General features: G+C 60.1%; 56 protein-coding genes and 6 pseudogenes (1 of these 62 running past the window's edge). 45 read left to right on the forward strand and 17 right to left on the reverse strand.

Features of this window, described 5'->3' with window-relative positions:
• Positions 1–93: pseudogene (locus NKK51_RS27950) on the reverse strand (DNA-binding response regulator); the annotation flags it as partial.
• 1291 nt (positions 94–1384) lie between these two features.
• On the opposite strand from NKK51_RS27950, the gene NKK51_RS27955 reads away from it, so the two are divergent.
• From NKK51_RS27955 to NKK51_RS28020, 14 genes and pseudogenes are all read left to right on the forward strand, one after another.
• Positions 1385–2170, forward strand: coding sequence for a type IV secretion system lytic transglycosylase VirB1 (locus NKK51_RS27955; protein WP_023766572.1), 786 nt, complete (start codon positions 1385–1387; stop codon positions 2168–2170).
• Between the two features lie 14 nt (positions 2171–2184).
• On the forward strand, positions 2185–2550 hold the full coding sequence (gene virB2 / locus NKK51_RS27960) for a pilin major subunit VirB2 (RefSeq protein WP_031257862.1): 366 nt from the start codon (positions 2185–2187) through the stop codon (positions 2548–2550).
• On the forward strand, positions 2550–2876 hold the full coding sequence (locus NKK51_RS27965; RefSeq protein WP_023679584.1) for a type IV secretion system protein VirB3: 327 nt from the start codon (positions 2550–2552) through the stop codon (positions 2874–2876). Before virB2 ends, NKK51_RS27965 begins: the two co-directional genes overlap by 1 nt.
• A complete protein-coding gene (gene virB4, locus NKK51_RS27970) occupies positions 2876–5245 on the forward strand; it encodes a type IV secretion/conjugal transfer ATPase VirB4 (RefSeq protein ID WP_023737137.1) in 2370 nt (789 codons plus the stop codon). Before NKK51_RS27965 ends, virB4 begins: the two co-directional genes overlap by 1 nt.
• Positions 5246–5258: 13 nt before the next feature.
• A complete protein-coding gene (locus NKK51_RS27975; protein ID WP_023766574.1) occupies positions 5259–5942 on the forward strand; it encodes a TrbJ/VirB5 family protein in 684 nt (227 codons plus the stop codon).
• A gap of 55 nt (positions 5943–5997) precedes the next feature.
• Entirely contained in the window at positions 5998–6885 is an 888-nt protein-coding gene (locus tag NKK51_RS27980) for a type IV secretion system protein (protein ID WP_023766575.1), read from the forward strand.
• A 27-nt stretch (positions 6886–6912) separates the two neighbouring features.
• Complete coding sequence (locus tag NKK51_RS27985) at positions 6913–7071, forward strand: type IV secretion system lipoprotein VirB7 (RefSeq protein WP_081731114.1); 159 nt, start codon at positions 6913–6915, stop codon at positions 7069–7071.
• Entirely contained in the window at positions 7068–7781 is a 714-nt protein-coding gene (locus NKK51_RS27990) for a type IV secretion system protein VirB8 (protein ID WP_023766576.1), read from the forward strand. Before NKK51_RS27985 ends, NKK51_RS27990 begins: the two co-directional genes overlap by 4 nt.
• The gene (locus NKK51_RS27995; protein WP_023766577.1) at positions 7778–8662 is read left to right on the forward strand and encodes a TrbG/VirB9 family P-type conjugative transfer protein; all 885 of its coding nucleotides are present in this window, start codon (positions 7778–7780) and stop codon (positions 8660–8662) included. Before NKK51_RS27990 ends, NKK51_RS27995 begins: the two co-directional genes overlap by 4 nt.
• On the forward strand, positions 8655–9791 hold the full coding sequence (gene virB10, locus NKK51_RS28000; protein WP_023766578.1) for a type IV secretion system protein VirB10: 1137 nt from the start codon (positions 8655–8657) through the stop codon (positions 9789–9791). The genes NKK51_RS27995 and virB10 overlap by 8 nt, the downstream gene beginning before the upstream one ends.
• Positions 9775–10815 carry a P-type DNA transfer ATPase VirB11 gene (gene virB11, locus NKK51_RS28005; protein WP_023737143.1) on the forward strand — a complete coding sequence of 347 codons (1041 nt, stop codon included), beginning with the start codon at positions 9775–9777 and terminating at the stop codon, positions 10813–10815. The genes virB10 and virB11 overlap by 17 nt, the downstream gene beginning before the upstream one ends.
• A gap of 721 nt (positions 10816–11536) precedes the next feature.
• Positions 11537–12223 (forward strand): response regulator, encoded by a 687-nt coding sequence (locus NKK51_RS28010; protein WP_023814396.1) that lies wholly within the window; start codon positions 11537–11539, stop codon positions 12221–12223.
• Between the two features lie 26 nt (positions 12224–12249).
• Positions 12250–12405, forward strand: a pseudogene (locus NKK51_RS28015) (IS6 family transposase); the annotation flags it as partial.
• 172 nt (positions 12406–12577) lie between these two features.
• A pseudogene (locus NKK51_RS28020) lies at positions 12578–12736 on the forward strand (ATP-binding protein); the annotation flags it as partial.
• Positions 12737–13795: 1059 nt separating this feature from the next.
• Here NKK51_RS28020 and groL read toward each other — a convergent pair.
• The 11 genes from groL to NKK51_RS28080 form a co-directional block, all read right to left on the reverse strand.
• A complete protein-coding gene (groL, locus tag NKK51_RS28030) occupies positions 13796–15463 on the reverse strand; it encodes a chaperonin GroEL (protein WP_023766583.1) in 1668 nt (555 codons plus the stop codon).
• Between the two features lie 63 nt (positions 15464–15526).
• Positions 15527–15823 carry a co-chaperone GroES gene (groES, locus tag NKK51_RS28035; RefSeq protein ID WP_019863563.1) on the reverse strand — a complete coding sequence of 99 codons (297 nt, stop codon included), beginning with the start codon at positions 15821–15823 and terminating at the stop codon, positions 15527–15529.
• 430 nt (positions 15824–16253) lie between these two features.
• A complete protein-coding gene (gene bioZ / locus NKK51_RS28040; RefSeq protein WP_023766585.1) occupies positions 16254–17237 on the reverse strand; it encodes a 3-oxopimeloyl-[acyl-carrier-protein] synthase BioZ in 984 nt (327 codons plus the stop codon).
• Positions 17234–18499 (reverse strand): adenosylmethionine--8-amino-7-oxononanoate transaminase, encoded by a 1266-nt coding sequence (locus NKK51_RS28045; protein WP_023766586.1) that lies wholly within the window; start codon positions 18497–18499, stop codon positions 17234–17236. Before NKK51_RS28045 ends, bioZ begins: the two co-directional genes overlap by 4 nt.
• Positions 18499–19134 (reverse strand): dethiobiotin synthase, encoded by a 636-nt coding sequence (bioD, locus tag NKK51_RS28050; protein ID WP_352555384.1) that lies wholly within the window; start codon positions 19132–19134, stop codon positions 18499–18501. Before bioD ends, NKK51_RS28045 begins: the two co-directional genes overlap by 1 nt.
• On the reverse strand, positions 19131–20279 hold the full coding sequence (locus NKK51_RS28055) for an 8-amino-7-oxononanoate synthase (protein ID WP_023814406.1): 1149 nt from the start codon (positions 20277–20279) through the stop codon (positions 19131–19133). Before NKK51_RS28055 ends, bioD begins: the two co-directional genes overlap by 4 nt.
• Entirely contained in the window at positions 20276–21274 is a 999-nt protein-coding gene (gene bioB / locus NKK51_RS28060; RefSeq protein ID WP_050592767.1) for a biotin synthase BioB, read from the reverse strand. Before bioB ends, NKK51_RS28055 begins: the two co-directional genes overlap by 4 nt.
• A 94-nt stretch (positions 21275–21368) precedes the next feature.
• Positions 21369–22223: a carboxylating nicotinate-nucleotide diphosphorylase gene (gene nadC / locus NKK51_RS28065; protein ID WP_352555386.1), complete on the reverse strand. Its 855-nt coding sequence runs from the start codon at positions 22221–22223 to the stop codon at positions 21369–21371.
• On the reverse strand, positions 22223–23764 hold the full coding sequence (locus NKK51_RS28070) for an L-aspartate oxidase (protein ID WP_023766590.1): 1542 nt from the start codon (positions 23762–23764) through the stop codon (positions 22223–22225). The genes nadC and NKK51_RS28070 overlap by 1 nt, the downstream gene beginning before the upstream one ends.
• The gene (nadA, locus tag NKK51_RS28075; protein ID WP_023766591.1) at positions 23761–24735 is read right to left on the reverse strand and encodes a quinolinate synthase NadA; all 975 of its coding nucleotides are present in this window, start codon (positions 24733–24735) and stop codon (positions 23761–23763) included. The genes NKK51_RS28070 and nadA overlap by 4 nt, the downstream gene beginning before the upstream one ends.
• A gap of 67 nt (positions 24736–24802) precedes the next feature.
• The gene (locus NKK51_RS28080; protein WP_023735838.1) at positions 24803–25771 is read right to left on the reverse strand and encodes an NUDIX hydrolase; all 969 of its coding nucleotides are present in this window, start codon (positions 25769–25771) and stop codon (positions 24803–24805) included.
• 173 nt (positions 25772–25944) lie between these two features.
• On the opposite strand from NKK51_RS28080, the gene panB reads away from it, so the two are divergent.
• From panB to NKK51_RS28115, 7 genes and pseudogenes are all read left to right on the forward strand, one after another.
• Positions 25945–26805, forward strand: a complete 861-nt coding sequence (gene panB / locus NKK51_RS28085) for a 3-methyl-2-oxobutanoate hydroxymethyltransferase (RefSeq protein ID WP_023766592.1) — start codon at positions 25945–25947, stop codon at positions 26803–26805.
• Entirely contained in the window at positions 26802–27665 is an 864-nt protein-coding gene (panC, locus tag NKK51_RS28090; protein ID WP_352555388.1) for a pantoate--beta-alanine ligase, read from the forward strand. The genes panB and panC overlap by 4 nt, the downstream gene beginning before the upstream one ends.
• Positions 27666–27757: 92 nt before the next feature.
• On the forward strand, positions 27758–28483 hold the full coding sequence (locus NKK51_RS28095) for a LuxR family transcriptional regulator (protein ID WP_023735835.1): 726 nt from the start codon (positions 27758–27760) through the stop codon (positions 28481–28483).
• 93 nt (positions 28484–28576) lie between these two features.
• On the forward strand, positions 28577–29209 hold the full coding sequence (locus NKK51_RS28100; RefSeq protein ID WP_023766595.1) for an acyl-homoserine-lactone synthase: 633 nt from the start codon (positions 28577–28579) through the stop codon (positions 29207–29209).
• A 22-nt stretch (positions 29210–29231) separates the two neighbouring features.
• Complete coding sequence (locus NKK51_RS28105; protein WP_352555390.1) at positions 29232–29606, forward strand: transcriptional regulator domain-containing protein; 375 nt, start codon at positions 29232–29234, stop codon at positions 29604–29606.
• Between the two features lie 67 nt (positions 29607–29673).
• Complete coding sequence (locus NKK51_RS28110; protein ID WP_245264243.1) at positions 29674–30075, forward strand: DUF2285 domain-containing protein; 402 nt, start codon at positions 29674–29676, stop codon at positions 30073–30075.
• A gap of 155 nt (positions 30076–30230) precedes the next feature.
• Positions 30231–31191: pseudogene (locus tag NKK51_RS28115) on the forward strand (hypothetical protein).
• Positions 31192–31682: 491 nt separating this feature from the next.
• On the opposite strand, the gene NKK51_RS28120 reads toward NKK51_RS28115, so the two are convergent.
• From NKK51_RS28120 to NKK51_RS28130, 3 genes are all read right to left on the reverse strand, one after another.
• Positions 31683–32462 carry a Crp/Fnr family transcriptional regulator gene (locus tag NKK51_RS28120; protein WP_023766597.1) on the reverse strand — a complete coding sequence of 260 codons (780 nt, stop codon included), beginning with the start codon at positions 32460–32462 and terminating at the stop codon, positions 31683–31685.
• 454 nt (positions 32463–32916) lie between these two features.
• Positions 32917–33375 carry a hypothetical protein gene (locus tag NKK51_RS28125; RefSeq protein WP_023766598.1) on the reverse strand — a complete coding sequence of 153 codons (459 nt, stop codon included), beginning with the start codon at positions 33373–33375 and terminating at the stop codon, positions 32917–32919.
• On the reverse strand, positions 33372–33812 hold the full coding sequence (locus tag NKK51_RS28130; RefSeq protein ID WP_156934443.1) for a hypothetical protein: 441 nt from the start codon (positions 33810–33812) through the stop codon (positions 33372–33374). Before NKK51_RS28130 ends, NKK51_RS28125 begins: the two co-directional genes overlap by 4 nt.
• 730 nt (positions 33813–34542) lie before the next feature.
• On the opposite strand from NKK51_RS28130, the pseudogene bluB reads away from it, so the two are divergent.
• The 6 genes and pseudogenes from bluB to NKK51_RS28160 all read left to right on the forward strand — a co-directional run bounded on the left by bluB (position 34543) and on the right by NKK51_RS28160 (position 37678).
• Positions 34543–35163, forward strand: a pseudogene (gene bluB / locus NKK51_RS32450) (5,6-dimethylbenzimidazole synthase).
• A gap of 315 nt (positions 35164–35478) precedes the next feature.
• Positions 35479–35655, forward strand: a complete 177-nt coding sequence (locus tag NKK51_RS28145; RefSeq protein WP_023762808.1) for a class I SAM-dependent methyltransferase — start codon at positions 35479–35481, stop codon at positions 35653–35655.
• Positions 35639–35794, forward strand: coding sequence for a hypothetical protein (locus NKK51_RS28150; protein ID WP_023766602.1), 156 nt, complete (start codon positions 35639–35641; stop codon positions 35792–35794). Before NKK51_RS28145 ends, NKK51_RS28150 begins: the two co-directional genes overlap by 17 nt.
• 282 nt (positions 35795–36076) lie before the next feature.
• Positions 36077–36631, forward strand: a pseudogene (locus NKK51_RS28155) (glutamine--fructose-6-phosphate transaminase (isomerizing)); the annotation flags it as partial.
• Between the two features lie 38 nt (positions 36632–36669).
• A complete protein-coding gene (locus NKK51_RS32455) occupies positions 36670–36903 on the forward strand; it encodes an SIS domain-containing protein (protein WP_502902510.1) in 234 nt (77 codons plus the stop codon).
• A 520-nt stretch (positions 36904–37423) separates the two neighbouring features.
• Positions 37424–37678 carry a helix-turn-helix domain-containing protein gene (locus NKK51_RS28160; RefSeq protein WP_023735822.1) on the forward strand — a complete coding sequence of 85 codons (255 nt, stop codon included), beginning with the start codon at positions 37424–37426 and terminating at the stop codon, positions 37676–37678.
• Positions 37679–38606: 928 nt separating this feature from the next.
• Here NKK51_RS28160 and NKK51_RS28165 read toward each other — a convergent pair.
• Complete coding sequence (locus NKK51_RS28165) at positions 38607–38996, reverse strand: hypothetical protein (protein ID WP_023735820.1); 390 nt, start codon at positions 38994–38996, stop codon at positions 38607–38609.
• Between the two features lie 402 nt (positions 38997–39398).
• On the opposite strand from NKK51_RS28165, the gene queC reads away from it, so the two are divergent.
• From queC to queE, 3 genes are read left to right on the forward strand one after another with little or no spacing between them, the layout of a single operon-like run.
• Positions 39399–40097 carry a 7-cyano-7-deazaguanine synthase QueC gene (queC, locus tag NKK51_RS28170; RefSeq protein WP_023766604.1) on the forward strand — a complete coding sequence of 233 codons (699 nt, stop codon included), beginning with the start codon at positions 39399–39401 and terminating at the stop codon, positions 40095–40097.
• Entirely contained in the window at positions 40097–40453 is a 357-nt protein-coding gene (gene queD, locus NKK51_RS28175; protein WP_023735818.1) for a 6-carboxytetrahydropterin synthase QueD, read from the forward strand. The genes queC and queD overlap by 1 nt, the downstream gene beginning before the upstream one ends.
• A complete protein-coding gene (gene queE / locus NKK51_RS28180; RefSeq protein ID WP_023735817.1) occupies positions 40450–41184 on the forward strand; it encodes a 7-carboxy-7-deazaguanine synthase QueE in 735 nt (244 codons plus the stop codon). The genes queD and queE overlap by 4 nt, the downstream gene beginning before the upstream one ends.
• Positions 41185–41519: 335 nt before the next feature.
• Here queE and hemN read toward each other — a convergent pair whose 3' ends face one another.
• Complete coding sequence (gene hemN / locus NKK51_RS28185) at positions 41520–42869, reverse strand: oxygen-independent coproporphyrinogen III oxidase (protein ID WP_023766605.1); 1350 nt, start codon at positions 42867–42869, stop codon at positions 41520–41522.
• A gap of 154 nt (positions 42870–43023) precedes the next feature.
• Between hemN and NKK51_RS28190 the strand changes: the two genes are divergently transcribed.
• The 15 genes from NKK51_RS28190 to NKK51_RS28260 all read left to right on the forward strand — a co-directional run.
• Complete coding sequence (locus NKK51_RS28190) at positions 43024–43770, forward strand: Crp/Fnr family transcriptional regulator (protein WP_023766606.1); 747 nt, start codon at positions 43024–43026, stop codon at positions 43768–43770.
• Positions 43771–44313: 543 nt separating this feature from the next.
• Complete coding sequence (gene ccoN / locus NKK51_RS28195) at positions 44314–45924, forward strand: cytochrome-c oxidase, cbb3-type subunit I (RefSeq protein ID WP_352555394.1); 1611 nt, start codon at positions 44314–44316, stop codon at positions 45922–45924.
• An 11-nt stretch (positions 45925–45935) separates the two neighbouring features.
• Entirely contained in the window at positions 45936–46667 is a 732-nt protein-coding gene (gene ccoO / locus NKK51_RS28200; RefSeq protein ID WP_352555396.1) for a cytochrome-c oxidase, cbb3-type subunit II, read from the forward strand.
• Between the two features lie 11 nt (positions 46668–46678).
• Positions 46679–46828, forward strand: coding sequence for a cbb3-type cytochrome c oxidase subunit 3 (locus tag NKK51_RS28205; protein ID WP_352555398.1), 150 nt, complete (start codon positions 46679–46681; stop codon positions 46826–46828).
• A gap of 2 nt (positions 46829–46830) precedes the next feature.
• Positions 46831–47694 (forward strand): cytochrome-c oxidase, cbb3-type subunit III, encoded by an 864-nt coding sequence (gene ccoP / locus NKK51_RS28210; protein ID WP_352555400.1) that lies wholly within the window; start codon positions 46831–46833, stop codon positions 47692–47694.
• Positions 47695–47822: 128 nt separating this feature from the next.
• A complete protein-coding gene (ccoG, locus tag NKK51_RS28215) occupies positions 47823–49382 on the forward strand; it encodes a cytochrome c oxidase accessory protein CcoG (RefSeq protein ID WP_352555402.1) in 1560 nt (519 codons plus the stop codon).
• Positions 49379–49876: a FixH family protein gene (locus NKK51_RS28220; RefSeq protein ID WP_031261324.1), complete on the forward strand. Its 498-nt coding sequence runs from the start codon at positions 49379–49381 to the stop codon at positions 49874–49876. Before ccoG ends, NKK51_RS28220 begins: the two co-directional genes overlap by 4 nt.
• On the forward strand, positions 49873–52161 hold the full coding sequence (locus NKK51_RS28225; protein ID WP_352555404.1) for a heavy metal translocating P-type ATPase: 2289 nt from the start codon (positions 49873–49875) through the stop codon (positions 52159–52161). Before NKK51_RS28220 ends, NKK51_RS28225 begins: the two co-directional genes overlap by 4 nt.
• Entirely contained in the window at positions 52158–52328 is a 171-nt protein-coding gene (ccoS, locus tag NKK51_RS28230; RefSeq protein WP_023762793.1) for a cbb3-type cytochrome oxidase assembly protein CcoS, read from the forward strand. Before NKK51_RS28225 ends, ccoS (NKK51_RS28230) begins: the two co-directional genes overlap by 4 nt.
• A 137-nt stretch (positions 52329–52465) precedes the next feature.
• Positions 52466–52669 carry a CBS domain-containing protein gene (locus NKK51_RS28235; protein ID WP_352555406.1) on the forward strand — a complete coding sequence of 68 codons (204 nt, stop codon included), beginning with the start codon at positions 52466–52468 and terminating at the stop codon, positions 52667–52669.
• Complete coding sequence (locus NKK51_RS28240) at positions 52669–52836, forward strand: CBS domain-containing protein (RefSeq protein ID WP_348625571.1); 168 nt, start codon at positions 52669–52671, stop codon at positions 52834–52836. The genes NKK51_RS28235 and NKK51_RS28240 overlap by 1 nt, the downstream gene beginning before the upstream one ends.
• A gap of 69 nt (positions 52837–52905) precedes the next feature.
• Positions 52906–53064: a BON domain-containing protein gene (locus NKK51_RS28245; protein ID WP_352555409.1), complete on the forward strand. Its 159-nt coding sequence runs from the start codon at positions 52906–52908 to the stop codon at positions 53062–53064.
• A gap of 169 nt (positions 53065–53233) precedes the next feature.
• The gene (gene ccoS, locus NKK51_RS28250) at positions 53234–53350 is read left to right on the forward strand and encodes a cbb3-type cytochrome oxidase assembly protein CcoS (RefSeq protein ID WP_084025756.1); all 117 of its coding nucleotides are present in this window, start codon (positions 53234–53236) and stop codon (positions 53348–53350) included.
• Positions 53351–53768: 418 nt separating this feature from the next.
• Positions 53769–54950, forward strand: a complete 1182-nt coding sequence (gene ubiM / locus NKK51_RS28255; protein ID WP_352555411.1) for a 5-demethoxyubiquinol-8 5-hydroxylase UbiM — start codon at positions 53769–53771, stop codon at positions 54948–54950.
• A gap of 293 nt (positions 54951–55243) precedes the next feature.
• A protein-coding gene (locus NKK51_RS28260; RefSeq protein ID WP_023694859.1) for a putative bifunctional diguanylate cyclase/phosphodiesterase crosses the window boundary here: on the forward strand, positions 55244–56555 show its 5' portion. It continues 599 nt past the right edge of the window; 1312 of the gene's 1911 nt are visible here — the first part of the coding sequence; its start codon is at positions 55244–55246; the stop codon falls past the right edge of the window.

Raw genomic sequence — 56555 nt, forward strand, 5'->3', positions numbered from 1 at the left:
GACTGCGGTTACCTTCAGGGCATGCATCGTGAGATACTCGGCGATGAGGCGCCGCATTGCGGCATCATCGTCAATGACAAGAACATGTTTCAACGGCACACCTTCAATCTTGAATCCCCTTGTCTAAACCTGTTGCCGAGCAACCCTGGGGCACCGACCCAGAACAGCTGCTCCTTGATACCACTCGCCGTTGCGTGCGGCCAATGTGAGGCCGTGCTCGTCCTGTTCTTTTCATCCCCAGCGAATTGACCGCACCAAGGCAGCCCGTGGCCACCAGACAGGTCCAAGCGCCGACATGACCCTGCCGTGTGGTCCTTCGCTTTTTCGCTTCGAGCTCCCCCGTTGGTGCAGGCCTGCCAATATCACTCAAGTTCGACCTCATGGATGCCAAGTTTCCTGCTATGCCCTTGCATCCTGGTCATCCTGGAGTTTGCGGACCTGGATCATCTCGATATCCTCCGGCTCGTGGATCCAGCTCGGACATGGTTGAGCAGCGCGGCGTTTGGCTTGATCGGAGAGGCGGTCGGCGGAAGAAGACCGTGATTCGCTGCAGCGGCCTTGTGCAAAATAGTGTGTCTCCTGCCAAGCCGGCTTCGTCCAAGGTGGCCGGCGGCCTCAAATGCTGTTCGGCGACCGGCAGGTCGCCGGTTGCGGTGAACGTCCGGGCTAACATTTCTCAGTTACTGCAACTCCTCCATCTTGAGCGTGTCACTATGCTTGTCCATTGCGCCGTCGGACTCCGTCAATGACGTGCGGTTATCTGCCGATGGGACTGTGCATGATCCACCCTTTGGCGGCGGCGGCCGAACAGCTGAACGAGGCTCGCACCAGGATGGGCTGCGCCGCCACGTCTTCCCAGTTGACCCTCGCCGCCGCGGATTTGCGCCCTCGAGCCAGCTTCGCGGACGAGCTCGCGTCTCAAGCAATGATCTGAGTGTGCAGGGCCGCGCATGGCTGCTCTTTAACGACCGGCAGCATACCGGCAAAGTTGGGCCGCTTTATCGCCTTAGTCGATTCCCCACGGTGATCCCGAGCCTGAACAAGCCCGCCAAGCTCCCCATTTTGTCCTTGGCTTGGCGCTGACAGAAGTACCATCCATGACGCCAAAGTCGCGGCCCACACTCCAGGAGCAACGGACGGCCGGGACGAGCAATCCTGTACAGGAGTCATTGTACCAAGATGCTCCGGATGTCGCTGGCTGATCGGGCCCGCGCCACTCACGCATGCGCAAGATGCTCACCCACGCTGATACGAACACGGTCTTTGCTTCAATTGAAACCGAAAAGCTGAACTTGAACATCACACAGTAACAAACCTCCCCGATAAGCGCGTGCCGGACAGGGCCAGAACCCGTCCGGCGGCTTGGAAAGGTAGGTGATAGGGAATGTTTATTGCAGCTTGGCCGCTGGCCATCGTCCTGATGACATCCATGTCACTCCCAGCCGAGCCCGCGCCACTTTCTCCGCGTGAGTTCCGCAGCCTGTCGCGCAAATGCGCCCCCTGGGTTGCGCCGTCCACCCTCGCCGCGATTGCCAAGATTGAAAGTGGCTTTGAAACGCTGGTGGCTCATGACAACACCACAGGTGAGCAGCTTCGCTGGATAGACCACCTGGAAGCCACGCGGGGCATCAAGGAACGCCTCGAAGCACAACATTCTGTCGATGTTGGATTGATGCAGATAAACAGCAAGAACTTTGCCGTGCTCAATCTCACGCCGGAAAGGGCTTTCGAGCCCTGCGCCTCGCTTTCGGCTGCCGCCCACCTGCTTGAAAGCCGGTATGCCGGCGGCACCACTGCTGTGGCACAGCAACTGGCGCTTCGCCGTGCCATCTCGGCCTATAACACGGGCGACGTCACGCATGGCTTCGCCAACGGTTATGTACGCAAGGTCGAGTCGGCCGCAAAGGACATCTCAAGTCTCCTTGAGAGAACGCTGGAGCCGACTGCTCGAGATGTGCCGCACCTTGAGGCACCCGGTCGGAAAGCCGTGCCGCCTCTGCTCCAGCAGAGCCAACAGGCCAATAGAAAGAAGCAGCCCAACCAAGATTCTTGGGACATCTGGGGCTCGTATCAGCCAGACCGCTCCGGGGCCGATCCCTCCGATCCGACAGGCAGCCAGGCTGCGAAAGCACGGGAACCCTCGAACCCGAACAAACTCGTATTCGATTGAAACATGGAGATGCAATGATGACGCCACTCAAGATACTTCGTGCGCTTAAAACGCGTGTTCCTTCGCCTTTTTTCATGCTGCGCATGGCGGCTGAATATGTACCGGCCGCTGCTGCAGGCGCGGCGTGGACGGTCTTCTACAGCGGGCCAGCCGCGGCTCAGGTGACCGGAGGGACGGATCCTGCCAAGATGGTCCAGAATATCTGCACGTTCATACTTGGGCCCTTTGGACAATCACTGGCCGTGCTCGGGCTCGTAGCCATCGGTATCTCTTGGATGTTCGGTCGTGCTTCACTTGGCCTGGTTGCGGGTGTCGTTGGAGGGATCGTCATCATGTTCGGGGCCAGCTTCCTGGGCAAGGCGCTCATAGGCGGTGGCTGATGAGCGACCGGTTGGAAGTGAGCACCCTCTATGTGGCGGCGACGCGCCCGGCACTGTTTCTGGGGGTGCCGCTGACGCTGGCCGGATTGCTCATGATGTTGGCTGGGCTTGTTATCATTATCCTTCAGAACCCGCTCTACGAAATCGTTCTCGCGCCACTCTGGTTCGGAGCACGGCTGGTTGTTGAGCGTGACTATAACGCGGCAAGCGTCGTGCTGCTCTATTTGCAGACGGCCGGCAGAAGCGTGGACGGGCCGGTCTGGGGAGGCGCAAGCGTCAGCGCCAATCCGATCAGAGTGCCGAAACGCGGAAGAGGAATGGTGTAATGTTCGGCGCCAGCGGCCGGACCGAGAGGTCTGGCGAGATCTACCTTCCGTATGTTGGTCACGTAAGCGATCAGGTTGTCCTTCTGGAAGACGGATCGATCATGGCCATGGCACATGTGAACGGTGTGCCCTTTGATTTGGAAGACGCTGAGATGCGCAACTCGCGCTGCCGCGCGTTCAACACTCTCTTGCGCAACATCGCCGATGACAATGTCTCGATATACGCTCATCTTGTGAGACACAACGATGTGCCGGCGCCGGCGCCGCGCCGGTTTCAAAGTGCATTCGCTGGCAGTCTGAGCGAGGCCTACGAGCGTCGTGTGCTGTCGGGAAAGCTCTTTCGCAACGATCACTTCCTCACTTTGATCGTGTCCCCCCGCACCGCAATCGGCAAGATCGGCTTGCGGATTGCCAAGTCCCGCAGACGGAATGAGCACGATCTAGCCACCCAAATGCGGAGCCTGGAAGACCTCTGGCACATCATTGCTGGCGCACTCGGCGGTTACGGTCTGCGCCGGTTGGGCATTCGTGAGAAAGGCAACGTGCTCTTCACGGAAATCGGCGAGGCGCTTCGGCTCATGATGACTTGCCGGTTTCTTCCGGTTCCGATGGTTACCGGCTCACTTGGCGCCTCGATCTACACTGACCAGGTCATCTGCGGGAAGCGGGCGCTTGAGATTCGAAGGCCCGGGGATAGCTCCGTCGGATCATTGTTTTCGTTCCGTGAATATCCGGCGACGACGCGGCCGGGCATGCTAAATTCCTTGCTGTCCGCCAACTTCCCGCTTGTCCTGAGCCAGAGCTTTTCCTTCCTCACTCGCCCGCAAGCTCATGCCAAACTAAGCCTTAAGTCCAGCCAGATGACGAGTGCCGGCGACAAGGCTCTCACCCAGATCAATGAACTTGCCGAGGCAGAGGACGCACTGGCAAGCAACGAATTCGTGATGGGTTCGCATCATCTGAGCCTGTGCGTCTATGCCGACAGCCTCAATAGCCTTGCAGATCGCGCAGCAAGTGCCCGCGCACGGCTGGCCGACGCGGGCGCCGTTATCGTCCAAGAGGGCATCGGCATGGAGGCCGCATATTGGTCCCAACTTCCGGGGAACAACAGGTGGCGCACGCGCCCGGGGGCGATCACCTCACACAATTTTGCCGGGCTCGTCTCATTTGAGAACTTCCCAAGCGGTTCCAGTTCCGGCCACTGGGGCAATGCTGTTGCGCGCTTTCGCACAAACGGTGGAACTTCTTTCGACTACATCCCCCATGAGAATGACGTCGGCATGACGGCAATATTCGGGCCCGTTGGCAAAGGCAAGACGACGCTGATGACCTTTGTCCTCGCGATGCTTGAGCAAAGCTTGGTCGATCGCAATGGTGCGATCGTCTTCTTCGACAAGGATCGGGGTGGTGAACTGCTGGTGCGAGCCACGGGAGGGACATATCTTGCGTTGCGCAGAGGCGCTCCGAGCGGCTTGGCCCCTCTGCGTGGACTGGACAATACCTCCGCCTCTCGGGACTTTCTGCGCGAGTGGTTGATGGCCCTGATCGAGAGTGACGGCCGTGGTCCGATCTCGCCGGAGGAAAGCCGTCGGCTGGAACGCGGCATTGTTCGTCAGCTTTCGTTCGAACCCCCTATGCGCTCACTTGCGGGCCTGCGCGAGTTCCTATTGCACAGCCCCTCCGAGGGCGCAGGAGCACGGCTGCAGCGGTGGTGTAGAGGGGGGGCGCTTGGATGGGCCTTTGACGGCGACGTGGACGAAGTAAGGCTGGATGCCTCCATTACGGGCTTCGACATGACGCAGCTCCTGGAATATGAGGAGGTCTGTGCACCGGCCGCCGCATACCTTCTGCATCGAGTGGGCGCTATCGTCGATGGTCGTCGGTTCGTGATGAGCTGCGACGAATTTCGATTCTATCTACTCAACCCCCAATTCTCGGCCGTTATCGACAAGTTCTTGCTCACGGTCCGCAAAAACAACGGCATGTTGATACTCGCAACGCAGCAGCCTGAACACGTTCTGGAATCGCCTCTCGGAGCTAGTCTCGTTGCGCAATGTATGACGAAAATTTTCTACCCATCACCGACGGCGGACCGCTCTGCGTATGTCGATGGCTTGAAGTGCACTGCGCAGGAGTTCGAGGCAATCCGCCAGGGAATGGCAATCGGCAGCCGCAAGTTTTTGCTCAAGCGCGATAGCGGGAGTATTGTTTGCGAATTCGATCTTGGGCAGATGCGCGAGTACGTAGCCGTACTCTCGGGGCGGGCCAACACAGTGCGCTTTGCCGACCAGCTTCGCAACCAGCACGGAGACGCCCCAAGTGGGTGGCTCGACAAGTTCATGGCCCGGTACCATGAAGTTCAAGACTGACGGAGGAATATTCATGAAACTTGCCAAACTTGCAGTAACGACCCTTGCTGCTTCCCTTCTGCTTCACGGACAGGCCCGGTCGCAATGGATCGTCACCGACCCTGTAACAGAAACACAATCGACCTTAACAGCGATTTCCAATGCGGCGATCCTTGAGAGGTCAATCGAGACGCTCGCTACGACGATCGAAATGGTGACAATGCTAACCTCGTCATTCGCTGTCACGGGAGTGCTAAGCTCACTGAACCAAGGAAATCATTACCCGTCGAGCAATAAGCTGGAGGAGCAGATGTTTGATGCTCGGGCGCCAGCTTCGATTATCGCCCGTAACATTGCGGAGGACCCAAATCGGATAGTCACGGGCGACGATTCAGAAGCGAAACTGTTAAAGGGACAAATCGCTGGGGCCGCCAATGCCGCAGCTATTGCAGCCGACACTTTGGGCATGATGGACAAGCGCCTTAAGGATAACGCCGGCACGCTTGGTCAGCTTTCCCGCTCGGGAAATATTATGCAGGCCACCGTGACCAACGGTCTGGTCCTCAAGCAGATTCACGATGCGATGATCCAAAATGCCCAGGCCACGAGTCTGCTGACTATGGCCACTGCACAAGGGAGCCTTCACGCCGCTGAGGAGGCCGCCACGCAGCGTCGCGAACATCGGGACACCGCTCGCATTTTTGGCCCCCTCCCGTGAACGCTGAGTTCATCAGGCTCAGCTGCGCTGATCAGGGACACATCAGGCTCACGCCATGAATTTCAAAATTCCCGCGCCATTCACGACTATACACACGATCTTTCATGGGGCCTTCACGTCCGGGCTGCACAAAGTGCTTGAAAACGTCCAAGCGGCGGTCAGTGCGCCTCTGGTTGCGTGTGTCACGCTCTGGATAATAATCCAAGGCTGTCTGGTCATGCGTGGTCAAGTCGATGCGCGCGGGGGTATCTCGCGCGTAATCATGGTGTCGATTGTCGTCGCCCTTATCTTAGGGCAGGCCAACTATCAGCAGTACATTGAAGCGCTTTTCGACGAAACGATTCCGAGGTTGGCTCACGACATCAGTGGCAGCGACTTGCCCTTCATCGGAATCGCCCAGAAGCTCGACATCATGTTTGCTTCAAGCCAGTATGTCTTTCAGCTGATTGCTTCCGAAATTGGGCCTATGAACGGCCAGGACATACTTGCTTTCGAGGGAGCGCAATGGATTTTCTACGGCGCGCTGTGGACAGCGTTCGAGATCTACGATGCCGTTGGAATTCTGACGAAGGTGCTCTTGACGATCGGCCCCCTGGTCCTTGTAGGCTACCTTTTTGATCACACTCGAGACATAGCCACCAGATGGATCGGCCAACTGCTCTCGTACGGGCTGCTGCTTCTCCTCCTCAACATCGTTGCAACGATAGTAATCGCTGCCGAAGCAGTCTCGCTGGCAGCCATGCTTTTGATGATCAAATTCTCGGGCACGACAGCAGCCAAGATCATCGGGCTTTACGAGCTCGACATGCTTTTCCTAGCTGGTGACGCTCTGATCGTCGCGCTTCCGACGATCGCCAGCAGCATCGCCGGCGGCTCTTGGGGAGGTGCGAACCGACCTCTTAACAGCCTCAATCGCCACTTTGCCAAAACGGCGGGTGGTTAATCAATCGACAAGTTCGGTGCCAAAAACATGAAATATTGCCTACTTCTGTCAATCCTCGCTTTGGCCGCCTGCAAGACGAGCCATGGGCTTGCGACGTGCGCGGGTGCCCCATTCCAACTGAACGTGGGACAATGGGAAACCACCCCTGAGGATCTTCAGGTCGAATGCGCGGAAGAGCCAAAGTGAAATTTCCTGAACATGCCCTTCTGGTGGAGAGAGAAACGCTAGCCGCCCACTATAAGAAGGTGGAAGCGTTTCAAACGTCACGAGCGAAGTCTGCGCGGCGCCTGTCAAAGGCCCTGATCGCCTTTGCCGCAGCGGCGGTCCTAGGAAATGTTGCCCAGGCATTTACCATCGCTGCCATGGTCCCGTTGGCCAAGCTCGTACCTGTGTTCCTCTGGGTCCGGCCGGATGGGACCGTCGACAGCGAAGTGTCAGTGTCTCGACTGCCGGCAACCCAAGACCGAGCCGTCATAAATGCTTCGCTGTGGGAATATGTACGCCTGCGCGAGGGGTACACAGCAGATACAGCCCAATACGCCTATGACCTCGTATCCAGTTTCAGCGCGCCGACTGTGCGACAGCAATATCAAGATTTCTTCAACTATCCGAATCCCACCTCGCCGCAAGTCACGGTCGGCAAGCGCGGCAAGCTCGAGGTCGGGCATATTTCTTCAAACGACATCAGTCCGGACGTTCAACAGATCCGTTACAAACGTACGCTTGTTGTCGATGGGCAGATGCCGATAGTGACCACCTGGACAGCTACCATCCGCTACGAGCGCTTGACGGGTCTGCCTGGGCAATCGAGGCTCACCAATCCGGGAGGTCTACTCATCACTTCCTATCAAAGCTCGGAAGATAGCGTATCGAACCTGGGCTATGTGCAGCCATGACAAAAAGAGCGTTTCTCGCGCTGGTCTGTTCACTCTTCTTAACGATGGAAGCGTCCGCGGAAGACACACCACTTGCCGGCAAGCATGATGCGCGCATGCGCTACCTGGCTTACCGTCCTGACGAAGTGGTGCGCCTGTCTACCGCAGTGGGGGCAACGCTGGTTGTCACATTCGCGGCCAACGAGACAGTCGCAGCCGTGGCCGTTTCCAATAGCAAAGACCTGGCTGCGCTCCCGCGCGCCAACTATCTCTTTTTTAAGGCTAGCCGGATGCTCCCGCCGCAGCCGGTCATCGTGCTGGCCGAGAGTGAGTCCGGTACACGGAGATACGTCTTCAGTATTTCAACGAGAGCGATGCCAAAACTCGATGAGCAGCAACCTGACCTATACTACAGTGTGCAGTTCACCTATCCTGCTGATGAGGCTGCTGCTCGGAGAAAGGACGCAGAAAGGCGCTCGATTCTTGGTCAGGCCCGGGCGAAAGTGCTGCACGACGAGAGAGTTCAGGATTTGTTGAATCGGCCCGCCGCAACTACCAGTCCGGACGAAAGCAATTTTCACTACGTCGCAAAGGGCGATCGATCGCTGTCGCCGCTGCAAGTTTTCGATAATGGCTTTACCACCGTATTTGGCTTCGCAAGCAATTCCCGCATACCCTCTCTCTACATTATCAATCCCGACGGCAAGGAAGCCGCTGCCAATTACACGGTCAAAGGAGACTATGTTGAAGTATCCGCAGTCGCCCGGGAATGGCGTCTGAGAGATGGCAATACGGTCTTGTCCATTTTCAACAGGGCTTATGACCCTGTGGGACGAGCGCCAGGGACCGGTACAGTGACACCCGACGTGTGGCGCGTTTTGAAAGGCTCGGCCGATGAATGAAACCGGCCCACAGTCGGGACATGATGTCCATGCCTCCGGATCGATGGTCTCGGAGCCGGCCCGCCGGCATGTTTCGGGATTGCAGAAGTTGGCCGTCGCTGCTCTTGTTCTCATCTCATCTCTATCACTCATCTGGCTCGGAGGTCGTCCCAGCACACAAGACGAACCAACTCAGCCAAAACCTCCAATTGTCGCCGACGCCGAACCATTCCGCCCCGTGCCGATTGAGATTGCTCCCGAAGCTCCAGCAGCCGTACAGGCGGCGCAGGCAGGAGATCCTGCGCCATCCACGCCGACTTCAGCTGATCCGCCGCCGGAGGAAACACCAATTTTCGCCTACAGTGGCAGCAGTAAAATGCCCAACGACGGTCAGCGGAGCGAAGACAACCATAGGGATGCTCCCGCGACCTCGGATGAGATTTCAGACGCTGGCGATCTGTCGGCGCGATTGAAGCCAGATATACAGGAGCCAAGCCGGGCCACACTTTTGCCGCACCCTGATCTCGTGATTACTCAAGGAACGATCATCCCCTGCATTTTGCAAACGGCAGTCGACACAAATTTACCGGGTTATGTGAAGTGCGTCTTACCTAAAGACGTCCGCGGCGCCACCAACAACGTGGTGCTTTTGGATCGCGGGACGACCGTGATTGGCGAGATCCAGCGTGGTCTCCAACAGGGGGATGCGCGTGTCTTCGTGCTGTGGACGCGCATGGAAACGCCTGACCATGCCCTCGTTTCGCTAGCATCGCCGGGCGCTGACGAGCTCGGCCGCTCCGGAATGCCTGGCACGGTGGATAATCACTTCTGGCAGCGCTTTGGCGGAGCAATGCTCATGAGCGTCATTCAAGGCGCGTTTCAGGCCGCCGGTCAATACGCTGGCAGCTCAGGTGGAGGAAGCGGTATCAACAGCTTCCAGAGCAACGCCGGACAAGCCGTTGAGACGACCCTTAGAGCAACGATCAACGTTCCGCCAACTCTGAAGAAAAACCAGGGAGATGCTGTATCCATCTTTGTGGCTCGGGACCTCGATTTCTCAGATGTATACGATCTTAGAGCGACCGCCGTGGCGCCAGCCCCCCCCCAACATCGCCAACGCCGGAGAGACAACAATGCGACCGGAGGCTGACCCTCAATTGCGTTTGCTTCTCAACCCTGTTCTGAAATGGCTTGAGGAGCCAAGGACCGAAGAGGTCGCTATCAACCGGCCTGGGGAAGCCTTTGTCCGACAGGCCGGCGTTTTCACGAAACATCCGCTACCGCTATCTTATGACGATCTGGAGGACATCGCGATCCTCGCTGGAGCGCTGCGCAAGCAAGATGTCGGACCGCAAAGCCCCCTCTGTGCGACTGAGCTGCCGAACGGAGAGCGGCTGCAGATCTGTTTGCCGCCCGCTGTTCCCTCAGGAACAATAAGCCTGACGATACGGCGTCCCTCAAGTCGTGTGACCGAACTCAAGGAAGTTTCTTCTCGCTACGAATACTCGCGTTGGAATCAATGGCGGTCACGAAAGGAGCGCCAAGAGCGGCAGGACGAAACGATTCTTCAGCACTACGACCATGGTGACTTGGAGCAATTTTTGCGAGCGTGCGTTTGCGGGCGGCTCACGATGCTGCTTTGCGGACCTACTGGTAGCGGCAAAACGACAATGAGCAAGACTTTGATCAACGCTATACCCCCGCAAGAGAGGCTGATAAGTATCGAGGACACGCTCGAACTTGCAATCCCGCACGAGAATCATGTCCGGTTACTCTATCCGAAGGACCGAGCAGGCGTAGGTGCGGTGACAGCCGAGCAACTGTTGCAAGCCAGCTTGCGCATGCGCCCTGATCGAATATTGCTTGGCGAGATGCGCGATGATGCTGCTTGGGCCTACCTTAGCGAAGTCGTCTCCGGCCATGCGGGATCAATATCGACGATTCATGGGGCGGATCCGGTCCAAGGCTTTAAAAAGCTCTTTTCACTCGTCAAGAGCAGCCCGCAAGGAGCTGCTGTGGAAGACCACACGCTTCTTGACCTGCTGTCGGCTGCCATTGACGTCATTGTGCCGTTTCGTACCCACGGCGACGTGTATGAGGTGGGGGAGGTGTGGCTCGCCGCCGATGCCCGGCGACGCGGAGAGACAGTAGCCGATCTTCTCAATAAGCACTAAGGCTCGAGCACGTCGGGGATCGGTAAGTCGTTTGTGATATGATGGCGCAACTTGTTCAGATTCAACGTCACTTTGATTTGACCGAGGTTGATTATGGGAGGACGACTGGGCGTAGCCCTTCGGTCACAAGCCTGAACTCTTCGGCCGCCCTGTCGGCGCGGCAAGCTGCGGCACGATTCGACTGGGTGTATCGAGCGCGTCCGCTGAATTGCGCGGGCGACGCTCAGCGAGCTGGTGCCGATGCCTGCTTCAAAAGCGGCATCGACACCCGGCAGGTCGTACCCTTGATTTACCTAGCCGCGCTCAAATGAGCGTCTTCAAAGCCGCCGAACGTGGTTCGGAATGACCGGTTGGTAAATCGGGAAGTGCTATACAGGGAATCCTCCCGGTATTGCCTCCAGGGGGTCCTCTCAATGAACAAAGCCGCAACCTGCCCTTGCGACCTCAGCTGGAGTTTGCGACGCAACCCATATAGGAGGATCGATGCGCAGAGAAATCGCAGGCAGAGTCGGTGGCATTGTGGGCTGGCCGACCGACGGTTTCAGCCCGTCAACAGGTCTTCACGTGTTCCATCCCCGACTATTGCAGGCGTGCGGATTGCATTCTCCCGCGATCACCCATCGGAAAGAGCGTTACGAACACTACGAAGAGTTGCGCGACTTCTGCTGTCGCCCCGGTCTTACAGCGGACGGTGACCTGTCCTACCTTGATAGGACGTGAAATGCGAACGCTGCTCATTGATCATCACGTGGATCTTACGCGCGCCGTGCGAGCTGCGCTCGGGGATAGCGGTTTTGCCGTTGATGTAGTTGGCAACCTGGAACAGGCGTCGAGGGCATTCTGTTGCGCAACCTATGAAATTCTCCTGCTGGAGTTGGCTCTGCCAGATGGCGATGGCTTGGGCTGGCTGAGACAGCTAAGGAGCGACGGGCATTCAGTTCCAACCCTCATTATGAGTAGCATCAACGATCTCGAGAAGCGAATTGCAATTTTCAACGGTGGCGCGGACGATTTTCTGCTCAAGCCCGTCTCTTTCGATGAGCTCATCGCCAGAATGAGAGCCATTCTGCGCCGGTCGACACAGGTGACCGACCCCATCGTTGTATTTGGCAATCTCAATTTCGATCCGATCGGCCGACAGGTTTCCGTCTCGGGTCATCCTCTGAAGATCGCACGCCGCGAACTATGTATTTTAGAGCATCTGCTTATCCGTGCAGGCCGCATCGTGCCTCGTGCGCAGTTGGAAGATCACCTCTATTCGTTCAACGACGAGGTATCTGCCAACGCGCTTGAAGTCGGAATCTATCGCTTACGTGGACACCTGAGTAGGTCAGGTGCAACGCCACGGATCACGACCGTGCGCGGCATTGGTTACCTTCTTGAATTGACTGAGGCGGCATCCGCATAGTTGGTCTAAATTGAAAGAACAGACTGCGTATCAAGCGCCGCATTCGATCCATCGGCTTCAAGTCGCAGGCGAGCGCCGTGGTTATCCTCTCCGGCATCGAGATGATCCACATGATTGGCAAGCGACAGGCGAGGTATGACTACAAGTCTGTCGATCGCTGTTTCGATATCCTCGCTGCCTGACGGACAGGCCGAAATGGCCGTTCACACCCCCATTTCCAGGTTTGCGACAGAGCCTTTTGTCGGCGTTGCCGGCTTCGAAGGGCCGGTGCGCGCCGAGCGCATCAAGATCATCCCCGGCCACCTTGCTGCGGCCACTCGCCGAGTACGAAGCGGTGGTCGGAGGGAGCTGGTGATGACGACGCTAGATCATGACCTGCTGATCGCAATCCTGGATCGGCTGAAGTTGACGGCCATCCGCGACCAGCTCGACACGCTCATGTCGAGCAAGATCGCGCAGTTCCCGTTTGTCCGCGAACTCGACGGCTTCGGCTTCGACGCGCAGCCATCGGTCTGCTTCAGCCAAACGTATTCATAGGTATGGGACAGGCCTTGCTATGTCCGAACGTCACTGCGCGGCAAAAACGTTGGATTTCTCAAGAAATAAAGTATTGGACAGTGCCCAATTTACCGTTGGAAAAGCTGGATATGGCGTTTCAGCGTTTCAGCGAAATAACCGAAATCAATCACTCCTAACAGCAAAGGCAACCGGAACTCGATCGCTTCCGTTGCCCGCGACTTAGCGAAACGCTTGTTCGCGATTTACTAAAACGGCTGTCCCAATTTAGTGAAATCCGCAGACAAGCCGCTGGAGGTTGGCCAAAGGCCACCCACGCCTGCTCCGAGGCCCTCCAGGGCAATGGTCTGAGACCTGGGCTCAAGCAGGATGAGACGCCGCTGGAGCTCAGGTGCAAGCGCTGCCACGCCCGCTCCGAGGCCCCACAAGGCCGAAGCGCAGTCGTCGGGGTCACGAGGCCTCTCGGCCACGACGACGAGCCTGAACCTGGATCCGCCTTTCTTGAGGCGTTGCGACTATCATCGCGGCGACACGCAGCTCTTGATTTGTGTGCGACACCTCAGCAGATCCATCGGGCTGAGCCGCTCAGCAATATCAACGAGAATGTCCAGCGGCAGATCAAGGATACTCAGAGGAGGAAACGCTTGATCTTGAGGCTCAGAGCGCGTCTGCTCCACTATAGAACAGGATGATTCACCGGGTCCTTCAACGCCAGCCGCCGGTCCGATGAGAGAATTGTCTCGGATATCACGCTCGATGGGGTTAAATGCCGAGATGGGCGCCTTGCCACGCTCCTCAATGCCCCTCATGATTCACCGCCTATAGCTACCAACTGAATGAATCATCGTGATTGTCGCGCAGCGGAATCCTCAAGGATCGGGCAGTTCGTAGGGGGCGCCGGTTTGACCAGGTTGAGCCCGCGAATTGCTCGATCGGACAAGATCCTAATTCTGACGAGATCCTCGGGACGCACTCCAAGTTGTCGATCATGTTCGGCACACAAGGAAAGGGCGGCATTGCTGCCGCCCTTTCCGCTGTAGGTTGATAGGGGCTGGATTAGAAATCCATGCCGCCCATGCCGCCCATGCCGCCCATACCGCCGCCGCCCATGCCGCCAGGCATGCCGCCGCCGCCAGCCGACTCCTTCTTCGGAGCCTCCGCGATCATGGCTTCGGTGGTGACCAGCAGGCCGGCGACCGAGGCCGCGTCCTGGAGAGCCGTACGGACAACCTTGACCGGATCGACGATACCCATGGCGATCATGTCGCCATATTCGCCGGTCTGGGCGTTGTAGCCGAAGGTCGCGCCCTTGTTCTCAAGGATCTTGCCGGCAACGATCGATGCTTCCGCACCGGCGTTGGCCGCGATCTGGCGGGCCGGAGCCTGCAGCGCACGACGAACGATGTTGATGCCGGCGGCCTGGTCGGCATTGACGCCGGTGACCTTGATGTCGGCCGAAGCGCGCAGGAGAGCGACGCCGCCGCCTGCAACGATGCCTTCTTCGACGGCCGCGCGGGTCGCGTTGAGGGCGTCATCGACGCGGTCCTTCTTTTCCTTGACTTCGACTTCCGTGGCACCGCCGACGCGGATCACCGCAACGCCGCCGGCGAGCTTCGCCAGACGTTCCTGCAGCTTCTCCTTGTCGTAGTCCGAAGTGGTCTCTTCGATCTGCTGCTTGATCTGGGCAACGCGGCCCTGGATCTCGGCCTTCTTGCCGGCGCCGTCGACGATGGTGGTGTTCTCCTTGGAGATCGACACCTTCTTGGCGCGGCCGAGCATGTTGAGGCCGACGTTCTCGAGCTTGATGCCGAGGTCTTCCGAGATGACCTGGCCACCGGTGAGGATGGCGATGTCTTCCAGCATGGCCTTGCGGCGATCACCGAAGCCCGGCGCCTTGACGGCGGCGATCTTCAGGCCGCCACGCAGCTTGTTGACGACCAGCGTGGCCAGGGCCTCGCCTTCGACGTCTTCCGAGATGATGAGCAGCGGCTTCGAGGTCTGCACGACGGCTTCGAGAACCGGCAGCATCGCCTGCAGGTTGGACAGCTTCTTCTCGTGCAGGAGGATGTAGACGTCCTCGAGCTCGGCAACCATCTTGTCGGCGTTGGTGACGAAGTAGGGCGAGAGATAGCCGCGGTCGAACTGCATGCCTTCGACGACCTCGAGTTCAGTCTCGGCGGTCTTGGCTTCCTCAACCGTGATGACGCCTTCGTTGCCGACCTTCTGCATCGCTTCGGCGATCATCTTGCCGACCGACTCGTCGCCATTGCCGGCGATCGTGCCGACCTGGGCAACTTCCTCGGAGGTCTTGATCTTCTTGGCAGCCTTGCCGAGCGCCGCGACGACTTCGGTCACGGCCAGATCGATGCCGCGCTTCAGGTCCATCGGGTTCATGCCGGCGGCAACGGCCTTGTTGCCTTCCTGGACGATCGACTGCGCCAGAACGGTCGCGGTTGTGGTGCCGTCACCGGCGATGTCGTTGGTCTTCGAAGCAACTTCGCGGATCATCTGCGCGCCCATGTTTTCGAACTTGTCGGAAAGTTCGATTTCCTTGGCGACGGTGACCCCGTCCTTGGTGATGCGCGGTGCGCCGAACGACTTGTCGATGACGACGTTGCGGCCCTTGGGGCCGAGGGTGACCTTCACCGCGTCGGCGAGGATGTTGATGCCGTGAAGCATGCGCTCACGGGCATCGCGGGAGAATTTTACGTCTTTGGCAGCCATTTTTTTACTCCTGGGCATCTCGCCCGAAATTCAGATTTGATGGTGCGAAGGAAAGGACTGATATCAGCCGATGATGCCCATAATGTCGGATTCCTTCATGATCAGAAGGTCTTCGCCATTGAGCTTGACTTCGGTACCCGACCACTTGCCGAACAGGATGCGGTCGCCGGCCTTGACGTCCAGCGGGACCAGCTTGCCTGCTTCGTCACGAGCGCCGGAGCCGACGGCGATGATCTCGCCTTCCTGCGGCTTTTCCTTCGCCGTATCCGGGATGATGATCCCGCCGGCGGTCTTGGATTCGGATTCGACCCGGCGAACGACCACGCGGTCATGCAGCGGCCGGAAATTCGACTTTGCCATTTTTGGATGTCCTTGGTGCGGATGTTGAACGGTTCTCCGTTGCCGGAGCGTGCTTAGCACTCAGCGGAAGCGAGTGCTAACGCGGCAATGAGATAAGCCGCATGCTCCTGCTAGTCAAGACGAAAGAGCAAAGAGCAAAGAGAAAAGAGCAGACAGCAAAGAGAAGAGAGCAAAGAGCGTGTAAGCATCGAGCCTTTTATGTGAACAATGTCGGGTATCAGACATATATGGGGCGGCTCACCCTTTGTATTTGAGCTTTATTCAGATGGCACGAATGATGCAACAGGTGATGCATTTGATCTCATCCAGAGGCTCGCACGGGGTCGTGCTGCGTCAGCTCGGTCATGTCGAGCTTCAGAAGGCCATTTTGGCATTGGTTCTGTTGCCCTATTCCCATTCATGACCAGTCCTGCGCGCGTGAGCCGGCCGGCTAGATTCCAACCACGAGAGCGCCGCCGCTGAGACCCGCACCCGCCGCCGACAGAAGGATTTTCTCTCCAGGCTGGAATGGCTCCGTCTGGTTGGCGAGCGAGAGCGACAGCGGGATCGTCGCGGCCGAAGAGTTGCCGTATTCGGCAATCGTCTTGACAATTGCTTGGTCCGCGATGCCGAGGTTCCTCCCGACCGCGTCGAAAATCCGAGTATTGGCCTGATGGGGCACGAACCGGCCGAGATCGTGTGGCCGCACTCCGGCAGCGGCTAGCGCGCTTATCGAGCAATTGGTCATCATCTCGACGGCCTTTGCGAACACTTCGCGGCCGTCCGTCATCCTCATTCGGGTTTGCGCGAGATCGAGGTCACCGTGGAACGGCTTGTTGCTTCCTCCTGCGGGAATCTGGATCAGCCCGTATCGCGAGCCGTCCGAAGCCACCGAGGCACCGAGAATGCCCCGATCAGCATCATCGCACTGACCGATCACCAGGGCGCCGGCGGCATCGGCAAACAGGACCGAGCTTGCGCGCTCGGCTGGATTGATGCGGCGGCTGAGGATATTGGCGGCGATAACAAGGCTCGCTTTGCCGTGCAGGCGGGTAAATCCGTCCGCAAACATCAGCGCATAGATGAAGCCGGCGCAGGCGCCTGTCAGATCCACCGCGCCTGCGCTGCCAAGGCCAAGCTTGTGTGCGACCAGCGGCGCGCTCGGCGGCAGAAGATGGTCGGGCGTCGAGGTGGCAAGCAACAGCAGACCGATGTCGTGGCGCGCAATACCGGCGTTCGCCAGCGCCATGTCGCCGGCCTGCGCAGCAAGACCAGACAGCGTGTCTTCGTCGGTTGCCCAGAAGCGCGACCGTATCCCGGTACGCCTTTCGATCCAGCCTGGATCAAGACCGAGATTGCTCTCGATTTCGGCATTCGCCACCTTTCGCCCAGGCGCATGATGGCCAAACCCGAGAATGCGCGACGACTTGCTCATGGCCTGGACCCGAAGCGTTCGCCCGCCTCCTCAATGGCGTCATAGAGTCGCTCGAGCTCGTCGCCGGTGATGCAATAGGGTGGCAGAAGGTAGAGGACATTGCCGAGCGGGCGCACAAGTAGCCCTCGCTCGAGGAAGAAAGCGCGCAGTTTCGGTCCGATCTCGGCGAGATAACCTGCGGAACCGGTTCGCAGGTCGAGCGCCGCGATCGTGCCGGTCGCCCGGCAGTCGGTGAAGAAGCTGTTGTCGCGAAAGCGTCGAAGCCCGGTGGCCTGCATTGCGCTCAAGGCCGCAATGCGCTCGGCCACCGGCTCGTCCCGCCAGATCTCGACATTGGCAAGTGCTGCCGCGCAGGCAATCGGGTTGGCAGTGTAGGAGCTCGAATGGAAAAATGTCTTCTTCCGGTCCTCGGAATAATGAGCCTGGAAGATGGCATCGGTGGCAAGCGTTACGGCCAGCGGGATGGCGCCGCCGGTCAGGCCTTTCGAGGTGCACAGGATATCTGGAGAGATCGATGCCTGCTCGCAGGCGAACATGGTTCCGGTCCGCCCCCAGCCGGTCATCACTTCGTCGGCGATCAGCAGCGTGCCGGAGGCCTCAGTGATCTTCTTCAATTCGGCCAGAACTGAAGCCGGATACATCAGCATGCCGCCGGCGCCCAGCACCAGCGGCTCGACGATTAAGGCTGCGGCTCGTCGATCGCGGGTCACAGCCTCTAAACGATCCAGCGTCTCTTGCTCGCGCCCCGCTGCCGGAAAGGGGATGGTGGCGACCTCGAACAGCAAGGGTTCGTAGGCGGCGTTGAACACGCCACGCGCACCGACGCTCATCGTGCCGATCGTGTCGCCATGATAGCTGTGATCCATGACGACGATGCGCGAGCGTGGGGCGCCGATATTGCGGAAATAACCGAGCGCCATCTTCAGCGCTACTTCGACCGAGGTCGAGCCACTGTCGGAATAGAACACCCAGTCGAGTCCAGCGGGAGCGAGGCCGACAAGCGCCTTGGCCAAGCGCTCTGCCGGCTCGTGCGTGAAGCCCGCAAAGATAATCTGGTCGAGGCTCGACGCGGTTGTCTCGATTGCCTTCATGATGCGGGGATGGCGGTGGCCATGTGTGACGACCCACCAGGAGGAGATGGCGTCCAGGATGCGGGCGCCGTCGGCCCTGCGGAGATAGGCGCCTTCAGTCCGGACGATTTCTGGGATCGCAGGCTCGAGCGCGTGCTGGGTGAAGGGATGCCACACATGAGACTGCGACATCAGTCACCTCCAGTAATCGAGGCGAAGGCGAAGCCGGCAATCATTGCGTCCCTCAGTGTCTTGCCGGTCAGCAGATCGAGGTGCGGCAGCCTGCCGAGCAGCGGCGCACCGCTGAATTCCACGATGGTCCGTTGCGTATCGGCCATCTCATCGCCGATGAAAGCGATGCCGGCCAACGGGATGGATCGGGCGCGGAGCGCCTCGATCGAGAGCAAGGTGTGGTTGATGGTGCCGAGCGTGGTGCGGGCGCACAGAATAACGGGCAGCCGCCATTCAGCGAAGATGTCGATGAGCCTTGTGCGCCGGTTAAGCGGCACCATCAGGCCGCCGGAGCCTTCGATGACGAGCGGCGTCGGTAGGACGGGAAAAGCAAGATCGGCAGCCTTGATCGCCACGCCGTCGATCTCGGCCGAACGATGCGGCGACAGCGGGCTCCGCAAGCGGTAGGCTTCCGGCAGCACGCGCTCTGAGGGCAAGCCGGCAAGCCGCGCGACCACTTCGCTGTCGGTCTCGCCGTCGAGGCCCGATTGCACCGGTTTCCAGTAAAAGCCGTCGAGCAAACCGGCGAGCCCAGCCGCAAACACGGTCTTGCCAACTCCCGTGTCGGTTCCGGTGATGACGATGCGTTGGGTCATACCGCCTCCGGTGATGTTTGGGCCAACACCTCGACCAGCGCCTCGACCATGGCGGAAATGTCGGCTTCGCCGATATTGAGCGTCAGTGAGATGCGCAGCCGCGACGTGCGCACGGTCGGAGGACGAATACCGCGTATGTCGAAGCCGCGGGCCTGCAGGCGCGCCGCCACTGCCATGGTGCGCCTGATATCGCCGATTACGAGGGGCTGGATCTGCGAGCCGCTGGGTATCACGCCGCAGCGCTCGGCCAGCTGGCGGCCGGCGAGGGCAACGCGTTCATGCAGCTGAACACGCCGCATAGGCTCGTCGGCGAGCATTGCGAGTGCTTCGCGCACTGCCACTGCCATCAGCGGCGATGGCGCGGTGGCGTAGATGAATGGCCGGCAACGGTTGATCAGATACTCGCACAGTGCCCTCGGCCCGGTCACGAGCCCACCAGATGCGCCGAGCGCCTTGCCGCAGGTGTGGAGCGCGACGATGTTGTCGCGGCCCTCGAAAGCGGCGGCAAGCCCCCGGCCGTCCGGTCCCCAGACGCCGGTCGAATGCGCCTCGTCAATGACGATGAATGCGCCGTGCCGATCGGCAAGCGCGACCAGGCTCTCCAAAGGCGCGCAGTCGCCATCCATGCTGTAAAGGCTCTCCACCGCGATCCAGACGCATCCCATGCCGCCTGCGGCGCGCCAACGTGTGATCGCATCCTCAACAGCGGTGGCATCGTTGTGCGCGGCCAGCACGAACTGTGCGCGCCCGGCCTGCGCACCCTCATGCATGCTGGCATGGGCGAGCTCATCGAGAACCAAAAGATCGCCCTTCCGCGGCAGGGCGCTCAGCAGAGCGAAGTTGGCGATGTAGCCGCTGCCGAAGAACAGCGCGCGGTCGGCTCCAAAGAATGCCGCCGCGTCTGCCTCGAGCTGCTCGTGTTCCGGTGCATTGCCGCGCAACAGCCGCGACCCGGTGGCGCCAACCGGCGTGCCCCGCGCAATCGCCGCCACAACAGCATCGCCAAGTCTCCTGGACGAGGCCAGCCCGAGATAGTCGTTCGACGAGAAATCGAGACCTGCGCGCGGCGCAAGCGTCCGCAGCCGGTCCTTGCGGGCCAGTCCCTGCAAGGTCGCGTCATAGCGGGCAAGCGGTGCCCCGTTCATTGCGCCTCGAGTTCCATCGGCTCAATGCCGAGACGGCGGAACAGAAGGCTATCCTTGTCCTCACCGGGATTGTCCGCCGTCAGCAGCGTGTCGCCGACGAAAATCGAGTTGGCACCGGCAAAAAAGGACAGCGCCTGCATCTCGTCGGTCATGGCGGTGCGGCCGGCGGAAAGACGCACATGCGATTTCGGCATCATGATGCGCGCCAGGGCGATCACGCGCACGAATTCGATCGGCTCGATGGGCTTGGCTTCGGCAAGCGGGGTGCCGGCGATCGGGATCAGCATGTTGATCGGGACGCTTTCCGGCGGCTCGGGTAGGTTCGCCAGCGTAACCAGCATGTCGATCCGGTCCACCGGATCTTCGCCCATGCCGACAATACCGCCGCAGCAGACCTTGATGCCGGATCGACGAACCTGCTCAAGCGTGTCGAGCCGCTCGGCATAGCCGCGCGTGCTGATGATCTCGCTGTAGTAGCGTTCCGACGTATCGATGTTGTGGTTGTAGTAGTCGAGGCCCGCCTGCTTCAGTCGAGCGGCTTGCTCAAGATCGAGCATGCCGAGCGTCATGCAGGTCTCCATGCCCAGCGCCTTGACGCCTTCGACCATCGCCACCACCGCATCCATGTCGCGCGCCTTGGGGTTTCGCCAGGCCGCGCCCATGCAATAACGCGTGGCGCCGGCATCACGCGCCTTGGTCGCCTCGGCGATGACGCGCCGGACCTCCATCAGCTTCGACGCCTTCAGGCCGGTTTCGTGACGCGCCGACTGGCTGCAATAGCCACAATCCTCCGGGCATCCTCCCGTCTTGATGCTGAGCAGCCGGCTGAGCTGGACCTTGTTTGGATCGAAATTCTGGCGGTGCACCGTTTGCGCCAGGAAGAGGAGATTGTTGAAGGGGGCATGGTAAAGTGCCTGAGCCTTCTCCAGGGTCCACGCTCCGGGGTCAGGGGATTGAGCCTGTGGCGATGTCTGCGTTGAACTTGCCGTTTGCATGTCCATGCTGTTCCTCCGGTCTGTCTTGCGGGGTCTTTGCTATCTGACTGTTGACGATCGGAGAGGACAGTTGACCCAATCCTGACTCAGACAATCATGAGCCCCGATGGTCGAGGCCGATATCCAGGATCGGCGCGCTGTGGATGAGTCGGCCGACCGAAATCAGATCAACGCCGGTCGCGGCAACCGCCCGCGCTGTATGGGACGTGATCCCGCCAGAAGCCTCGGTGATAGCGCGGCCACCGACCATTGCGACGGCGCGGCGAAGATCGGGGAGGGACATGTTGTCGAGCAGAACCGCATCGGGAGCGAAGCCAAGTACCTCCTCCAACTGGGCCAGAGTATCGACCTCGACTTCGATCTTGACGAGATGACCGGCCGCTCTTCGTGCTCGCTCGAGCGCTGGGCGGACGCCGCCTGCGATGGCGATGTGGTTGTCCTTGATCAAAATTGCATCGTCCAGACCGAAGCGGTGATTGGACCCGCCACCTGCGCGCACGGCATACTTTTCGACTGCCCGCAATCCGGGCGTCGTCTTGCGGGTGCAGACGATCTTCGCGCCATACCCACGAACCGCAGCGACGATCGATGCCGTTGCCGTGGCGATGCCGCTCAGATGGCACAAAAAATTGAGTGCCGTCCTTTCGGCTGTGAGAATGGCCCGGGCCGGGCCAACCGCTGATGCAATGATCTCTCCATCCACGACATTGCAGCCGTCTGCGCGCTCCACCGAGATTTCGACAGCAGGATCAATCAAGCCGAAAGCGAGCATCGCCAGATCGAGGCCGGCGACAACTCCGGACTGTCGCGCCACCAACACGGTTCCCGCTTGGTATTCCTTCGGGACGATGGCCTGCGTGGTCAAGTCGCCGGCTCTGCCAAGATCTTCAAGAAGAGCTGCCCGTACAAGCGGCTCAAGCACGACCGTGGGTAGCGGTGAAAGTGTCATCACTTCGGCCCTTCGAGACTTGGCGAGTGTCCGAGTCCCCGCGCTGTAGCCAAGGCGGCTTCGAGGGTGATTTCGGACCGTCGGGCGGCAGTCGCATGATGAGGAAAATCTGTCCGGTAATGAGCGCCGCGGCTTTCTTCGCGCAACAAGGCGGCAACCGCGATCATTAGCCCGACAGCCGCCGGATCCGAGACCGCATCCTTGCTTTCGGCGAGCGGCAATAAGGCACGCGCGGCTGCTTTCAAACCTTCACCATCCCGGACGATGCCGAGTGCGCGCGACAGGAAAACACGCACGCGTATCGGAGCGGGCGGTGGGTAAACGTTGGCAAACGCAGGCCTTGTTCTGCGCGCAGGCGTCCCGGCGACACTTTCAGCGACCCAGCGGGCGCACACGATGGCTTCTGTCAAGGAATTGCTGGCGAGCCTGTTGGCGCCATGCAGTCCTGTCGAAGCGACTTCGCCGCAGGCCCACAGCCCCTTGACGGAGGTTCTGCCGGAGCTGTCCACTGCAACGCCACCCATGTGGTAGTGTTGGGCCGGCCGAATGGGGATGAGATCGCGGGCGGGATTGATGCCCGCTCCACGACAGGCTGATGCGATTGTCGGGAAATGTCGAGCGAATGCCGGGCCAGGCCGTTGTCGGGCGTCGAGAAAAACACGGTGGCCGTCCGCAAGATGGTTCCACACGGCCCGGGCCAAGACATCGCGAGGCGCAAGTTCCGCCCCTGGCACGCTCTGGAGAAAAGCCTGGCCGGTTTCATCGATCAGGGCAGCACCTTCGCCTCGGACAGCCTCGCTGACCAGCGCCATAGGGCGTTCCGGGCCGTCAAGCGCGGTCGGGTGGAACTGGATGAATTCGAGGTCGGCTAGGACAGCTCCAGCGCGGGCCGCAAGTGCAAGGCCTTGTCCGCAACTTCCCCAAGGGTTCGTGGTGTCGAGAAACAGTCCCCCGATGCCACCGGTGGCGAGGACGACCCGCCGTGAGCCGAAGAAGAAAGGTCCGATCGAACAGCTCGCCCAGACGCCCCGGATCGCATTCTCTCGCACGGCCAGCCGGCGCGCTTCCACGCCCTCCACGACAACTATCGACGGAGTGGAACGCACAGCCGCGATCAGGGCACGCATGATCTCACGCCCGGTGCCGTCCCCATGCGCATGAACGATGCGACGTCGGCTGTGTGCGGCCTCCAATCCGAGGCACAGTGATCCTTTCGGCGTGCGGTCAAAGGGAACCCCAAAGGCCGCAAGCCCCTCTATCGCCTTGGGCGCGGCTTGGAGGATGCGGCTCGCCACGTCTCTGTCGCAGAGACCATCCCCGGCAGCAAGCGTATCGGCCAGGTGCATTGCCGGCTCGTCGTCTTCGCCGAAACTTGCAGCCAGACCCCCCTGTGCCCAGGTGCTCGAATTGTCAGCTCCCAGCAGCGACCTTGACAGAAGAAGCACCGGCTCCGGCGACAGTTGAAGCGCGGTCATCAGTCCGGCGATGCCGCCGCCGATGATGATGGGACGCCCGAAGAAGCTGCGGAGGTCGGCGCTCAAACTGCCAGCATCCGTTCGACCGCAAGCCGCGCGCGCCCGGCGATCCCGGGTTCGATGGTTACGACATGTTGGTTCTGCTCGAGCGCCGTGCGGATGTTGGCAAGCGTGATCCGCTTCATGTGCGGGCACAAATTGCAGGGCCGGATGAACTCGACCTCTGGGTGCGCTAACGCGACGTTGTCGCTCATCGAGCATTCCGTCATCAGCACGACACGTGGCGGCCTTTGCCCTTCGACATAGTCGGACATGGCAGCCGTCGAGCCGGAAAAATCTGCTTCAGCCACGACGTCGGGCGGGCATTCGGGATGGGCGAGCACGACCACGCCGGGATGGCTTTCGCGCAACTCGCGGATGTCGGCCGGTGTAAAGCGCTCATGCACCTCGCAATGCCCTTTCCAGGCGATGATCTGTACATCGGTCTGGGCGGCGATATTCTGGGCCAGATATTCGTCCGGCAGCATGATCACCCGGAGAACCCCAAGGGATTCGACGACCGCCTTGGCGTTGCCGGATGTACAGCAGATATCCGACTCGGCTTTCACTTCGGCCGACGTGTTTACATAAGTAATGATCGGAACGCCGGGATAACGCTGGCGCATCAAGCGCACGTCTTCTGCCGTGATTGATTCCGCCAACGAGCAACCGGCGCTGAGATCCGGAATGAGCACGGTCTTGTCCGGATTAAGGAGCTTGGCCGTTTCGGCCATGAAATGGACGCCGGCCAGCACGATGACTTGCGCCTCGATCGTCGCAGCCGTGCGGGCTAATGCCAAGCTGTCGCCGACGATGTCGGCCACGCAATGGAAAATCTCGGGCGTCTGATAGTTGTGCGCCAGGATGATGGCGTTGCGCTCGCGCTTCAGTGCAAGGATCGCCTCGATATCGTCGACGAAAGCCGGCCATTCGATCGGCGGGATCACTCGCCGGACGCGCTCGTAGAGCAACGCGGCCGCAGGCAGCATGGCGCTCATCAACCCTCTCCCGCTTATACTCTAATTGAAAATAACCAGCATATACTTGCTGTGAGTATAAGGGATGTCAACCCCGCGCCAGCGGCAATTTTGTCCCGGCGATGAGCCTATCGTCGAGAACGGCGTGGCGGAAACGGAAAAGCTTCGCTGGCCGGCCGCCGGTCTCAGTAGTGGCCTCTCCGGTCTCCTCGACCAGTTCCTGCTGTTCGATCAGTCGGCGAAAGTTCGGCTTGTGGATGAGCCTGCCGGCGAGCGCCTCCACGGTTCGCTGCAGCTGCAAAAGCGTGAAGACCGTCGGCATCAGCTCAAAGACGACCGGCCGGTATTTGATCTTGGAGCGCAGCCGCGCAATGCCGGTCGCCACGATGCGGCGATGATCGGCGACCATGGACTTGCTGGGCACCAGCGGAGGGGGCGCCCCGTCCCGCCCTCTTACGGCCTCTTGGACCAAGCCTGCTTCGTAAACTAACTCATAGCGTTGCAGCGTGAGTTCCTCGTTCCAAAGGCGGTCGTCGAAGCCAAAGGCTATCGTCGCCCGCTGCCAGCGTTCACGTCGCGTGGCCGCATCGCGGACGCCGTTTGCCCATTCAATCAGGCGTGGTCGCAGAACATCCAGCACGACCGGAGGCGTGCCGGAGCGATGGTCCTCCCATGGAAAATATTCATACCAACTCTGCCATCCGCACTTGGGCGGGCCCGCTGCCTGTTCCTTGCGGGTCAATGCAAGATAGCTGATGGAGATGACGCGCTGCTGGCGCTCGGCGCCGATGCGATCCCGATCAGCGAACGTGTAGAGTTGCTCAATGTACCCCAGCCGATGGCCGGTCTGCTGCTCGACCCACCCCCTCAAGCCGGATTGCAGCGATCGGTGCTCAAGCGCAAAGGGACCGGAGGGCAAGGTGTCCGCCTGGCCGATGGTGAGGACACAGGGTTCACTGTCGTTTACGGCGACCACAAAGGCGATCAGGTCCACTTTGACGTCGTCGGCATTCACGGCGGCTCTGTCTTTCCTGAGTCGTATTGCCTGATCGTCCATGTTCGCGAATTGGTTTGCCAGCTCGGGGGGGCACTTAATCGATTTAGTGTAAGCGCGCCTGTCGGCACGTCAACACCCCACAGCTGCACGGCCATTTTTTTGCTCTTCGCACCTGCACAAAAATGTGCGAAAGGCGACACCCGCGGTTGGTAACGTAGGGGAAGGAGGATCCATTGAGCGCGTTTGGTGATACCAAGGCGATCACACCGCCGGATATTCGTTCGCGCAAAGGTGGGACGCCGCTCGTCTGCCTTACCGCCTATACCACCCCAGTCGCGCGGCTTGTCGATCCCCATTGTGATGTGGTGCTCGTCGGCGACAGCGTCGGCATGGTTCTCCACGGTCTGCCCTCGACGCTCGGTGTCACGCTGGAGATGATGATCACGCATGGCCAGGCGGTTCGCCGTGGCATCAAGCAGGCGCTGATGGTCGTCGACCTGCCGTTCGGTTCCTTCGAAGAAAGCCCAGAGCAGGCTTTCCGAAATGCTGCGCGCGTCATGGCGGAGACCGGCTGCACGGCCGTCAAGCTCGAAGGCGGCGAAACGATGGCAGAGACGATCGGCTTCCTCGCCGCACGCGGCGTGCCGGTCATGGCTCATGTCGGCTTGACGCCGCAGGCCATCAACACCATCGGTGGCTACCGCGTGCAGGGCAGGGGCGGGGATGCCGAGCGCATCAGGCGCGACGCACTTGCCGTGAGCGAAGCGGGCGCCTTTGCGATCGTCCTGGAGAAGGTTCCTGAGGCGCTCGCCCGCCGGATCACGGGGGAGGTGGCGGCCCCGACCATTGGCATCGGTGCCTCGGCAGCCTGTGACGGCCAGATTCTCGTCGTCGACGACATGCTGGGCCTCTTCGGCGACTTCCGACCCAAATTCGTCAAGCGCTATGCTGAACTGGGGGAGGCGGCTGCGGCTGCGATCGCTTCCTATGCGCACGAGGTGAAGGAGCGCCAGTTTCCGGCCGCCGAGCACGTGTTTGCCGATGCGCCCACGCCCGCCGACACGCAAGCCACCAAAAGCGGAGAAGCAGCGTGAGCGTGCCGATCGTCAGGAGCGCTGACCAGCTTCGCGAAATCGTCGCCGCATGGCGCCGCGAGGGCGTGAGGATTGCCGTGGTGCCAACGATGGGCGTCCTGCATGAGGGCCATCTCAGCCTGGTGCGCGCTGCACTCGAGAAGGCAGACCGTGTGATCGTGACGCTCTTCGTAAACCCGAAGCAATTCAACAGCCAGGCCGATCTTGCCGCGTATCCGCGCACCGAGGACGAGGATGCCGCCAAACTGGCACCGCTTGGCGCGCACCTGCTTTATGCGCCAGATGCAGAGGAGATGTATCCGGCGGGCTTCGCCACCACCGTTTCGGTGTCCGGTGTCAGCGAGGGCCTGTGCGGTGCCTTCCGGCCGGGACATTTCGATGGCGTGGCGACCGTCGTCGCCAAGCTCTTCCTGCAAACCAGCGCTGACTTCGGCTTCTTTGGCGAAAAGGACTTTCAGCAAATTCACCTGGTCAGGCGCATGGCCCGGGATTTGGATATTCCAATCACCATTGTTGCCTGTCCGACAGTCCGTGAAGCCGACGGTCTTGCGCTATCATCGCGCAATGTGCGGCTCTCGCCAGCGCAACGCGCTGTTGCTCCCAAGCTATCATCGGTCCTGCTCAAGACGGCTGAGCGGCTTGGGCGCGGCTCACCCGTCCTGCCAACGCTTGCAGAATCTCGCGCAGCAATTCTGGCTGCAGGCTATCGCGAGGTCGAATACCTGGAACTTCGCGAAGAGGCAGATCTGCACCCGATGCCAAGCCTTGATCGACCGGCACGGTTGCTTGCCGCGGCCTGGCTCGGCGGCACACGTCTCATAGACAACGTCAGACTATTTCGGATTGGTTCAACAGATTAGCCACGTTCTCGGCACGCGCTGTATCCGTCCGGGATCGTTTAAAACAAGGTCTCTGCCTGGCATTGAGCGAACGGAGGTTACGCACAGGGCAAATGCATCGCGTGTTTGAGAACTTCGTCGAGCAACTGTCTGCAAGTGTTGATGCTGCCGATCTCTGTGAGGCAATGGCCTCCGCTGCAGCCGGCTTCGACTTCCCGCTATTCGCCTATTTCACTTACCCGTCGGCCTCCGGCGACGCCCCCCAATTGATTTCAAACTATCCTTCATCCTGGACATCACGTTATCTGCAACAGCGGTACCACAGTCTTGATCCGGTCATCCTGCGCGGGCTGCAAGGCTGGGATACATTCGATTGGGGTGTGGACCGCGCTCGACACTGTCTGCCGAATTCGCAGCAACAAATTCTGGAGAGTGCGGCTGAGTTTGGCATCTGCGGCGGCCTGACGATGTCCATGCATGATCATCTCGGCCGGTTTGCTGCCCTGACCTTTGCTTCCGACGAGTCCCGTCCGCTTCTGTTGCGGTCACTGGCACGTTACGAAAAAGCATTGCAGCTGGTGGCCATCAACTTTCATATCCATGTCCGGCGCAGGCTCGCCGATGATCGCGTGGTGGATGGTGTAACGCTCACCCCGCGGGAGTTCGAGTGCCTGAAATGGGCGGCGCGCGGCAAGTCGGCTTGGGATATCAGCCAGCTTCTCGGCGTCTCAAAGCGCACCGTGACTTTTCACTTGGAAAACGCCAAGGCAAAGTTTGGCGTTCGAACGATCAACCAGGCCGTTGCACGCATGGCTGCCTCCGGCCAGACGAGATCCTGATTCTTCAGCCACGATACCTGTAAACCTCTACAGGCTGCATCGCTGTCAGCTTTGCCTTTCGATGGCGGGAACACATCCCACATGGAGGCGACCATGATGCAACTGATAACACCAGACTTTTACAACGAGTTTGCAGGCGAACTCAAAGAGATGCACGGGCTCAGGTTTCGGGTGTTCAAGGAAAGGCTCGATTGGGAAGTTGATACCGAAGACCAGATGGAATCCGATTCGTTTGATGCTCTGAAGCCCGTCTATCTGCTCCTCAAAGGATCCGACTGGCGAATTCGCGGTTGCGTGCGTCTTCTGCCCAGCACCGGACCCACAATGTTGCGCGACACGTTCCCGGTGCTGCTGGGTGCTGACGTCGTGCCCTCGACCACCGACATATGGGAGAGCAGTCGTTTCGCGCTCGATCTTCCTCCGTCGGCGCCCAAGGCTGCGGGCGGGCTGGCCCAGGCGACCTACGAGCTCTTCGCGGGCATGATCGAGTTCGGCTTGGCCAAGGATCTGACCCGGATAGTAACGGTGACGGATACGCGCATGGAGCGGATCCTCCGCCTGGCTACGTGGCCATTGTCGCGCATCGGAGAACCCAAATGCGTCGGCAAAACGGAGGCGGTGGCTGGGTTTCTCGAGATTTCCCACGCGAGCCTTTTGCGCATCCGCAGCAGGGGACGTCTGATTGGACCGGTACTGTGGCAACCGGTTCTAGGCCCGTCGGCATAGCGCCATAGTGGACACCTGAGCCATGAAGGATGCTGGTCTGTCCAAGGAAGCGACGGTCGGCCTTGTATGCTGGCCGGACTGGCGTCGCCACGACGCTTACCACTATGCTAGACGATTGCCACGCACTGGCTGGGCCTGGGAGTTTCTTCGGCGCAATCCACAATTCCAGCGCGACCACGCCAAAATGGCACCGTACGCCTGCATTGTCGGACCCCAAGGCGACATGCAGACAATCGAGTTGACGACAGGATCAGCTCTCCTAAGACAATGGAGCCTTCTTTTTCGCCGACGCGCCACTTTCGGACGCTACATCGGCGAGGGTCTTTTGGGATCCGCGCGATTGCGCCTGTATTCTACGAGCGGCCGCGGAGCCGCTTGGGCTCGACCACGATTTTGAACCGCTTCACCTTTCTTCGCTCTCATGCTGCAAGGACATCCTGCTGACAGCTGCGGGCGTGCAGCACGTGCTGCTGAGGGAGAACTGCCGGAGTCTGCAGATCGCCGTTTCCGGTGCGTCCGTCCTCCGCCCGTTGCGGCTATATGTCGACGCGATCGTTCAGCCGCAGCACCTCAAGTTCCATGTCGCTGCCCTTCAGTTCTTGAACCACGTCAATGGTTGCGCCCGCCTGTCAGCTGCTTGCTTTCCGCCGGAACACCGCGGAGCGCGTCTGCGTATCGTACTCCAGGCTTTGGATGGCTCGCTTGCCGGAGCATCTCATCAGGAGGTCGCCATTGCCTTGTTCGGGACACGCCGCGTCGAAGAAGATTGGCGTCATCCAGGTGGCCATCTTCGCGATCAGGTACGTCGCGCCATCCAACGTGGCCGCTACCTGATGGGCGGCGGCTACAGACAGTTCCTGAGGTAATTGGGGCGGTTGCGATTGTCTTATTCGAACGCGCAACCTCCATTTCTGAGTGCAATTGTGCGTTGCACAAAACGTGGCAAGCGCCTAGTTCTTCCGCGGCGAAGCACTGGGACCCAACCTTCGTCGATGAGTGCATTCATGCCTTGAGGATCCCGATGACCGTTATGAACCCCGACAAAGCCGGCGCGGCAAGCCTTGAGACGATCGCGCGAAACGGCAGCATGCTGCGTCGCATAGCCGTACGCATTCCGACCTACCTGTCGGATATTCGCGAGAACCCGGCGTGGCTGCCCATGTTCATGTTGGCGCGCACCATGCCGGCACGGAGAATGCACTGGCGTGGTGCAAAGCCGGTCCGAAGGTCGCAAAGAGCCCAGGACACGATGTTTGCCGGTATCAATTGCCAGGACGTTGTCGACGCGCTGCGAATGGATGGGCTTTTTCCCGGCCTCGTCCTGCCAACAATGGTGGCTGAAGATGTAGCCGCATTCGCCAGGTGCACACCTTGTTTCGGCACGACTCATGCCGGCGGAGCATGCGGTGGCTGAGGCGCGGTTTGGCCGTCCGTTGCTCAGCGGTCATTCATTATTTCGAGCGCATTCTGGGCTGTAACTTGGCCGTTGCCATCCAAAACGATCCGCTGCTCATGGATATTGCCGCGCACTATCTCGGCGGCCAGGCGACGCTGATCACAACGCGCGTCTGGTGGAGCTTCCCGACCGGCCAGGCGTCGGACGCCGACAAGAACCTGGCTTCGCTCGGCAAATACCACTTCGATCTGGACGACTGGCGGATGCTGAAGTTCTTTTTCTATCTGGTGCCCGTCGACGAGGGGACCGGCCCGCATGTCTATGTCCGCGGCAGCCATGATCGCCGCGCCCTCAAGCACCAACTTACGCTTGTCGTCGCCATCCCGCGCAAGAGATTCTGGACGTGTACGGCAAGCAGAGCCCGGTCACGCTGACCGGCGAGGCCGGTTTCGGTTTCGTCGAGGATCCGTTCGGGTTCCATATGGGCACCGTGCCGGCGCACAGGCCACGGCTGATGATGGAAGTTGGCTTCGGGGTTTCTCCTCCATCACGCCGCCGCTTCCATGGCGAGCCTGTGATCCGCTGATTTCGAAAAGTCCCGAAACAGCCTTCCCGGACCACAAGTCTTGTGAGGCAAGATAAGGCTATGCCGCCAATCGATCTGTTCGGCGCCCAAAGCGGTTGTCCGCACATGCCTTGAACTGGGCTGGTGCAATGAGTCTCGCCATTGCTCCAACCAGCGCATGAATGCCTGCTTAATCGAGGTTAGACGGCAGTGCGCCCCAAGATCCTCCTCGATATCGCCTCAGATGCTCTTCGAAAACCTCCTTTACGGACCGAGTCATCTCGGGTCCCCTTTGCAGTGGCCGGAAGGTGGTGCACAGCCGTATCGTGCTTCGGAATCCTGAATGGATGCGAGGGGCGGTTTCCCTGGGGCGGCGCATGCAGCGGTGCCGGCATGACAGCTTCGTCTTGGATCTGATGCTCGACAACGTCGGCGGTGAAGGCTCTGTTTAGGCGGCTTACCCGGACATGGCCTCAATGCAGGAGATCGGCCATCTCCCTGTTCGAGCACATTCATTGGCGATCAGGCGCCTGCGGCCAAGGCAGTTGGCTGATTAGCCGAGCGTATTCGGCTTCAGCCCTGCCATACGACCCGTCAGCCAGCGCAATCAGACGCGTGCGATCAAGGATAACGACCTCTCCTCGCATCGATCGTATCAGACCTTGCCCCTCTAACATTTGCAGCGCTATGGTGACGCCGGGCCGCCTGACACCGAGCATGACTGATAAGAACTCGTGCGTAATCGCCAAGCGGTTTCCGTCGACGCGATCATCACACATCACCAGCCATCTTGAGAGCCTATCGACGATGTTCATCCGGGCATTGCTGAGCGCGGTGAAGCTTGCCTGGAGGTGAAAGTAGTGAACGTAGCGGAGCAGAAAAGTTCGCAGGGTTGGGCTTGTCAAAAGCGCCTTGGTGAAGAGGCCCGCGTCGATAACAAAGGCGCGGGCTTCTAATTGCACGTAACAATCGTGCGTTGATCGGTCATCGCCCATGATAAGCGCTGAGCCGGTCATGCCCTCACAACCAATGATTCCGATCTCAGCTTCAATACCAGGCCGCAGTTCGCCCACCACTGACCCGAGACCGCTCTCGAAGAAGTACACGGTTCTGATTGGTGACCCCGCCACTTCGAGATGCGTCTTCAGTCCAAGGGAGACGCTTTCCAAGTGAGGTTGCAGCAATGCCAAATCTGCCGAGCACATTCGAAGCAGCAGCGAATTGCGATAGATGGAATTTTGGCGGGTGTCGCGTTGCGCGGCAGTGTGAGTTTGTGAACTGGAGTCTGTCATAGCTCCCTCTCCCTATTGGGGCGGAAGCATGTTGATCGCTCACAGCCGACGGACGCCCTTAGAGTTGCCGTCGATGGCACACTGTATGCCTGCGAACCCCGGATGTCCCATTTTTTTGATTAACTGCCTTGACCGGCGCGAGCCAAGGTTTGGCGCGCCCGCGCTAACACGGCATTCAGATACCCAGACCTTACGGAGGCCTCACCGCACAGGGCGGTGCGCACTCCGGCTCGACGACGGCTGTCGAAATCAGACTGCTGTGGATGCACTACCATTGACCGGTACTAGGATTCTCGACCTCGCCGATAAGCTCGTCTGTACAGCAAGCGGCCTTCCTGCCTATCCCAATATCAAAAGTCAAACCCGCCGCAGATGCATATGCCTGGCAGCATGTGTCGGTCTTTGGCCACGCATCTGCGACACCGAAATCAAGTAGCCCGCCATGGCGCGACCCTCAATCTTCTACTTCAGGGAGCCTGCCCTGCCATTCAAGGTCAGTCAGCACTTCGGCCTCCACAGTCATGTTTTCCGCGAATTCACCGGCATGTTCGGCGAGAAGCTTTCTCGCCGCGACGACCGCTGAACGCTTTCCTTCGCACTTCTCGTGGAACCTGGCTACGCTCTGGCCTACGTGGTCGCCGTTCCATTTTATTACGCCCACTATGGCATACCAGACGCCTTTCCCGGTCCTGCGACGTCGCAGAATTTCGAGTCGCTGATCTGCCAATTGGGCGATGGCTTGGTAGAGAAGTTCGTGCTCCGGGCGGTCGGCACCTCTCGAACGAGCCTCATGGGCAAAGCCCTTCAGGCTAGGCTCCTTAAGTTCAGCTACTGCGTGCGAAATCTTCCACAGATTTGCGGTAGCCTCGTCGAGTGCGTGCCGAGCATCATAGGTAAGCGGCGGTCGCTTCACCGAACCCCCTGCGCGGATCTCATCTTGTCCGACTTCACCTTCGGCCAGATGTCTGCGGCAATCCTGTCGAGTTCGGCCTTGCCCACTACCCAGCGGTGCTCCTCCTCAGCCCTCTTCTTGGAGAGCTTTGGCTGAAGTGCCACCACCGTTCCCTTGTTGTCGGAATCATTGAAGGTGGCGCTCATAATGTCGCTAGTCGACCGTGTGAGGCCCTTTCGGATATCGCCCGCAGCATCGAAAACCCAATAGGCTCCTTGGGCATCTAGAATCCGATTCGGCGCGGTGCCTTCGTTCTCAACTATCACCGAGACGACCCGCTGGCGTGTGCCGGCGTATTGCGGGAGAGCGTCCTTTCCGAAGATCATTCCCTCTACAAGCCGCCGCGATAGCCGCAGAGGTTCGCTGTTCTCCGGGAATATGTAGTGACGACTGGACACCCGGCTTCGCTCCTTCGATCGCCGAAACGCGATGGCACATTCATGGTAGGCGGCTGTCTAAAGATTGCAGTATCAAAACTCATTGGCAGCATTTGATCAACTATCGCTCACGCTGCTGGATACGAGCAGCTGTCGCACTTCGCCGGAGACAAATAAGTCAACCGCGAATTGACTGTGAGAGTGATGAGTCCCAATTGGGTGATGCCTGACACTGGTGGAAGGCGAAACTGCGGGCGACTGGAAGCTCAGCAATGCCCATGAAATTGGGCAGCTGGTGCTGGTCCGGCGCTATGACGTCAGACGATGGTATCTGCCGAATGACCTGGGGAACCTTCGGGGACATCGAGGCCGACGTGGTCGGAAGCAAAATGAGTTACAGGCGGTGCGGCAGGAACGAGTATATGCAAGCTGAGACGCCTGTCGCCGTCGCCGCGTTCTAGGCCGACGTTCTCCGCATTCCGAGGCTTGGTGAGCGATACGGGTGCGCCTGAGTGTCAATGGCGCATTTAGCAAAGGCCCTGGCACATGATTCACCGCCATGCGAGCTGATCGAAACTGGTTTGCTGGATTGCATCGTAATAGCGCCGCCCACCAGGAAACATTTTTTTATCGTTTGCGGTTAGGGCCGCATGGCGCGCTTGTCGGACGCAACAAGCCAGCTTGGGCAATAGGCAGCTGGCAATCCACACCGTACTCCCTACTGCAATCCCTAGCCCCGAACGAGACCGCCATGCCGTCACCTCCCGATTTCGCCGACGATTTTCGGGCCGGGCTGATCACGCTGCTGCGCTGGCGCAGGGATGTGCGGCGCTTCGAGCCGACGGCTCTGCCGGAGGGCAAGCTGGAACGGCTGCTCGAGCTCGCCAGCATTGCGCCCTGCGTTGGCCTCAGCCAGCCCTTGCGCTTCGTAGTGGTCGACAGCCTCGAGCGGCGCACCGCCGGTGAGAGACTGCTTCGAACGCTGCAATGCCGAGGCGCTCACGTGCTTTTCGGGAGAGCGCGCTGCACTCTATGCCCGGCTGAAGCTTGCCGGTCTCAACGAGGCGCCCTGTCAGTTCGCGGTTTTCGCCGACCGCACGACCGGACAAGGCCTTGGGCTCGGTCGCATAACCATGCCGGCGACCATCGACTATTCGGCCGTCATGGCGGTGCACACACTGTGGCTAGCGGCGCGGGCGGAAGGCATCGGCATGGGCTGGGTGTCGATCCTCGATGTGACCGAGATGGCCGAGATTCTCGACACGCCGCCCGAGTGGACGCTGATCGGTTATTTCTGCCTCGGCTAGCCTGCGAGGAGCACGACATGCCCACCTTGGAACGCGAGGCGGCCGCCGGTGGTAATCAGCGGTAGGGGGGTGCCCATCACTTCGTCTCTTCCCTGGCGATGAGCTTGACGCAGATCGGGTCGCCCTTCGCCATCGGGGTACATTGCCATTCCGGACCGAAGCCGAAGTTCGTGTTCTTGCCAAGGCCAGGAAAGAGCACTGACAAACCGGACCGCAGCGAAGATGGCGCTGGCGGCAACCGGGCTGAAGCCGGGCATGGAGGTGGTCGACCTCTGCTGCGGCGACGGCTGTGCCGATCGCCACGGTCGCCCGCCATGTCGTCGCCATAGACATCGACGCCGACCAGCTGGAGGCCACGCAGCGCCGCTACCGGCGCCGGCGTGACCAATTGCGAATTCGTCGCCGGCGACGCCTATGAACTCGCTACTCTGGTGTCACGCCCCGTCGACCTCGTCTTCATGGCCAACGCTTTCCATGGCGTCCCGGACCGACCGCGGCTGGCACGTGCCGTGCGCGAGGCGCTCGCCCCCGGCGGGCATTATGCCATCGTCAACTGACACCGGCGCCGCGCAGACGACGACGGTCCTGGGCGAGCCGCGCGGCCCGCGAAGCGAACTCAGGCTGTCGCCGAGACAGACCATCGCCGATGCCGAAGTCGGCGGCACAATGCTTCTACATGCCGGACCGCCTGACTAGGGCTCGCAGGCCGGTCGTCCGTCCACTGTCCAAGGCCTGCTGGCCGTTTCTGAGGCCGTGATCCTGCCGCGGGTGAGTCTGCGATTGTCATAAGAGCGTCAGGCGCGAATAGAACTTTAGGTCCCCACAGCAGCCGACCTATCCATGGGGCGGATGGTAGTGATCACTACAATCAATTGTACCAATATCATGGAATACTACTACAAGGCCGCCACTTAAAGCGGCCGGATGGGTATCCGTCTCGCGTGGGCTGATGCTGCCCGCAAAAATGCGGAGACGAACATGTGCGGGATTGTTGGCATCGTTGGGCAACAGCCGGTGTCGGATCGGTTGATCGGCGCGTTGAAGGGTTTGGAATATCGCGGCTATGATTCCGCCGGCGTTGCGACGATCATCGACGGTGCCTTGCACCGCCGGCGCGCCGAGGGCAAGCTCGTCAATCTCGAGAGGCGACTGAAGGAAGAGCCGCTGAGCGGCAAAGTCGGCATCGGCCACACGCGTTGGGCAACCCACGGGGCCTCGACGGAACGCAATGCGCACCCGCACTTTACCGACGGTGTCGCCGTCGTCCATAACGGCATCATCGAGAATTTCACCGAGCTGAAGGAGGAATTGGCGGCGGATGGCGCCGAGTTCCAGACCGACACTGACACCGAGGTCGTTGGGCATCTCTTGGCAAGATACCGCCGCGAGGGCATGAGGCCGCAAGAGGCCACGCGTGCCATGCTGAAACGCGTCAGGGGCGCCTATGCGCTTGCCATCCTCTTCGAAGATGAACCGTCGACCATCACGGCGGCGCGCAACGGACCACCGCTGGCGATCGGTCACGGCGACGGCCGCCCCATGACCGCTTTTTCGACAAGACCGTCTCCAACATGCAGGAAGTGGCTGCCCGTGGAGGGCGGATTATCCTCATCACCGATAAAAATGGGGCAGCCGCATCGAAACTCGACACCATGCACACGCTCGTGCTGCCGGTAGTCGACGAGATTATCGCGCCAATGATCTTCTCGCTGCCGATACAGCTTCTTGCCTACCACACGGCGCTCTTCATGGGGACAGATGTAGACCAGCCGCGCAATCTCGCAAAATCGGTCACGGTCGAATGATTGTGAACCTGTACAGATGGCGAAGCTCTCGATGGAAAGCTACCCTTTGTCTGGATCCGGATGAAAACCAGATGACCAGTGTTTGCTGGAATTTGGAATCCCTTTTTTCGGCCGGTCGATCGGGGCACAGGGCGATCGAGCTTCCTAGAGCCGACGTCAGCACGCAGCCGGGGGCTTTCAAGAGTGGGTCTTTCGCTCCCCCGCCGGTGGAGATTGGCCGAAGGAAGCAGTGTCCGTACCGGGAGTTCGAGTTGGTGTTCAGAGTTCCAGGGCCCCCTCCTGAGATGGCCTGATCGGCTGTAGCGCATCCGACCTGCGATCCTTCGCGAATAATTCTCGCCGTTGGCTTTCTTGATTAGAAGGAGGTGAGCCGCCATATTCCGATCCAGCTCCTAATTCAGGCGGCCCATTCCATGGATGAAGCCGGTCCGGCTGAATGGACGTCCATTTTTTGATTTGCTTGGTCTGCGCCGCCGGGGGGGTATCTCCCGAGGGAGCTCCCATGTTCTTGGAGATGTTTATGAACGATTCGCGCATTCCCGAACCAGTCTTGACGGCTATGTCGCAGGGGACCCACATCGTCCGCGCTTATCGTGAGCACCTTGGGTATTCGATCGAGGACCTGACGGTCGCGAGCGGGCTTGCCGCTGAGGAAATTCAAAACATCGAGCGAGGTCTGAGGTACAACAAGGGATATCGGGATCGGATAGCGAGATCGCTTTCCATACCTGTGGGAATCCTTGAGGCAGAGTCGCACATTTCGGACGCCGCCTGATCAGTCGGATGATCCGCAATGGGTGGACTACCGCTCTTGTGATGTGAAGCTTGCGGCTGATTGTAGACGCTGATTCCGTTGGGATGCCTCTGGCGCAGTACCGCCAAGAGAATCTCGTCAACTTTCCGATGCAGGAACCCTTCACATGGGCTCGCGAACAACAAGGCGATGTAGCCGCCCGGAGTGCTACGAAACGTGCACGAGGGCATCGGCTCGCGACGAAGGATTGTAACGGCGAACTCTTGGTAGTTCGGCGAGGCGATGCTGGCGCTTGAGCATCAACTCGGCCTACGAGAGTGGCTACTCCTAGGCTGAATCGGCCAACATGGCCGGCATCGCGCCGCTCTGAAAATAACATGGCGGGCATCCTGACGTTTCCGGGTTGACTATGGGTGTTCGAACCACGAAAAGGGGCCGCTCTTCGTGAGTGGCGTGCGCCGGCAGTCTAACCCCAAGCCCCCCCGCCCAGGCTGCCGGCGCGCTTCTAGAAAGATCGAGGTAGGCACTCGCTGCGCTCTGCCCGCCGACACCTTGTGCTTCCTCCAGCGAGTCCAGCGGACCACCATGGGTGTTGCCAGTTCTGGTGCTTACCCACGTCCATTTGCGATCTCGGGTCATTGAGAGTACCGCAAGCACCCTCTCTGCTGGATGGCAACGCGGCTCGCGCCGCCCGTATGCAGCGCAAGCTCCATGCACGAGGTCGTCCCTTCAAAATACTTGATGCAGTTGCGCTTGCGTAGCTCCTTGCATGCGCTCGATGCCAGGAGGAGACCTCTGTCTAAACGCTCGCATCGATGCAACGCCGTTGATCACCATCATCGCGGCGACCGCTTCGCGGGGGGCCGCAGCCGTTTTGGAGCATGACGATCATGCCGGCGCCATCGCAGTGACGCACATGCAAAATTCACAGATGCATTCTCGCCCAATGCTAGGTGCCCAGCATATGTCCGGCATCCCGCAACGCGGCTACGAAGAGACGGGCATTGCCGTTGGCATCCATCTTGGCCTGCATCGACAGGGGCATCCTGTGCCAGCTCTCCAAGGACGCAATGTAATGTGAGAACATACCGTTAACGATGCAATAGTGGGTAACTAGGCCGTGTACATCCAACGCCAGCACGCCGAATTGGCCGCCGTGATATCGGATGGCAGCGACCCGCTGGACCTGCGCGTCACCGTCGATCCGCACGTCGAAAAGCAGGATGCCGCGGCTCCTGGTGGCTATCTCGGCGGCTTTTTCAGCGAAGCTCAACGAGAGCGAGCGGACGCTTTCGACTGCCATCTGTAAAACCATCAAGTTCAGTTCATCCACTGACATAAGGTACCTGTGCGCAAGACATGGGTGATTGCAATCGACCACACCGCTTGTTCACAGATGTCGGCTCATCACCGGTTATTCAGGGTTTGCCGGTCATCTTTGCGGCAAGCCATCCGGGCTCCTTGTACCCTGCAACGTTGCAGTGGCGTCCCTCGGCGCTCGGAACCGCCAGGCTCTGCTCGTCGAGAACTTTGTCCGCGAGCAGCGTTCGCTTGAGCATTCCGCTGAAGCGTGACGTCTCACCAGTCCGTGTCCTTCCAGCTCACCGCGAGGGCGTTTTGCGCACCGCACGCAAGCGCACGAAACTGGTCTCCGTTCACTTCACAAAATGGTTTTCCTGAAGTACTGGAGCGCAGAGAAATCTCCGGTCGCAGCCTACCCGGTTAAAACAAGGACCCAACGATGAAGACTCTCGTCGTCTGCTCCGGCGGATTGGATTCCGTTACTCTTGCTCACAAGGTGGCAGCGGAGCACCAGCTTACCGGCCTGCTATCGTTCGATTACGGCCAACGGCATAGGAAGGAATTGGGCTTCGCCACCCTTTGCGCGGAGCGCCTGGGCGTCCCGCAGCGAATCATCGACATCCACGAGATCGGCGGCGGCCTTTCCGGCTCCGCGCTGACCGACAATGTGGACGTGCCCGATGGGCACTATGCCGAAGATACGATGAAGGTAACGGTGGTGCCCAACCGGAACGCCATCATGTTGGCCATTGCCTTCGGCCTCGCCGCAGCGCAAGACGCTGACGCGGTGGCGACGGCCGTGCATGGTGGGGATCATATTGTCTATCCCGATTGCCGTCCGGCCTTCATCGATGCTTTCCAGATGATGCAGGACCACGCGCTCGACGGCTACGCGCAGATTCGCCTTTATGCACCCTATGTGAACCTGACGAAGGCGGACATTGTTAGGGATGGAGCCACATACGGCACGCCGTTTGCGCAGACCTGGTCCTGTTACAAGGGCGCCGAGCGTCATTGCGGGAGGTGCGGGACCTGCGTCGAGCGGCGTGAGGCGTTTCACATCGCTGGGCACCCGGACCCAACCGAGTACGAGGACTCCGACTTCTGGCTCGGAGCGCTGCGAAGGACCACCGCGTAATGTTCCGCATCACCAAGGAATTCCACTTCTCAGCCTCGCATCAGCTCACCTCATTGCCACCCGATCACCAATGCGCGCGCCTGCACGGACATAACTACATCGTCGAAGTGGAGCTTTCAGCGAATGGACTGGACGATCACGGCTTCGTGCGCGACTACCACGATTTGGCGCCATTCAAACGCTACATCGACGAGAGCTTCGACCACCGACATCTCAACGACGTGCTGGGACACGAGCAAGTCACGGCGGAATATCTGGCCAGACATTTCTACGACTGGTGCAAGGCACGCCTGAGCGAAACCGCGGCCGTGCGGGTGAGCGAAACGCCGAAAACCTGGGCGGAATACCGGCCATGACCAATACGCATCCCGCAATCCGCGTTAGCGAGATTTTCGGGCCGACGATCCAGGGCGAGGGCGTGCTCATAGGTTTGCCGACGATCTTCGTCAGAACCGGCGGGTGTGACTTTCGCTGTTCCTGGTGCGACAGCCTGCATGCTGTGGACAATCAATTCCGCCATGAATGGGAGATGATGTCCGTCGGCGCGGTGTGGAAAAATGTGCTTGCGCTTTCCGGTGGCCGCCCGCTTATGGTGTCACTGTCAGGCGGCAATCCGGCCATCCAGCCGCTCGGCGCGCTCATCGACCGAGGCCATGGTGACGGTTACCGTTTTGCGCTGGAAACCCAAGGTTCGCTTGCCAGGGACTGGTTTGCGCACCTTGACGTGCTGATCCTCAGCCCAAAGCCGCCGTCAAGCCAAATGACGACAGATTGGGCCGCTGTCGAGGCGTGCCTCCAGGCGGCACAAGGCAAGCCCCAAATCGTGCTCAAGCTCATTGTTTTCGACGAAAGGGACTACGCCTACGCGAAAGACGCCGCTGCGCAATTTCCGCAACTTCCGATCTATCTGCAACCCGGCAATCACACGCCGCCACACCCGGCAAATGATGACGCGCCCGTCGACCTTGACGGAATATTGAAGCGCATGGAGTGGCTGGTTGACAGCGTGACCCGCGACAAATGGTTCGAAGCCCGCGTGCTACCGCAGCTGCACGTTATGCTCTGGGGTAACAAGAGAGCCGTCTAGGCCAGGCCCTTTCCACCGGAACTGCACCGGCATATTCGGCTGAACGGGTGGTTCAACGTTGACCGCGCTGCCGGGGTGCTTGCGGACTTCTGCCACCGGCCCAAGTGTTGTCAGCCGCTTGCACGGCACCTTGCATTCTCCTTGCAAGGTCGAAGGGAGCTGTCGCCGACAACCATGATCTGACAGGCAGGGCATGAGCGGGCGATATCGTCGCTATGCCAAGACGCGTCTGGTCCGCTTCGAACCGTCTCGGCCGACGGTCGCCGGTCAACAGTGGAAAACGATCGCAATCGGTTCACGATCGAGTGAGAGCCATGACCGTTCCTCTGCGGTGCTCAGACTGCCGCCGAGTGCCTGGCCGTTCCAGTTTCGAAATATTTGTCGAACCTGGCCGCGATGCTTCGGACGAAAGGGCGACTTTCAGCCGGCACAACGAATCTGTCGCCATCAAGTTCAAGCAATCGAACCGGATCGTGGAGGGCCATGGAACTTGACTGAAGGAGGAGCCTCTGGCCGGCCTCGCCGAAGCGTTCCACCAGATCGATGGCCGAGAAGGCGAAGTCGCACATCAAACGTTCGATGATCCAGCCGCGAACGCGGTCGTCGTTGGAAAGTGCGATACCCCGAACAGCGGCCAGCCCGCCGTCATCAACCGTGCATCGATATTCGCTGGTCGAAGGCATATTCTGCGCATAGCCCTGCCGAAACTGGCTGATGGACGATGGGCCTAGCCCAATCAAGGTTTCGCAGCAATCGTCGGTGTAACCCTGAAAGTTCCGGTGCAGTGTTCCGGCGCGGGCGGCAAGGGCCAGGGCATCGCCGGGTTTGGCGAAATGGTCGAGGCCGATTGCTTCGTACCCCTGGTCCACGATCGCCCGCGCCGCCAGTTGCAATTGAGCAAATCTCTCCGCGGGACCGGGCAGCCATGCCTCGTCTATCATGGTCTGATGTTTCTTGAACCACGGCACATGGGCGTAGCCAAAAAGCGCTATCCTGTCGGGTTCCAAGGTCAGCGCCTGCGCGACGGTGGAGGAGACGCTCTCCCTCGTCTGGTGCGGCAAGCCGTAGAGCAGGTCTAGATTGACCGATTCGACGCCGCGCGAACGAACACCGTCGACTACCGCTTTGGTCTGCAAAAAGCTCTGCTCGCGGTTGATTGCCTTCTGAACCTTCGGATCGAAGTCCTGGACGCCGAGGCTCGCACGGGTCGTGCCGATTTCGGCAAGCGCATCGAGGCGGGCATCGTCCATATCATTGGGTTCGATTTCAACGCTGATCTTGGCGCCGGGAAGAAAGGCGAAGCTGTTGCGCAGGACGCTTCCCAGCGCCACAATATCCTCAGGTTCCAGCATCGTCGGGGAACCGCCGCCGAAATGAACCGCGCGAACTCGGCCCTTGCCGGTAACAAGGCCGCCAACCGTGGCGATCTCCGCATACAGCGAGCGCAGATAAGCGGCCACCGGCTCGTAGTGGCGGGTCTGTTTGGTATGGCACGCGCAGAACCAGCAGAGCCTGTCGCAATAGGGAATATGCAGGTAAAGCGATATCTCGTCACCACCTTCGAGCGCCTCCAACCAGCCTCGGTAAACGACGGCATCGACGCCCGCATGGAAATGGGGCGCAGTCGGATAACTGGTATAGCGCGGGACGTTCTCGCCAAGTCTGGCAGCTAGCTTTTGTCGCATGTCGTGGTCCACCGTGTTTGCGTCGCCCGAACTGTGGATGCTTGGATGAGCCTAAGCCCTGATTTCGATCAACCTTCAGCACGGACAAACTGCCGCAAGGATTTTTCTACCGTGGATTGCTATCCTGCCCGCACTGGACCGGTAGAGCGATCGAATGACATTACGGCAGGATATTCACAGTTCCGGCATTCCCGTTCTTTGCTTGCCTTGCGAGGCACGGCGCCGCGGTGTCTGTGGCGCGCTCGAGCCAGACGATTTGGCTCAGCTCGCCAAGACGTCGTCGCGGCACAATATCGAGCCGGGGGTCGAACTGATCGGCGACGCCGAGGCGGTCGACTGTTATTCAAACGTGCTTTCAGGCGTGGTGAAGCTCACGAAGAGCCTTTCGGACGGCCGCCAGCAGATCGTCGGTCTCCAGTTCGCGCCGGATTTTCTGGGACGGCCCTTCAAGATGAAAAGTGCGATCAATGCGGAAGCGGCAACAGCTGTCTCGCTATGCTCGTTTCCGAGAGCGGCCATCGAACGGATGATGAAGCAGTCACCCGAATTTGTGCATCGCCTGCTCAAGCAGGCGCTGAACGAACTCGACGAGGCCCGCGAATGGATGGTGACTCTGGGGCGCAAGACCGCACCAGAGAAGGTGGCGAGCTTTCTCCTCATGATTGCCCGGAACATCGACTCCAATGTTGACCCGGCGGCTAGGTCGGCGTGCTTCGAGCTGCCGATGACGCGTGCCGACATCTCTGATTTCCTTGGAATCACTAACGAGACCGTGAGCCGTCAGCTGACCAGCCTGAGAATGGACGGCGTGATTCGGATCGAGAACAACCGCCGCGTCACCGTGGACAGCATGAGCCGGCTGGAACGGCGCTGCGGCGGCCGAGGCGCAATAGCCGTTTGAATGACACGAAGCTGCATGGCCCACGCCACTTACTTCATTCGGGGCAGGGCATGCTCGCGTTGGGCTCAGAAGACATCGCGTAGCGACAGCCCGTTCTAATTCCGATCGTATACGCCAGTTGCGTTTGGGCTCGTCGGCGAAGCATCCACACTTGGCCGAAGTCAATATGCCTCATACGCAGGCGAAAATCGCCGTCCAAACTATAAATGTCGCGAAGGCAGCGCAACGCTGGCGCTGGCTGTTCCAAGGCATTGAAACGATCGACGTTCGGTAAGGCATCGGCCTGCTTACCAGCGTCAAGGTGCGCTTCCCCACACGCCCGCGGTCGCCTCCTACCCGGGCCCCGACTGGGGACGCCGGGCCTGTCCATAAACCGTCGGCCGGTGCTGCACTTCCACATTCGACACAGTCTGATCGCAACGAACTCGATGCTGCTCGAAGCAAAATGGTGCGGCTCTGACATGGATCAGGGCGAGCAGGCGACGGCTGCGCAATAAGGCACCGCGGTTTGGCATCCGCCGGAATTGGAAATCGGGGCTTGCGATGAAATTCGGCAAAGAAATCGTGCTTCTAAGCCTGTTCGCATTCGCGGCTTTGGTGGCCGCTGGCGCTGGGATGGATGAACCCTTTCGCCAGCATATGTGGGTCTTGTTCTTCGCCTTGGCTGGCTTCACTGCGATCCTGTTGCGCAACACTGAGTTCAAGCCTGCCGCGCCGATCGACCCGTCCGCTTACATGGACGGGCCAATCCGCTATGGCGCCATCGCCACCATGTTCTGGGGTGTCATCGGCATGCTTGTCGGCGTGGTCATCGCGCTGCAGCTTGCCTATCCCGATCTCAACATCCAGCCCTGGTTCAACTTTGGCCGTTTGCGGCCACTGCATACGTCGGGAGTCGTCTTCGCCTTCGGCGGCAACGCGCTGCTTTGCACGTCTCTCTATGTCGTGCAACGCACCTGCCGCGCCCGGCTGTTCGGCGGCGATCTCGGCTGGTTCGTGTTCTGGGGCTACCAGCTCTTCATCGTCATGGCAGCGACTGGCTACCTGCTCGGCATCACCGAGAGCCGCGAATACGCCGAGCCCGAATGGTATGTGGACATCTGGCTGACCATTGTCTGGGTCGCCTATCTCATCCTGTTCCTCGGCACGATCCTGAAGCGCAAGGAACCCCACATCTACGTCGCTAACTGGTTCTACCTGTCCTTCATCGTCACCATCGCGATGCTGCATGTGGTCAACAACCTCTCCATGCCCGCCTCCTTCCTGGGCTCGAAGAGCTATTCGGCTTTCTCCGGGGTCCAGGACGCTCTGACGCAATGGTGGTATGGCCACAACGCCGTGGGTTTCTTTCTGACCGCCGGCTTTCTCGGCATGATGTATTATTTCGTACCCAAGCAGGCGAACCGGCCGGTCTATTCCTACCGGCTGTCGATCGTCCATTTCTGGGCAATCATCTTTCTCTACATCTGGGCTGGACCCCATCATTTGCACTACACCGCCTTGCCCGATTGGGCGCAGACGCTCGGCATGGTGTTCTCGATCATGCTGTGGATGCCGTCATGGGGCGGCATGATCAATGGCCTGATGACGCTGTCGGGCGCCTGGGACAAGCTCCGCACCGATCCGATCATCCGCATGATGGTGATGGCCATCGCCTTCTACGGCATGTCCACCTTCGAGGGTCCGATGATGTCGATCAAGACGGTCAACTCGCTGTCGCACTACACCGACTGGACCATTGGCCACGTCCATTCCGGCGCGCTCGGCTGGGTTGGCATGATCTCGTTCGGCGCAATCTACTTCATGGTGCCGAAGCTGTGGAATCGTGAACGGCTCTATTCACTCAGGCTCGTGACCTGGCACTTCTGGCTGGCGACGCTCGGCATCGTTGTCTACGCGTCGGTGATGTGGGTATCGGGCATCATGCAGGGCCTGATGTGGCGCGAATACGACGAGCAGGGCTTCCTCGTCTATTCCTTCGCCGAAACCGTCGCCGCCATGCACCCCTACTATGTGATGCGCGCCATCGGCGGAGCCATGTACCTTTCCGGCGCCCTGATCATGGCCTGGAACATCGCCATGACCATCCTTGGCTACCGGCGCGAGGAGGATCCGATGCCCGGCTCCGTTCCCGCCCTCCAGCTTGCGCGATGATGAGACAGAAAATGAGGTTGATGAACAGACACGCGGTCATCGAGAAGAACGCTACACTTCTTCTCCTCGGGTCGCTGCTGGTCGTGACAATCGGCGGCATCGTCGAGATCGCGCCGCTGTTCTATCTCGACAACACGATCGAGAAGGTCGAAGGCATGCGGCCCTACTCGCCGCTCGAACTGGTCGGGCGCAACATCTATGTGCGTGAGGGATGCTATCTCTGCCATAGCCAGATGATCAGGCCGTTCCGCGACGAGGTTGAGCGCTACGGCCATTACAGCCTGGCGGCCGAGTCGATGTATGATCATCCCTTCCAGTGGGGATCGAAGCGCACCGGACCGGACCTCGCTCGGGTTGGCGATCGCTACTCCAATCTTTGGCATGTCGAGCACCTCACGGACCCTCGTTCCGTGGTGCCGGAATCCATCATGCCGAGCTATGGCTTTCTGAAGGATAGGCCGATCGCGGTGAATGATTTCTCGACGCATCTGGTTGCCAACAGGCGCGTCGGCGTCCCCTACTCCGACGACATGGTCGTTAACGCCAATGCCGATTTGATGACGCAGGCTGATCCCAACGCCGACACATCCGGCCTCGAGGCCCGCTACCCCAAGGCCAAGATCGGCGATTTCGACGGTGATCCGCAGCAAGTCACCGAAATGGACGCCCTGGTTTCCTATCTCCAGATGCTCGGCACGCTTGTCGATTTCAAGAACTACGATGAGACCGCGGGCTACCGCTGAGGACAATGGCGATGACGTACAATTTCATGCGGGAGTTTGCCGACAGCTGGGGCCTGCTTGCCATGGCTCTTTTCTTCATCGGATCCGTTGCCTTTGCACTTCGTCCCGGCAGCCGCGGGCAAGCCGGCGAAGCAGCTCAAATTCCTCTGAAGGAGGACTGATCATGAGCAGCGATCACATTGACGAGGTTTCCGGCATCTCGACGACCGGTCATGAGTGGGACGGCATTCGCGAGCTCAACAACCCGCTCCCGCACTGGTGGGTCATCACCTTCTACATCACCATCGTCTGGGCGATCGGTTACACAATTGCCTACCCGGCATGGCCGCTGTTGCACTCCGCGACAAAGGGCGTACTTGGCTATTCCAGCCGCAACGAAGTCAAGAACGAGTTGTCCGCGGCCGAAGCGGCAAAGGGCAAATATGTCGCCGCAATAGAGTCGAAAAGTGTTTCGGAGATTGCTGCGGATGACACGCTGCGCGAATTCGCCGTCGCTGCCGGCGCCGCCGCGTTCAAGGTCAATTGCGTGCAGTGCCACGGTTCCGGCGCCCAGGGGTCCAAGGGCTTTCCGAACCTAAATGACGACGACTGGCTGTGGGGCGGCGAGGTGGACCAGATCCAGCAGACGATCGCTCATGGCATCCGCTTCGCCTCCGACCCGGCTACGCGCCTGTCGGAAATGCCGGCCTTTGGCGACATCATCACCGCCGATCAGATCAAACAGGTCAGCACCTACGTTGCCAGCCTGTCCGGCACTGTCGGCGATCAATCGTTGGTCGCGCCCGGCGCCAAGGTCTTTGCCGAAAATTGCGTGGCCTGTCACGGCGACAATGCAAAAGGCAACAAGGAACTCGGCGCTCCAGATCTGACCGACGCCATCTGGCTCTACGGGTCAGGCGAAGCGGCCATCACCGCCCAGGTCACCGCGCCGAAACAGGGCGTGATGCCGGCCTGGGGCGCGCGCCTCGGCGAGACCAAGGTCAAGGAACTGTCGGTCTACATCCATTCGCTTGGCGGCGGAGAATAGGAGCAGAAGCCTATTCTCGTCCTCCCCTCCCGCCAAGCGACGAGGCCCGGCGCAAGCCGGGCCTCGGCATCATCCAGAACCGATGAGTCGGTTTCCGGCGAAATCGTCGCTGGTGACTGGAGCTTCTCGTGCTTGATAACACGCAAATAGAAAGGATCGAACCCACGCCGGCCAACTCCGCCAAGGTGCGTCAGCCAATGTACGCTGCGCGCAAGAAGATCTTCCCGAAGCGGGCCTCGGGCAGCTTTCGCCAGTTCAAATGGCTGGTGATGGCGGTCACGCTCGGCATCTACTATCTGACGCCGTGGCTGCGCTGGGATCGGGGCTCGTTTAGCCCGGACCAGGCCGTGCTGCTCGATGTCGCTAAGCGGCGTTTCTATTTCTTCTTCATCGAGATATGGCCGCAGGAATTCTATTATGTGGCAGGCCTTCTGGTCATGGCCGGCGTCGGTCTTTTCCTGATCACGTCGACTGTTGGCCGTGCCTGGTGCGGCTATACGTGCCCGCAGACCGTATGGGTCGATCTGTTCCTGGTCGTCGAGCGAGCCATCGAGGGTGACCGCAATGCGCGCATCAAGCTCGACGCCGGTCCCTGGACCAGCCGCAAACTCGTGCTGCGGGTGTCGAAACACGCCATCTGGCTGATCATAGGCGCGCTGACGGGCGGCGCGTGGATCTTTTATTTCGGTGACGCGCCCAGCCTGCTTGGCGAACTCTTCACCGGCACGGCAGCCCCCGTCGCCTACATCACCGTCGCCGTGCTGACGGCAACGACCTACACGTTCGGCGGGCTGATGCGCGAGCAGGTCTGCACCTATATGTGCCCATGGCCGCGCATCCAGGCAGCCATGCTCGACGAAAGTTCGCTCACCGTCACCTATAATGACTGGCGCGGCGAACCGCGTTCGCGTCATGCGAAGAAGGTGCAAGCTGCAGGGCAGTCCGTCGGCGACTGCGTCGACTGCAATGCCTGTGTCGCGGTCTGCCCGATGGGGATCGACATTCGCGATGGCCAGCAGCTCGAATGCATCACTTGCGCGCTCTGCATCGACGCCTGTGACGGCGTCATGGACAAGCTCGGCAAGGAGCGTGGGCTGATCGCCTATGCGACGCTCTCCGACTACAACGCCAACATGATGCTGGCGACTGCAGGCGGGTCCAGCTCAGTCAATCCGGCGCTGGTCAGGACGGATGACGGCCTGTTTTCGGACAGAGTGGCGCATTTCCACATCCGCAAGATCTTTCGGCCACGCACCTATGTCTACATGGCTATGTGGTCGCTGATCGGCCTGGGCCTCCTCTACTCGCTGCTGACGCGCGACCGGCTCGAAATCAATGTCCTGCACGACCGCAATCCACAATTCGTGACGCTCTCCGACGGCTCGATCCGCAACGGCTACACCGTCAAGCTGCTCAACATGATCCCCGAGCCGAGGACGATCGTCGTAACCATGCAGGGCCTTGAAGGCGCTGACATCGTCGTCGTCGGCGACGACATCCCCGCAGGCCGTTCCTTCGCCATTCCGGTCGAACCCGACCGCCTGAAAATGCTGAGGGTCTTCGTTCGCCAGCCGGCGGACCAGATCCGCGCTCCGGCACAGACCTTCAAGTTCCGCGTCGAGGACAGAGCCAGCTTCGAGTCGAACGAGTACACCGCCACCTTCAACGCGCCGGAGACTGCCAGATGAGCGCCAGAACACAAAAAACCCGCGAATTCACCGGCAGGCACATGTTGGCCATCATCCTGGCCTTTTTCGGTGTGGTCATCGCGGTCAATCTGACCATGGCGACGCTTGCCAACACGAGCTGGACCGGCCTGGTCGTCGAAAACACCTATGTGGCGAGCCAGCAGTTCAACAGGAAGGCCGAGGAAGGGCGGGCGCAGGCAGCCCTCGGCTGGACCGGCAAGCTGACCATCGCATCGGGTGAAGTCCGCTACGGCCTCATCGACGCCGCCGGCAAACCGGTTCCCTTGCATGGCGTGAAGGCGCTGTTTCGCCATCCCGCTTACGAAAAAGAGGATGAATCCATCAAGCTCGTCCTCGCCTCGGGTCAGGAATTCGCCGCCCAGCATTTGCCGAAGGATGGTGTCTGGATCGTCGAAGTCGACGCCGATGCCGGCCTGGATAAACCGTATCGCGACGTCCGCAGGATCATGATTTCCAATGGAGCGCTGCAATGAGTTGTTGTGCACCGGGCGCCGAAATGGCGCTTGATCTGGTCAACGCCGGATCGGTCCTGCCGTCCAGCCAGGAGATCAGGCTGGCGAGCCGATCGCTTGGCGATGATCTCCGCCAGACCGATCTTTCGGTCCCCACGGTTCATTGCGCGGCCTGCATCCAGGCGATCGAGACAGCACTGGGAAAGCTCGATCAAGTGGAGAGCGCTCGTGTCAACCTGTCGACGAAGCGGGTCGCGGTCCGCTGGCGTGGAAACCAGGTACCACCATTCGTCGCCGCGCTGGGACGGCTGGGGTACGAGGCGCATCTGTTCGACCCCGAGGTCGACAACAAGGACAAGACGCTTTCGGAGCTGATCCGCGCCGTTGCTGTCGCCGGCTTTGCGGCGGGCAACATCATGCTGCTTTCGGTCTCTGTCTGGTCCGGTGCTGAAGGCGCTACCCGCGACCTGTTCCACTGGGTCTCGGCGCTTATCGCCATCCCTGCACTAGCCTTCGCCGGCGGCATCTTCTTCCGCTCGGCCTGGAATGCGTTGCGCCACGGTCGCATGAACATGGACGTGCCGATCGCGGTCGGGGTGTCGCTGGCATACGCCATGAGCCTCTATGAGACGATCACCCATGGCGACCACGCCTATTTCGACGCATCGGTGTCGCTGCTGTTCTTCCTCCTGATCGGCCGCACGTTGGATCACGTCATGCGCGAACGTGCCCGGACCGCCGTGAAAGGCCTGTCCCAGTTGGCCGCACGTGGCGCCCTGGTGCTGCGCGGCGATGGTGCACGCGACTATCTGCCGGTTGGCGAGATCGAACTTGGCATGCTGCTGTTGATCGCTGCCGGCGAGAGAATCCCCGTCGACGGCAAGATCATTCAAGGGGCCTCGGATCTGGACTGCTCGTTGGTTTCCGGCGAGAGCACGCCTCGAAACGTAGCGGCAGGCGAAGCCGTGCAGGCCGGTGTCCTCAACCTAACCGGCCCGCTGACGATCGAGGCGACCGCCGCCGCGAAAGATTCGTTTCTGGCGGAAATGGTTCGGCTGATGGAGTCCGCAGAGGGCGGCCGCGCGCATTATCGCCGGATCGCCGATCGTGTTTCAGCGCTCTATGCCCCGGTGGTTCATCTCACAGCCTTCGCGACGTTCCTTGGCTGGATGGCGGCGACCGGTGACTGGCACCGGGCGATAACCATCGCCATTGCCGTTCTGATCATCACATGCCCGTGCGCGCTCGGCCTCGCCGTACCGATCGTCCAGGTGGTCGCGGCGCGGCGCCTGTTCGAGAACGGCATCATGGTCAAGGACGGTTCGGCCATGGAGCGCCTGGCGACGATTGATAAAGCGGTGTTCGACAAGACCGGAACGCTCACCCTCGGCCAGCCCCGGCTGGTCAATGCGGACTCGATTGATCCGGCCATGCTGGCAATCGCGGGAGACATGGCTGCGCACTCGCGTCACCCGTTTTCGAAGGCCATAGCCGGTTTTGCCCGCCTTGGCGGGCAGCACAAATTCGATGCCGTCACCGAGCACCCGGGTTTCGGGATCGAAGCCACAGCGACAGGTAGCACCTGGCGGCTGGGCCGGCGCGGATGGGCTGGATGGAAGGCCCGGACCGGCGGCGAAGGCAAACATGGCTATGGCGGAACGGTGCTGACAAAAGACGGGTTCATTGTCGCGACCTTCGATTTTGAGGACGCGCTGCGCGCCGACGCCAGGGCGGCGATCGGGCAATTGACCCATGCTGGGGTGTCGGTGGAAATGCTGTCGGGCGATACCGCGGGCGCCTGCGGCGAAGTTGCAAAAATGCTGGGTATCGACAATTTTATTCCGTGCCTGCTGCCGTCCGGCAAGGTCGAACGCATTGAGACGGCGGCGAAAGACGGACACAGGGTTCTGATGGTTGGCGACGGTCTCAACGACACGCCTGCGCTGAGCGCTGCGCATGTCTCGATCGCTCCTGCCACCGCCGCCGACATTGGCCGCAACGCGGCCGATTTCGTATTCCTGCGCGAAAGCCTTCTGGCAGTGCCTCTCGCGCTGGATGTCTCGCGCAAGGCGGGAAGCCTGATTCGCCAGAACATCGTGATTGCGATCGTCTACAATGCCATCGCCGTGCCGATCGCCATACTGGGGCATGTCACGCCTCTTATCGCCGCGATTGCCATGTCAGCCTCGTCATTGCTCGTGGTTGGAAATGCCATGCGTCTGCAAGGCTTCGCAACGGGTGCGTCGTCCGCAATTGCGCGGCAAGACAGGCCCGCGCGCGCCGGCGCCATGGCTCAATCGTCATGACGACGCTCGTCTACCTCATCCCCGTAGCGCTATTCCTTGGCGCACTCGGCCTGTCCGGCTTCCTTTGGGCGTTGAGAAGCGGCCAGTACGAGGATCTCGATGGCGCGGCGGAGCGCATTCTCATCGACAGCGACGACGGCGCGGAGAATGCCACTCGTTCCAAGTGACTCAGATCAACGCGCCGCGGGTCGGGATGTCCTATCGTCGTCCGACGAAAGATCAGGAGGGTGAGGATGCAAGCCGATCCTTAATGACAAAGCCAGTCATCACGACGCATGCGAACGCGACGATCGCCTAAGCGGTCATGCTTTCAAGCAAAGTCAGCTGCCTGCCGGTAACGACCAGCGACGGCACCTTGGTTGGCATTGTAAGCAAAAGCGACTTCTTGCGCCGAGAGGAACTCGGAACCCAGCGTGTGCGTCCGCGATGGCTGGAGCTTGATCTTGGCCCGGGCACAACCGCCAATGACTATGTGTGCGCTCGAATGGACGGATCATCCATCAGGTGATGACCACACACCTCATCTCGGCGCCTCCTGTCGACCTCATGATGCAACACCGCATCAACAATGTCCCGATTGTCGATCGGGAAAGGGTCGTCGGCATCATCACGCGAACTGATTTGCTGCTTGTCCTGATCCGCCATGCCGAAACAGGGAACCACGCCACCCGATGACGAACTGATCCGCAAGGCTATCCTTGCCGAACTGCAGCCACAAACCTGGAGCGGTGGGACTTGATCGATGTGAGGGTCAGCGACGGCCTTGTCGAACTGAAGGGGGCGATTGTCGACGAGCGTCAGTGGAAGGCAGCGATCGTTGCGGCTGAGAAGGTTGCCGGCGTCGGGCAAGTCAAGGACCGCCTCCTCCTCAGTACGGATCCGTTCTCAGTGATGGTTTCATAGCTGCGAAAAAAGCGGGGACGCCAAGCAGAGTCCCTTTGGTTTGCTCCCTTCCCACATCATTTGGACATGAGGCCGTCGGCGAGTTCCTTCGGCGTCTAGCGCGTTATGGTCGGAGAGCACGCTGTCGGCAGCAAGACGCCCGTCCTGACGGAAATGCGATGGCCGCTGCCTGTTTTGGTGGGGCTTGGACCGGGGCTTCCTGTGGATCTTGAAGAGCGGCCAATACGAAGATCTCGACGGCTCCGCCGAGCGGGTCCTTATCGATCGGGAAGAGCCGCGAGGCTGAACCGGTTGGCGGCGCCAACGACTGTGCGGATGCTGGTCGTCAGTCGACCGAATCTTTGCTGGCGATTGCCCGCGTCATGACGATATCGGCGCGCGTGCGAAGAACGGATCAGCCACAATGCGTTGCCGAACCTTTGGCCAGGAGGGGCACGCGATTGGGAAGCCGACCATTCAGAATGCCCAGACATGCAGACGTTTTCACGGCAATCGACCACTCGACCGTGAACCCGCCGCTGCCGGGTTTGTCGAGCCTGGTTGATTCAGATCAGCGTTATCTCTTCATCGGCATGGTTTCATTGACCAGGCTTCCAACGGAGAACGCATGTCTATCGAGTTGGGGAGATGAGCGGCAAACCGTGGGTGATTGCGATGCTTCAAGAGCGCTTCGTATCGAAGATAGCCGCTATGGCGGCACGCTGATGGCCGGCTATGTCGACAAATTCGACATCATTGTCGTCGGAGCTGGGCCGGTCGGACTTGCCTTCGCAGCATCGCTCGCCTGGAGCCGACTCAAGGTGGCAGTGGTTGAACGGCAGTCGCTCGACAGCCTGGCGAATCCGGCTTTCGACGGTCGCGAGATCGCGCTGACCCACGCATCAGTGAGAATCCTTCGCGAGCTCGGCGCCTGGGATGCCATCCCCGCATCGGACAAATCACCGCTTCATGGCGCGCGCGTGCTCAACGGATCCAGCCCTTTCGCCCTGAGCTTCGATGCTCCCAGCGGATCTGGGGAACCACTCGGATTTCTGGTCCCAAATTGTCGGATCCGCGATGCCCTGTTCAAAATTGTCCACTTCCAGGATCATGCCCGGCTCCTGTGCGGCAACTCGGTCGTCAATGCAACAAATAGCGAAGACGAGGCGGTCATAACGCTTTCTGATGGCAGGCAATTGGCCGCTCGGCTGCTCGTAGCAGCGGATTCGCGTTTGTCCCCGATGCGCGACCTGCTCGGCATTGGCGCCAACATCCATCCGCTTGGCCACTCCATGCTGATTTGCCGAGTGAGGCACGAGCGCGTCCATCACCAGATCGCGGTCGAATGGTTCGACCACCATCAGACCATAGCGATGTTGCCGCTCATGGAAGGCGTGTCGTCGCTGCTTCTGACTTTGCGCTCAAGCGAGGCCGACAGACTGTCTGCTCTCGATGACGAATTGTTCCGCATGGAATTGATGAACAGGTGTCGAGGACGCCTCGGGCAGATGACCCTGGCAAGCACCCGCCATGCCTATCCGCTGGTCACGACCTGGGCGCACAAGTTCTCGGCTCCGAGTGCGGCACTGATCGGCGATGCTGCCATCGGCATGCACCCGGTGACCGCGCATGGCTTTAACATCGGCCTCGGCGGCCAGAAGCAACTCGCTCATAAAATACTGACAGCATGTCGCGCCCGCCGCGACATTGCCGATCCCGACATGCTCGGCAGATACGAAAGCCGGCTGCGGCTGTCGGCGGGGCCGCTCTATCATGCCACCAACATGCTTGTCGGTCTCTACTCAAGCGAGCACCCGGCGGCACGGCTTGCAAGACATGCTGCGCTCCGCTTTGCCCAACATCTTCCCTTTGTCCGCCATGGCATTTCGGCCATGCTCAGGCGGTGAATCGCACAGAGCGCTGCCGCTCTGGAACGCTGTCTCGGCGAGGCTTCCTTGTCTTGCTGGCGCGCGTCGTCGCGGGCACGGCTGCTTCCTGGTGACGTTGCCGATCATGGCATGATTCGGATCAAGGCACGCGCGCGGGCGAAGCCTTGATGATTCGGCAATGCTAAGCCAAAGGTGTGACCCGCAGCATGGTGAGCGCACTGGTTACCCTCGCTGGGTAGTTAACCCGTCCTTCAGTGGGCTTGCATAGGTTTGGTCCTCGCGAACAACGACGCAAGCAAGCTGGTCCATTCATGGCACCCCTAAAGGAAGAAGAATCGCTGGAGGCCAAAATCCGTCAGGATCAGCTTGCTGACCTGAGGGCCGGGCTCTTCGTGTCGATGCCGATAAGCGCGATCCTGTCAGGCCTGATTTGCGCGGTGCAGGCCCTTTCTGGCGGCGGCTTTGCCGCTGCAAGCTGGTTCCTGGTCGTCAATGCGCTAAATGCCGCCCGGCTTGCACTCGCCCGTTTTCAGCTAAAGGAAACGGGGCGCCATCAGGATTTGCTTGGCGTTTTGCCGCGCCTTCGCATGTTTGGCGTCCTTGCCCTTCTGGCAGGATTTGCCTGGTCCTTCCCGGCCGTGCTGACTGTTGGATACACAACACCACAAGCACCGATGCATCTGGTCATACTGGCGGGCATTTCAGCTGGTGCGGTTACATATGGCAGTTCGTATGCCGCGGCGGCGACCAGCTTCATCACACCTCCACTCCTCATCACGGTGGCGTGCCTTTTGGCGAAAGGCAATTTTGAACGCTACATTCTGGCTTTCACCGTTCTGCTCTTCATGGGCGGCTTGGTCCGAGCTTCGTTTGTTGGGCAGGCGCGCTTCCGCGAAGCAAGCCGCCTGAGACATGAGGCAGAGCGATTTGCGTCGGAAATGGAGCGCAACTCCAGGGAGGACCATCTGACCGCCCTTCTCAACAGGCGGGGCCTTGAACACGCCATCGGTCGGTTCAAGACCGCGGATGGCCCCTTCGTGGCAATGCTGATTGATCTGGACGGCTTCAAATCTGTCAACGACACCTACGGTCACAGGACCGGTGATGAACTGCTTGTCATGATCGCCCGCCGCATAGAGCAGGAAGCACCCGAAGGCTCAACGCTCGCTCGTATCGGCGGCGATGAATTCGTGCTGGTTTTTCCCTCAACGAGAGCTTCGCTTTCTGCCAGTGATCTCGCCTCCAATATCATAGCCAAAATTGCTCGCCCCTATATCGAGGTCGCGTCCGTTCGGGTCGGGGCATCGATAGGGATATACTTGGCGCAGACGCCGAGCCTGACTGAAATGTTGTTGCGGGCGGATATCGCCCTGTATACGGCCAAGCGCCATGGCAGGAACGAATTTTGCCTGTTCGATGCCGAACTCGACAGGGAACTGCAACGTCGCCAGTCGATCGAACGGGATCTTCATTCGGCGATAAAGACGGGAAGATTGCAACCTTGGTTCCAGCCGATCGTGAAACTCGAAACCGAGACCGTGGTCGGTTTTGAAGCCTTGCTGAGATGGTCCCATCCGACGCATGGTGCCATCTCTCCACCCGAAATCATCACGGCCGCACGCG

The sequence above is a fragment of the Mesorhizobium sp. M0011 genome (assembly GCF_040324155.1).
Taxonomy (GTDB): Bacteria; Pseudomonadota; Alphaproteobacteria; order Rhizobiales; family Rhizobiaceae; genus Mesorhizobium.

Bases quoted from the DNA above. Each gene is read 5' to 3' on its own strand.
- NKK51_RS27955 (WP_023766572.1), top strand. From the start codon at position 1,385: ATGTTTATTGCAGCTTGGCCGCTGGCCATCGTCCTGATGACATCCATG.
- virB2 (WP_031257862.1), top strand. From the start codon at position 2,185: ATGATGACGCCACTCAAGATACTTCGTGCGCTTAAAACGCGTGTTCCT.
- NKK51_RS27965 (WP_023679584.1), top strand. From the start codon at position 2,550: ATGAGCGACCGGTTGGAAGTGAGCACCCTCTATGTGGCGGCGACGCGC.
- virB4 (WP_023737137.1), top strand. From the start codon at position 2,876: ATGTTCGGCGCCAGCGGCCGGACCGAGAGGTCTGGCGAGATCTACCTT.
- NKK51_RS27975 (WP_023766574.1), top strand. From the start codon at position 5,259: ATGAAACTTGCCAAACTTGCAGTAACGACCCTTGCTGCTTCCCTTCTG.
- NKK51_RS27980 (WP_023766575.1), top strand. From the start codon at position 5,998: ATGAATTTCAAAATTCCCGCGCCATTCACGACTATACACACGATCTTT.
- NKK51_RS27985 (WP_081731114.1), top strand. From the start codon at position 6,913: ATGAAATATTGCCTACTTCTGTCAATCCTCGCTTTGGCCGCCTGCAAG.
- NKK51_RS27995 (WP_023766577.1), top strand. From the start codon at position 7,778: ATGACAAAAAGAGCGTTTCTCGCGCTGGTCTGTTCACTCTTCTTAACG.
- virB10 (WP_023766578.1), top strand. From the start codon at position 8,655: ATGAATGAAACCGGCCCACAGTCGGGACATGATGTCCATGCCTCCGGA.
- virB11 (WP_023737143.1), top strand. From the start codon at position 9,775: ATGCGACCGGAGGCTGACCCTCAATTGCGTTTGCTTCTCAACCCTGTT.
- NKK51_RS28010 (WP_023814396.1), top strand. From the start codon at position 11,537: ATGCGAACGCTGCTCATTGATCATCACGTGGATCTTACGCGCGCCGTG.
- groL (WP_023766583.1), bottom strand. From the start codon at position 15,463: ATGGCTGCCAAAGACGTAAAATTCTCCCGCGATGCCCGTGAGCGCATG.
- groES (WP_019863563.1), bottom strand. From the start codon at position 15,823: ATGGCAAAGTCGAATTTCCGGCCGCTGCATGACCGCGTGGTCGTTCGC.
- bioZ (WP_023766585.1), bottom strand. From the start codon at position 17,237: ATGAGCAAGTCGTCGCGCATTCTCGGGTTTGGCCATCATGCGCCTGGG.
- NKK51_RS28045 (WP_023766586.1), bottom strand. From the start codon at position 18,499: ATGTCGCAGTCTCATGTGTGGCATCCCTTCACCCAGCACGCGCTCGAG.
- bioD (WP_352555384.1), bottom strand. From the start codon at position 19,134: ATGACCCAACGCATCGTCATCACCGGAACCGACACGGGAGTTGGCAAG.
- NKK51_RS28055 (WP_023814406.1), bottom strand. From the start codon at position 20,279: ATGAACGGGGCACCGCTTGCCCGCTATGACGCGACCTTGCAGGGACTG.
- bioB (WP_050592767.1), bottom strand. From the start codon at position 21,274: ATGCAAACGGCAAGTTCAACGCAGACATCGCCACAGGCTCAATCCCCT.
- nadC (WP_352555386.1), bottom strand. From the start codon at position 22,223: ATGACACTTTCACCGCTACCCACGGTCGTGCTTGAGCCGCTTGTACGG.
- nadA (WP_023766591.1), bottom strand. From the start codon at position 24,735: ATGAGCGCCATGCTGCCTGCGGCCGCGTTGCTCTACGAGCGCGTCCGG.
- NKK51_RS28080 (WP_023735838.1), bottom strand. From the start codon at position 25,771: ATGGACGATCAGGCAATACGACTCAGGAAAGACAGAGCCGCCGTGAAT.
- NKK51_RS28095 (WP_023735835.1), top strand. From the start codon at position 27,758: ATGCATCGCGTGTTTGAGAACTTCGTCGAGCAACTGTCTGCAAGTGTT.
- NKK51_RS28100 (WP_023766595.1), top strand. From the start codon at position 28,577: ATGATGCAACTGATAACACCAGACTTTTACAACGAGTTTGCAGGCGAA.
- NKK51_RS28105 (WP_352555390.1), top strand. From the start codon at position 29,232: ATGAAGGATGCTGGTCTGTCCAAGGAAGCGACGGTCGGCCTTGTATGC.
- NKK51_RS28120 (WP_023766597.1), bottom strand. From the start codon at position 32,462: ATGACAGACTCCAGTTCACAAACTCACACTGCCGCGCAACGCGACACC.
- NKK51_RS28150 (WP_023766602.1), top strand. From the start codon at position 35,639: ATGCCATCGTCAACTGACACCGGCGCCGCGCAGACGACGACGGTCCTG.
- NKK51_RS32455 (WP_502902510.1), top strand. From the start codon at position 36,670: ATGCAGGAAGTGGCTGCCCGTGGAGGGCGGATTATCCTCATCACCGAT.
- NKK51_RS28160 (WP_023735822.1), top strand. From the start codon at position 37,424: ATGAACGATTCGCGCATTCCCGAACCAGTCTTGACGGCTATGTCGCAG.
- NKK51_RS28165 (WP_023735820.1), bottom strand. From the start codon at position 38,996: ATGTCAGTGGATGAACTGAACTTGATGGTTTTACAGATGGCAGTCGAA.
- queC (WP_023766604.1), top strand. From the start codon at position 39,399: ATGAAGACTCTCGTCGTCTGCTCCGGCGGATTGGATTCCGTTACTCTT.
- queD (WP_023735818.1), top strand. From the start codon at position 40,097: ATGTTCCGCATCACCAAGGAATTCCACTTCTCAGCCTCGCATCAGCTC.
- queE (WP_023735817.1), top strand. From the start codon at position 40,450: ATGACCAATACGCATCCCGCAATCCGCGTTAGCGAGATTTTCGGGCCG.
- hemN (WP_023766605.1), bottom strand. From the start codon at position 42,869: ATGCGACAAAAGCTAGCTGCCAGACTTGGCGAGAACGTCCCGCGCTAT.
- NKK51_RS28190 (WP_023766606.1), top strand. From the start codon at position 43,024: ATGACATTACGGCAGGATATTCACAGTTCCGGCATTCCCGTTCTTTGC.
- ccoN (WP_352555394.1), top strand. From the start codon at position 44,314: ATGAAATTCGGCAAAGAAATCGTGCTTCTAAGCCTGTTCGCATTCGCG.
- ccoO (WP_352555396.1), top strand. From the start codon at position 45,936: ATGAGGTTGATGAACAGACACGCGGTCATCGAGAAGAACGCTACACTT.
- NKK51_RS28205 (WP_352555398.1), top strand. From the start codon at position 46,679: ATGACGTACAATTTCATGCGGGAGTTTGCCGACAGCTGGGGCCTGCTT.
- ccoP (WP_352555400.1), top strand. From the start codon at position 46,831: ATGAGCAGCGATCACATTGACGAGGTTTCCGGCATCTCGACGACCGGT.
- NKK51_RS28220 (WP_031261324.1), top strand. From the start codon at position 49,379: ATGAGCGCCAGAACACAAAAAACCCGCGAATTCACCGGCAGGCACATG.
- NKK51_RS28225 (WP_352555404.1), top strand. From the start codon at position 49,873: ATGAGTTGTTGTGCACCGGGCGCCGAAATGGCGCTTGATCTGGTCAAC.
- ccoS (WP_023762793.1), top strand. From the start codon at position 52,158: ATGACGACGCTCGTCTACCTCATCCCCGTAGCGCTATTCCTTGGCGCA.
- NKK51_RS28235 (WP_352555406.1), top strand. From the start codon at position 52,466: ATGCTTTCAAGCAAAGTCAGCTGCCTGCCGGTAACGACCAGCGACGGC.
- NKK51_RS28240 (WP_348625571.1), top strand. From the start codon at position 52,669: ATGACCACACACCTCATCTCGGCGCCTCCTGTCGACCTCATGATGCAA.
- ubiM (WP_352555411.1), top strand. From the start codon at position 53,769: ATGGCCGGCTATGTCGACAAATTCGACATCATTGTCGTCGGAGCTGGG.